The organism is Paenibacillus whitsoniae (genome assembly GCF_003955665.1).
Lineage (GTDB): Bacteria > Bacillota > Bacilli > Paenibacillales > NBRC-103111 > Paenibacillus_E > Paenibacillus_E whitsoniae.
In genome coordinates, this window is sequence record NZ_RXHU01000042.1 from 57,672 (window position 1) to 114,103 (window position 56,432).

57 protein-coding genes and 1 other annotated feature (2 of these 58 cut by a window edge) are annotated in these 56,432 nt (G+C 53.7%); of the genes, 19 read left to right on the top strand and 38 right to left on the bottom strand.

Annotated features, from left to right (window positions below; all coding sequences use genetic code 11):
* From EJQ19_RS14985 to EJQ19_RS15010, 6 genes are all read right to left on the bottom strand, one after another.
* A protein-coding gene (locus EJQ19_RS14985; protein ID WP_126142043.1) for a Cthe_2314 family HEPN domain-containing protein crosses the window boundary here: on the bottom strand, positions 1–388 show its 5' portion. 326 nt of this gene lie to the left of the window's left edge; only the first 388 of its 714 coding nucleotides appear in the window; its start codon is at positions 386–388; its stop codon lies off the left edge, out of view.
* Between the two features lie 72 nt (positions 389–460).
* Positions 461–2,224 (bottom strand): UbiD family decarboxylase, encoded by a 1,764-nt coding sequence (locus tag EJQ19_RS14990; RefSeq protein ID WP_126142044.1) that lies wholly within the window; start codon positions 2,222–2,224, stop codon positions 461–463.
* Between the two features lie 72 nt (positions 2,225–2,296).
* A complete protein-coding gene (locus tag EJQ19_RS14995; RefSeq protein WP_126142045.1) occupies positions 2,297–3,196 on the bottom strand; it encodes a COX15/CtaA family protein in 900 nt (299 codons plus the stop codon).
* A gap of 246 nt (positions 3,197–3,442) precedes the next feature.
* On the bottom strand, positions 3,443–3,784 hold the full coding sequence (locus tag EJQ19_RS15000; RefSeq protein ID WP_126142046.1) for a thioredoxin family protein: 342 nt from the start codon (positions 3,782–3,784) through the stop codon (positions 3,443–3,445).
* Positions 3,785–3,935: 151 nt separating this feature from the next.
* Positions 3,936–4,352, bottom strand: a complete 417-nt coding sequence (locus EJQ19_RS15005; protein WP_126142047.1) for a DUF4183 domain-containing protein — start codon at positions 4,350–4,352, stop codon at positions 3,936–3,938.
* A gap of 16 nt (positions 4,353–4,368) precedes the next feature.
* Positions 4,369–4,722 (bottom strand): DUF4183 domain-containing protein, encoded by a 354-nt coding sequence (locus EJQ19_RS15010; protein ID WP_126142048.1) that lies wholly within the window; start codon positions 4,720–4,722, stop codon positions 4,369–4,371.
* Between the two features lie 212 nt (positions 4,723–4,934).
* Between EJQ19_RS15010 and EJQ19_RS15015 the strand changes: the two genes are divergently transcribed.
* The gene (locus EJQ19_RS15015) at positions 4,935–6,269 is read left to right on the top strand and encodes a DUF2515 family protein (RefSeq protein WP_241242917.1); all 1,335 of its coding nucleotides are present in this window, start codon (positions 4,935–4,937) and stop codon (positions 6,267–6,269) included.
* A gap of 21 nt (positions 6,270–6,290) precedes the next feature.
* Here the strand turns inward: EJQ19_RS15015 and EJQ19_RS15020 are convergent, their stop codons facing one another.
* The 9 genes from EJQ19_RS15020 to EJQ19_RS31840 form a co-directional block, all read right to left on the bottom strand.
* Positions 6,291–7,982 carry a putative polysaccharide biosynthesis protein gene (locus EJQ19_RS15020; protein WP_126142049.1) on the bottom strand — a complete coding sequence of 564 codons (1,692 nt, stop codon included), beginning with the start codon at positions 7,980–7,982 and terminating at the stop codon, positions 6,291–6,293.
* A 45-nt stretch (positions 7,983–8,027) separates the two neighbouring features.
* Complete coding sequence (locus EJQ19_RS15025; protein ID WP_126142050.1) at positions 8,028–8,507, bottom strand: DUF456 domain-containing protein; 480 nt, start codon at positions 8,505–8,507, stop codon at positions 8,028–8,030.
* A 28-nt stretch (positions 8,508–8,535) separates the two neighbouring features.
* Entirely contained in the window at positions 8,536–9,276 is a 741-nt protein-coding gene (locus EJQ19_RS15030; RefSeq protein ID WP_126142051.1) for a Cof-type HAD-IIB family hydrolase, read from the bottom strand.
* A 38-nt stretch (positions 9,277–9,314) separates the two neighbouring features.
* Positions 9,315–11,189 carry an asparagine synthase (glutamine-hydrolyzing) gene (gene asnB / locus EJQ19_RS15035; RefSeq protein WP_126142052.1) on the bottom strand — a complete coding sequence of 625 codons (1,875 nt, stop codon included), beginning with the start codon at positions 11,187–11,189 and terminating at the stop codon, positions 9,315–9,317.
* A gap of 1,710 nt (positions 11,190–12,899) precedes the next feature.
* Positions 12,900–14,963, bottom strand: coding sequence for a peptidoglycan D,D-transpeptidase FtsI family protein (locus EJQ19_RS15040; RefSeq protein WP_126142053.1), 2,064 nt, complete (start codon positions 14,961–14,963; stop codon positions 12,900–12,902).
* Positions 14,964–15,002: 39 nt separating this feature from the next.
* Positions 15,003–15,761: an HAD-IA family hydrolase gene (locus tag EJQ19_RS15045; RefSeq protein WP_126142054.1), complete on the bottom strand. Its 759-nt coding sequence runs from the start codon at positions 15,759–15,761 to the stop codon at positions 15,003–15,005.
* 14 nt (positions 15,762–15,775) lie between these two features.
* Positions 15,776–16,924 carry a transglutaminase domain-containing protein gene (locus EJQ19_RS15050; protein WP_126142055.1) on the bottom strand — a complete coding sequence of 383 codons (1,149 nt, stop codon included), beginning with the start codon at positions 16,922–16,924 and terminating at the stop codon, positions 15,776–15,778.
* Between the two features lie 43 nt (positions 16,925–16,967).
* Positions 16,968–17,402 (bottom strand): hypothetical protein, encoded by a 435-nt coding sequence (locus tag EJQ19_RS15055; RefSeq protein ID WP_126142056.1) that lies wholly within the window; start codon positions 17,400–17,402, stop codon positions 16,968–16,970.
* Between the two features lie 55 nt (positions 17,403–17,457).
* Positions 17,458–17,613, bottom strand: a complete 156-nt coding sequence (locus EJQ19_RS31840) for a hypothetical protein (RefSeq protein WP_164716560.1) — start codon at positions 17,611–17,613, stop codon at positions 17,458–17,460.
* A 115-nt stretch (positions 17,614–17,728) separates the two neighbouring features.
* On the opposite strand from EJQ19_RS31840, the gene EJQ19_RS15060 reads away from it, so the two are divergent.
* Both EJQ19_RS15060 and EJQ19_RS15065 read left to right on the top strand, forming a co-directional pair.
* A complete protein-coding gene (locus EJQ19_RS15060; protein WP_126142057.1) occupies positions 17,729–18,904 on the top strand; it encodes an MFS transporter in 1,176 nt (391 codons plus the stop codon).
* A 184-nt stretch (positions 18,905–19,088) separates the two neighbouring features.
* Positions 19,089–19,448 carry a toprim domain-containing protein gene (locus EJQ19_RS15065; protein ID WP_126142058.1) on the top strand — a complete coding sequence of 120 codons (360 nt, stop codon included), beginning with the start codon at positions 19,089–19,091 and terminating at the stop codon, positions 19,446–19,448.
* A gap of 3 nt (positions 19,449–19,451) precedes the next feature.
* On the opposite strand, the gene EJQ19_RS15070 is transcribed toward EJQ19_RS15065, so the two are convergent.
* The 8 genes from EJQ19_RS15070 to EJQ19_RS15105 all read right to left on the bottom strand — a co-directional run bounded on the left by EJQ19_RS15070 (position 19,452) and on the right by EJQ19_RS15105 (position 26,027).
* Positions 19,452–20,084, bottom strand: a complete 633-nt coding sequence (locus EJQ19_RS15070) for an SCO family protein (protein WP_126142059.1) — start codon at positions 20,082–20,084, stop codon at positions 19,452–19,454.
* Positions 20,085–20,110: 26 nt separating this feature from the next.
* The gene (gene cyoE, locus EJQ19_RS15075; protein WP_126142060.1) at positions 20,111–21,073 is read right to left on the bottom strand and encodes a heme o synthase; all 963 of its coding nucleotides are present in this window, start codon (positions 21,071–21,073) and stop codon (positions 20,111–20,113) included.
* A gap of 254 nt (positions 21,074–21,327) precedes the next feature.
* A complete protein-coding gene (locus tag EJQ19_RS15080) occupies positions 21,328–22,182 on the bottom strand; it encodes an urease accessory protein UreD (protein WP_126142061.1) in 855 nt (284 codons plus the stop codon).
* On the bottom strand, positions 22,175–22,840 hold the full coding sequence (gene ureG / locus EJQ19_RS15085) for an urease accessory protein UreG (RefSeq protein WP_126142062.1): 666 nt from the start codon (positions 22,838–22,840) through the stop codon (positions 22,175–22,177). The genes EJQ19_RS15080 and ureG overlap by 8 nt, the downstream gene beginning before the upstream one ends.
* Before the next feature lie 24 nt (positions 22,841–22,864).
* A complete protein-coding gene (locus tag EJQ19_RS15090; RefSeq protein WP_126142063.1) occupies positions 22,865–23,614 on the bottom strand; it encodes an urease accessory protein UreF in 750 nt (249 codons plus the stop codon).
* Positions 23,615–23,630: 16 nt separating this feature from the next.
* A complete protein-coding gene (gene ureC, locus EJQ19_RS15095) occupies positions 23,631–25,346 on the bottom strand; it encodes an urease subunit alpha (protein WP_126142064.1) in 1,716 nt (571 codons plus the stop codon).
* Positions 25,333–25,710 carry an urease subunit beta gene (gene ureB, locus EJQ19_RS15100; protein ID WP_126142065.1) on the bottom strand — a complete coding sequence of 126 codons (378 nt, stop codon included), beginning with the start codon at positions 25,708–25,710 and terminating at the stop codon, positions 25,333–25,335. Before ureB ends, ureC begins: the two co-directional genes overlap by 14 nt.
* 14 nt (positions 25,711–25,724) lie before the next feature.
* On the bottom strand, positions 25,725–26,027 hold the full coding sequence (locus EJQ19_RS15105) for an urease subunit gamma (protein WP_126142066.1): 303 nt from the start codon (positions 26,025–26,027) through the stop codon (positions 25,725–25,727).
* A 283-nt stretch (positions 26,028–26,310) separates the two neighbouring features.
* Here EJQ19_RS15105 and urtA point away from each other — a divergent pair, with 283 nt between their 5' ends.
* The 7 genes from urtA (at position 26,311) to gerQ (ending at position 32,731) form a co-directional block, all read left to right on the top strand.
* Positions 26,311–27,582, top strand: coding sequence for an urea ABC transporter substrate-binding protein (gene urtA, locus EJQ19_RS15110; protein ID WP_241242918.1), 1,272 nt, complete (start codon positions 26,311–26,313; stop codon positions 27,580–27,582).
* A 133-nt stretch (positions 27,583–27,715) separates the two neighbouring features.
* On the top strand, positions 27,716–28,621 hold the full coding sequence (urtB, locus tag EJQ19_RS15115; protein ID WP_126142067.1) for an urea ABC transporter permease subunit UrtB: 906 nt from the start codon (positions 27,716–27,718) through the stop codon (positions 28,619–28,621).
* A 35-nt stretch (positions 28,622–28,656) separates the two neighbouring features.
* Entirely contained in the window at positions 28,657–29,772 is a 1,116-nt protein-coding gene (gene urtC / locus EJQ19_RS15120; protein WP_126142068.1) for an urea ABC transporter permease subunit UrtC, read from the top strand.
* Positions 29,705–30,496, top strand: coding sequence for an urea ABC transporter ATP-binding protein UrtD (urtD, locus tag EJQ19_RS15125; RefSeq protein ID WP_126142069.1), 792 nt, complete (start codon positions 29,705–29,707; stop codon positions 30,494–30,496). Before urtC ends, urtD begins: the two co-directional genes overlap by 68 nt.
* Positions 30,489–31,184, top strand: coding sequence for an urea ABC transporter ATP-binding subunit UrtE (gene urtE, locus EJQ19_RS15130; protein ID WP_164716561.1), 696 nt, complete (start codon positions 30,489–30,491; stop codon positions 31,182–31,184). The genes urtD and urtE overlap by 8 nt, the downstream gene beginning before the upstream one ends.
* Positions 31,185–31,418: 234 nt before the next feature.
* Entirely contained in the window at positions 31,419–32,144 is a 726-nt protein-coding gene (locus EJQ19_RS15135) for a response regulator transcription factor (protein ID WP_126142071.1), read from the top strand.
* A gap of 140 nt (positions 32,145–32,284) precedes the next feature.
* A complete protein-coding gene (gene gerQ, locus EJQ19_RS15140) occupies positions 32,285–32,731 on the top strand; it encodes a spore coat protein GerQ (RefSeq protein WP_241242919.1) in 447 nt (148 codons plus the stop codon).
* A 52-nt stretch (positions 32,732–32,783) separates the two neighbouring features.
* Here gerQ and EJQ19_RS15145 read toward each other — a convergent pair whose 3' ends face one another.
* Entirely contained in the window at positions 32,784–33,071 is a 288-nt protein-coding gene (locus EJQ19_RS15145) for a hypothetical protein (protein ID WP_126142072.1), read from the bottom strand.
* 118 nt (positions 33,072–33,189) lie between these two features.
* Here EJQ19_RS15145 and EJQ19_RS15150 point away from each other — a divergent pair, with 118 nt between their 5' ends.
* Positions 33,190–34,173, top strand: coding sequence for a metal-dependent hydrolase (locus EJQ19_RS15150; protein ID WP_126142073.1), 984 nt, complete (start codon positions 33,190–33,192; stop codon positions 34,171–34,173).
* Between the two features lie 52 nt (positions 34,174–34,225).
* Here the strand turns inward: EJQ19_RS15150 and EJQ19_RS15155 are convergent, their stop codons facing one another.
* On the bottom strand, positions 34,226–35,410 hold the full coding sequence (locus tag EJQ19_RS15155) for an MFS transporter (protein WP_126142074.1): 1,185 nt from the start codon (positions 35,408–35,410) through the stop codon (positions 34,226–34,228).
* A gap of 104 nt (positions 35,411–35,514) precedes the next feature.
* On the opposite strand from EJQ19_RS15155, the gene EJQ19_RS15160 reads away from it, so the two are divergent.
* Complete coding sequence (locus EJQ19_RS15160) at positions 35,515–36,459, top strand: helix-turn-helix transcriptional regulator (RefSeq protein ID WP_126142075.1); 945 nt, start codon at positions 35,515–35,517, stop codon at positions 36,457–36,459.
* A gap of 104 nt (positions 36,460–36,563) precedes the next feature.
* Here EJQ19_RS15160 and EJQ19_RS15165 read toward each other — a convergent pair whose 3' ends face one another.
* Positions 36,564–36,788 carry an alpha/beta-type small acid-soluble spore protein gene (locus tag EJQ19_RS15165; protein WP_126142076.1) on the bottom strand — a complete coding sequence of 75 codons (225 nt, stop codon included), beginning with the start codon at positions 36,786–36,788 and terminating at the stop codon, positions 36,564–36,566.
* 157 nt (positions 36,789–36,945) lie between these two features.
* Between EJQ19_RS15165 and EJQ19_RS15170 the strand changes: the two genes are divergently transcribed.
* The gene (locus EJQ19_RS15170) at positions 36,946–37,128 is read left to right on the top strand and encodes a DUF5325 family protein (protein ID WP_126142077.1); all 183 of its coding nucleotides are present in this window, start codon (positions 36,946–36,948) and stop codon (positions 37,126–37,128) included.
* A gap of 82 nt (positions 37,129–37,210) precedes the next feature.
* On the opposite strand, the gene trpS is transcribed toward EJQ19_RS15170, so the two are convergent.
* Positions 37,211–38,197 carry a tryptophan--tRNA ligase gene (trpS, locus tag EJQ19_RS15175; RefSeq protein WP_126142078.1) on the bottom strand — a complete coding sequence of 329 codons (987 nt, stop codon included), beginning with the start codon at positions 38,195–38,197 and terminating at the stop codon, positions 37,211–37,213.
* 72 nt (positions 38,198–38,269) lie between these two features.
* Positions 38,270–38,561 (bottom strand) — a binding site (T-box leader).
* 167 nt (positions 38,562–38,728) lie between these two features.
* Between trpS and EJQ19_RS15180 the strand changes: the two genes are divergently transcribed.
* Positions 38,729–39,877: a permease gene (locus EJQ19_RS15180; RefSeq protein ID WP_241242920.1), complete on the top strand. Its 1,149-nt coding sequence runs from the start codon at positions 38,729–38,731 to the stop codon at positions 39,875–39,877.
* A 67-nt stretch (positions 39,878–39,944) separates the two neighbouring features.
* Here the strand turns inward: EJQ19_RS15180 and ilvD are convergent, their stop codons facing one another.
* The 6 genes from ilvD to EJQ19_RS15210 all read right to left on the bottom strand — a co-directional run bounded on the left by ilvD (position 39,945) and on the right by EJQ19_RS15210 (position 46,721).
* The gene (gene ilvD, locus EJQ19_RS15185; protein WP_126142079.1) at positions 39,945–41,630 is read right to left on the bottom strand and encodes a dihydroxy-acid dehydratase; all 1,686 of its coding nucleotides are present in this window, start codon (positions 41,628–41,630) and stop codon (positions 39,945–39,947) included.
* Between the two features lie 125 nt (positions 41,631–41,755).
* Entirely contained in the window at positions 41,756–42,742 is a 987-nt protein-coding gene (locus tag EJQ19_RS15190; RefSeq protein WP_126142080.1) for an ABC transporter permease, read from the bottom strand.
* 1 nt (position 42,743) lies between these two features.
* A complete protein-coding gene (locus EJQ19_RS15195; protein ID WP_126142081.1) occupies positions 42,744–44,252 on the bottom strand; it encodes a sugar ABC transporter ATP-binding protein in 1,509 nt (502 codons plus the stop codon).
* A gap of 68 nt (positions 44,253–44,320) precedes the next feature.
* Positions 44,321–45,400, bottom strand: a complete 1,080-nt coding sequence (locus EJQ19_RS15200; protein ID WP_126142082.1) for a sugar ABC transporter substrate-binding protein — start codon at positions 45,398–45,400, stop codon at positions 44,321–44,323.
* 174 nt (positions 45,401–45,574) lie between these two features.
* Positions 45,575–46,222, bottom strand: a complete 648-nt coding sequence (rnhA, locus tag EJQ19_RS15205) for a ribonuclease H (RefSeq protein WP_126142083.1) — start codon at positions 46,220–46,222, stop codon at positions 45,575–45,577.
* Position 46,223: 1 nt separating this feature from the next.
* Positions 46,224–46,721: a hypothetical protein gene (locus tag EJQ19_RS15210; protein ID WP_126142084.1), complete on the bottom strand. Its 498-nt coding sequence runs from the start codon at positions 46,719–46,721 to the stop codon at positions 46,224–46,226.
* Between the two features lie 152 nt (positions 46,722–46,873).
* Here EJQ19_RS15210 and EJQ19_RS15215 point away from each other — a divergent pair, with 152 nt between their 5' ends.
* Entirely contained in the window at positions 46,874–47,131 is a 258-nt protein-coding gene (locus tag EJQ19_RS15215; protein ID WP_126142085.1) for an alpha/beta-type small acid-soluble spore protein, read from the top strand.
* A 75-nt stretch (positions 47,132–47,206) separates the two neighbouring features.
* On the opposite strand, the gene EJQ19_RS15220 is transcribed toward EJQ19_RS15215, so the two are convergent.
* Positions 47,207–48,208, bottom strand: a complete 1,002-nt coding sequence (locus EJQ19_RS15220) for an ABC transporter substrate-binding protein (protein ID WP_126142086.1) — start codon at positions 48,206–48,208, stop codon at positions 47,207–47,209.
* A 174-nt stretch (positions 48,209–48,382) separates the two neighbouring features.
* Between EJQ19_RS15220 and EJQ19_RS15225 the strand changes: the two genes are divergently transcribed.
* Genes EJQ19_RS15225 through EJQ19_RS15235 form a run of 3 tightly spaced genes read left to right on the top strand, consistent with a single transcriptional unit; the run spans position 48,383 to position 51,300 of the window.
* Positions 48,383–49,408 carry a FecCD family ABC transporter permease gene (locus tag EJQ19_RS15225; protein ID WP_126142087.1) on the top strand — a complete coding sequence of 342 codons (1,026 nt, stop codon included), beginning with the start codon at positions 48,383–48,385 and terminating at the stop codon, positions 49,406–49,408.
* The gene (locus EJQ19_RS15230) at positions 49,405–50,457 is read left to right on the top strand and encodes a FecCD family ABC transporter permease (protein ID WP_126142088.1); all 1,053 of its coding nucleotides are present in this window, start codon (positions 49,405–49,407) and stop codon (positions 50,455–50,457) included. Before EJQ19_RS15225 ends, EJQ19_RS15230 begins: the two co-directional genes overlap by 4 nt.
* 27 nt (positions 50,458–50,484) lie before the next feature.
* Complete coding sequence (locus tag EJQ19_RS15235; RefSeq protein ID WP_126142089.1) at positions 50,485–51,300, top strand: ABC transporter ATP-binding protein; 816 nt, start codon at positions 50,485–50,487, stop codon at positions 51,298–51,300.
* A 581-nt stretch (positions 51,301–51,881) separates the two neighbouring features.
* Here EJQ19_RS15235 and EJQ19_RS15240 read toward each other — a convergent pair.
* Positions 51,882–52,235, bottom strand: a complete 354-nt coding sequence (locus tag EJQ19_RS15240; RefSeq protein WP_206438430.1) for an O-methyltransferase — start codon at positions 52,233–52,235, stop codon at positions 51,882–51,884.
* A 296-nt stretch (positions 52,236–52,531) separates the two neighbouring features.
* Between EJQ19_RS15240 and EJQ19_RS15245 the strand changes: the two genes are divergently transcribed.
* On the top strand, positions 52,532–53,791 hold the full coding sequence (locus tag EJQ19_RS15245; protein WP_126142091.1) for a methyl-accepting chemotaxis protein: 1,260 nt from the start codon (positions 52,532–52,534) through the stop codon (positions 53,789–53,791).
* Between the two features lie 84 nt (positions 53,792–53,875).
* Here EJQ19_RS15245 and EJQ19_RS15250 read toward each other — a convergent pair whose 3' ends face one another.
* From EJQ19_RS15250 to EJQ19_RS15260, 3 genes are all read right to left on the bottom strand, one after another.
* Entirely contained in the window at positions 53,876–55,093 is a 1,218-nt protein-coding gene (locus EJQ19_RS15250) for an MFS transporter (protein ID WP_126142092.1), read from the bottom strand.
* A gap of 55 nt (positions 55,094–55,148) precedes the next feature.
* Entirely contained in the window at positions 55,149–55,847 is a 699-nt protein-coding gene (locus tag EJQ19_RS15255; RefSeq protein ID WP_126142093.1) for an SDR family oxidoreductase, read from the bottom strand.
* 174 nt (positions 55,848–56,021) lie between these two features.
* Positions 56,022–56,432, bottom strand: the 3' portion of a protein-coding gene (locus EJQ19_RS15260; protein ID WP_126142094.1) for a TetR/AcrR family transcriptional regulator. The gene runs 174 nt beyond the window's last position; only the last 411 of its 585 coding nucleotides appear in the window; its start codon lies beyond the right edge, outside the window; it ends in the stop codon at positions 56,022–56,024.

The window sequence follows — 56,432 nt, forward strand, 5'->3', positions numbered from 1 at the left end:
ACGTTTCGGTTTTGAGCTGGAAGAGATCGTTCATAAAGGTACCGAGCTTGTCCAGAATGGAGAAGATGCGGATAAACGCGTTTTTGAAAAAGTAAACAAACCGCTGGTACTCCTCGGTCTCGTGCGTGGTCATATCCTCGAGAAAGCTTTTGCGAATGGGATCGCCGAATCGCTCGCAGCAGAAGATGCTCTGCTCCAGCTCGTCGAGCGCATCGATAAAGCCTTTGCTCCAAATGATTTGTCGATGGATCACGGTAACTTCGGCAGCGGAAGCTCCCTCCGTCTTTCTCGACTCCAGATGCGTGAGAAACGCTCGAATCGCACTCAGCGCCTCCAGCAGCACACCGCTGTCAACACGCTTAGGCTCGCCAAATAATTCACGAAGCATGGCCGACCTCCCTTTAAATAAATGTTCAAAAAGTTGGATTGTCAGCAAGACTACTTTTTGAACTACCTCTCTTTATGCAAAGTATTCCTTCCATCTGCGGTCGACTTGCTCTACGATGTCTTCCCGCGGGAACAGCTCGTCCGGATACCCCGGCTTCATACGGGCATCAATGACAATTGGCACTTCATAAGCAATATGATGACGGTTCACGCTCGACTTCGCGAACATGTCGGTCGCAGGGTTGAACCGGGTGAAGACGGTCCATAGGAACTTCGTCTGGTCATGCACGGTGGCGCTGGCATCGTCGACGAGAATGACGAGCGGCCATTCCGTCAGGCGGCTGCCGGCGTTCGCAAGCAGCCGCGGCGCCAGCTCCGGTTCGGCCTCGTAGGCGGCGCCGGAGACGAGCAGACAGCCGCCGCAGTACACGGCGATGTCGGTGATCTCCGGCAGCTCGCCGCCGGTGTACGCGCGCGGCAGCGTGCGCACCGGCTCACCAGTGCCGAGCAGCACGGCTTTGCTGCCGTGATTCAGCTGGCCGCCGGTATAATCCAGGGTGTCGTGCGACGTTTTATTGAAAATAAACAAGTCCTGGGCTGGATTGAAGCGCTCGAGCACGGCCTCCAGCAGCGGTGTGAAGTTTGCGAGCGTCACCCGTTGGTCGGTGACGATCAGGAATTTGGTCAGGGAGAGCTGACCCTCTCCCAGGATGCGGAACGCCGTGCCGAGCGCCTCACGGCTGTAGCTTTCACGGACGACGGCGGCCGCGAGCGGGTGGAACCCGGTCTCGGCGTACGTCCACAGGTCTTTGACGCCGGGCATCGCCATCGGAAACGCGGGCTCGAGCAGTCTTTGCAGGAACTCGCCGAGGAAGTAATCCTCCTGGCGTGGTTTGCCGACGATCGTCGCCGGATAGATCGCGTCTTTACGGTGCCACACATGATTCACATTGAACACAGGGAAATCATGGGTGAGCGAGTAGTATCCGAAGTGGTCGCCGAACGGCCCTTCGGGACGGCGCAGATGCGGCGGCACAGAGCCGCAGATCGCGAACTCCGCCTCGGCCACGAGGCGGTGCCCCCCATGGGGATTCTCCACCATGGGCAGCTTCTGCCCGAGGATGAGCGAAGCGAGCATCAGCTCGGGCAAGTGCTCGGGCACCGGCGCGATCGCCGAGGCGATCAGCGCAGGCGGCCCGCCCAGGAACACGGTGACGGGCAGCGCCTGGTTCCGCAGCTCGGCTTCGTGGTAATGGAAGCCGCCGCCTTTGTGGATTTGCCAGTGCATCCCCGTCGTAAAGTCGTCATACACCTGCATGCGGTACATGCCCAGGTTATGATGGCCGCCGTCGGGATGCTCGGTGTAGACGAGCGGCAGCGTCACGAACGGGCCGCCGTCCTCCTGCCAGCTCGTCAGGACCGGCAGTCCGGCGAGCGGGTTGTCCTGCTTCAAGCCGCCGAGAATCGGGGCTTGCTGGGGCTGAACTTTTTTCGTTCCCACCTTGAGCAGGTCCATAATCAGTGCACGTTCGCCCCACAGTGCTTGCGGCGTTGGCGGCATCAGCGTACTCGTCGCGTTAATAACCGCTTTCATAAATTGCTCCGGCTTCGGCCCGAACGCCAGATTGACGCGTCTTGCCGTTCCGAACAAATTCGTTACGACAGGAAACGCGCTCCCTTTCACATTGGTAAACAGCAGGGCAGGCCCCTGTTCATCAATCACACGGCGGTGAATTTCCGCCAACTCCAGATTCGGATCTACCGGTGCCGAGATTTCAACTAATTCCTTTTCACTGCGCAGCATGTCCAGAAACACGCGTAAATTCGTAGGTACCATACCAACAACTATCCTCTCTTTTTCCCTTTATCACAAAAATAGCCTTCGGATCGAAGGCTATTGTCCACATTGCTAGGCTTTGCGGTCGTTCAGCGTAAGCACACACAGGTAGCACAAGAACCCGAACATGCACGCGACGATCATCGCATGAATCATCCCCGTGAAGAGATACGCCGTTTCATTCCCCATCGACCAGGTCACAACCGCGCCGCTAATGACTTGAAGCGAAACGGTGATGAGCGCCCATCTGCTGCCGAACCACAGCTTGTCGGAGCCTTGATAATGGCGTCTGGCCTGCAAGTACAGCGCAAGTATGCAGAGGAAGAGCAGCAGCGCCGCAATCCGGTGGGTAAAAACGATGCCCGTCGCTCCCTTAAGCTCGGGAATCACTTCGCCATTGCAGAGCGGCCAGCCTGTGCAGCCCCCTGTCGACGTCGTATGGCGCACATAAGCGCCCAAATAAACGACGATATAGCTGTAAATCGTTGTGCCCCAGACCAACGTTTTGAACCCGCTGCTGATGCGCTTCTGCGGCAGAAATTGCCCGAACGACGTGAACACTAGCGCCAGCAAGAGCGAGAAGGCGAAGGCTAATAAGGACAACCCGAAATGCAGCGCCAGCACCAGCGAGGATTGCGGCCATATGACAGCCAGCGCCCCCATTGCTGCTTGAATGAGCGTCATCACGACCGTCATCGTAATGTAAAATTTGGCGTCATTTCGTTTGACATACCGGAATACCAGATAAAACGTAGCAATCAATACCAGAGTCACAACCCCGACGACAAGCCGATGGCTGTATTCAATAAAAGATGAAATCGTGTGCGCCGGCACGAATTTGCCGTGACAGAGCGGCCATTCATCGCCGCAGCCTCTCCCCGCGTCCGCTTTGGTCACCAAAGCGCCCATCGCGAGAATCAGGAACATACCGATGGCGGAGATGTTCGCTAAGCGTTGAATCCATTTTTGCATGAGGGCACCTACTTTATGTCAGATCTGCTGTTTGATCCTGTCGAAATCAGATGTTCTGTAGACAATTATAGCCTTATTAAGAGGCAGAATCCATTCGCAATTGTTACAAAGCTCCGAATCAGTCGTGACAAGGAGATGAACGAAATAAAATGGTAGTATCTGCGTTCAGCGGGTAATTATGCGAGAAGCAAAAAACACCCCGCCGATGCCCCTAGGACAAAGACGGGATGTTGAATGTACGAGACGTTACGCCATCGCGTTCGAAACCTCAACGGCGCGGTCGAGGAACTGCTCAATCTCTTCCCGCGTTTTGCGCAGCTTGCTCACGAAACGAACGACCTCTTGACCTTTACGGAAGGCGATGAAGCTTGGAATCCCTAGAATGTTAAGCTGCTCGCAGAGTTCCGGCACTTCGTCCCGATCCAGTTCGATGAACGTAATTTTCCCCTGATACGCTTCTTCCACCGCCGGCATGAACGGCTCAATGTAGTGGCAATCTTTGCACCAAGTCGTTTTGAATATGGCAACGGTGAGCTCTGACCGATTAATCAGCTCTTGAAACACTTGCTCGGAAGCAATTTTTTGCATAGGGCACCTCGCTTGAAATGATATGTATTCACGTTATAGCATGCACGTCCGGGCGTGTCAAGCGATCCTGTCGGCCGCCGCCTCGGCCTCTGCAAAAAAACACATCTCACAGGGTCTTCTGCAAGACCGCTGCAAGATGTGTTTAATCGTCCTACACCGTAATCGTGATCGTTGGCGCGGAAATCGTCGGCTCCGTTGTAATCGTCGAGGTGACCGAGGAAAAATCCGCAACCTCCAACACGACCGGCGTTCCGGCAACCGTATCTGTCGTCGCAAGAACAAGGGAAGCTGTCGTCAAGGTAGAAAGTCCTCCTTCTTGCAAGACGCCGTTGACATATACATTGTAGTAGCCGTCTGTCGGCGGGCTGGGAAGATTGGTGATGGCATCGCCGTTATCATCCAGGAAGGCGGCCGCAGGAATTGTGGTATCCGTTGTAATCATTCCTGCCGTAAGCACGGCATTAAACCGGGTGACCTCAGGGTCCACCGTCGTCGTCACCGTACCGCCAGTCGCGACTGGCGCCGATGAAACCGCAATAACGTAAAGCTTGATCAGTGAAGCTGGCATCGTATTCACCCCCCTCCTAGCGCCGTTTATAAATTCGAATGCATTGCAGGATGATCGGAACTCCTTTTTCCGGAACATCGTTCGAGAGAAACGTGAGCGTGCCTTTTTGCACATGATAAAGAGAGGAAGGCTGAAGCACACCGTTGACAAATAACTGGGTATAGGTGATCGTAGCCGGGCATGGAATTGATTGCTTGCCGTAGCCTTCAGTGCGGTCGGATTCGGTATACACACGTTTGTCGCCATCTGCGGTCGTATAAAAGAACGAAATCTTCGATAAATAACGGGCGAGGCTCGCTTTGCGGGAGCGGCGAATGTTTTTTCTTTTTCGTCTCTTTCGGCATGCTGTTAGAAATAGTGGTTTGTACACGAGTTGAACCCCCTCCCCCGCTGGCCAGTCTTACGAATATTTCATTGTATGCGCGCTTTGTTGCCAGAAACTGGATACACACCCCGGGATTTATCCCCAAATTGTTACGCGGAACGGGTGCATATCCAATCTCTCACATATACGTTAGTCAAATCGCGCACACTACGGCCTGAAGGCCTTATCCCTTGATGCTTGGAGGTCGGTTGAAAGGCATGCAGACAGAAGAACCGAATCCGCAAGATTGGCTGGGCAAAATGAGAGGAATACCGTCCGCATTCGTTCAACTGCTTAAGCAGCAGGCTTCCGTCTGGTTCAGCGATGCCGATGCACAAGGTTCAGCGACAACGGCGGATGCGGGTGCTATACCAAAAAACATCCCGCTTGCTCGGGAATCCATCCGCCAGGTTGAACGCAGGCTGGATGAACTTCATACCCTTCAACAGGCAGGCGTCATGCCGCTCCCTCCTACTGCCGAGGACCTCGCGATCCTCGCAAACATTCAAGCGGCCACCGGCGCGGCGAACCGCAACAACGTCACCCGCACACAGGCGTACTTGGCATGCTATCGGCAAGCGCCGGAGCTGCACTGGGCGCTGCTTGCGCATATGGTTTCCCGTAATGGCGGCTGGTGCATGACGGACTTGCGGGGAGAGCTGCTGCCCCTTCTCATGAGGAACGAAGAGACAGAACAGTTCTTTGCTTTTCTGGAGCGCGCCAACGCCTTGATCTTCCAAGATGCCTACCCGCAACTCCTGCTTTATCTGGAGGGGCGGCGCCGGGGGCGCAGCTTGTTTCACCTGCTTCCCTATCTCAACATCTCATTATGGATGACACCGATCTGGGAGACGTTCTGGCAGGAGCAGGACAGCGCATTATTAACCGTAGGTCTAATTGTGAATGAACAGCATTATATCGAACAACGGGTCGTCCGGAACTCTGTTTTCCAGGAAACGGTGATCAATACCTCGTTGTTCAAAACCCAAGGCTGGCTGCAGCTGAATCAAGTCGGCTTCCCTTATGCGGAAAGCGGTACTGCTGCGGGTGCGGCAGATGCGGGGAAGATGGCGTTTCGCGTCGCCGGGCTTATCCTCGAGAAGTTCGCCGACGTTCGCGAGCGCATCGCTTTCGGAAAAAGCCTGTACGGGGTCCTCTTCGGCATCCCGCATCTACACGCCGGCATCGTCCGCTTCGCTTCGACCAGGCCGCACACCGGCTCGCGGGCGGACTATTGGCCCCAGCTCTTTGCTCCGATCCGCAAGGCGCCGCCCGCGGTCAAGTATCAAGAGCGGCTGGACGGCCTCGCCTTGAAGGCCGGCGCCAGCCCGTTCTACAGCCCGCCGCTCGGCGCGGTCTGGCCGGACCGCCCCCTGGCCCCTGTGGAGCCGGGGGATTGGTTGCTCGCGTCGGACGCGAAAGAACCTCTCGCCTATTTGCGAGAGGTTCCCATTCCGTCCGACTATGAATTGGCCGCCGACATGCGGCTCGCCCTTAGCAAGCTCGAGCTTGCTGTGCTGGCCGCCCAGGCGGCGAAAAAGATTTTGCGGTAAGCCTGCCGCGCAGGCTTGCCCTTAACGGCGGCCGAGCAAGCGGCCTGCTTTGCGGATCAGCTTTTGCACCGGCGCCGGGAAGGAGCTGACGTCATCTTTGGTCACGACGCGCGTCGCCATGAGCATTACCGGATACATCGCTACGGCGATGCCGCAGACGATCACGCTGTTGATGGCCTCATTGAGTCGGAACCACGGCGTGAGCGCCACGTAATTGTGCGTCAGCCATTCAATGGCCGTGCCGACGGCGGCGATGACGGCGACTGTAACCGCCAGTCCAGCAAAACGACTGCCCAGTATCGTAAACTTGATTTCTTTGCGCAGCGAGCGAATGTTCAGCCACGACATCGCAATGAAGCAAAGCCCAGTGGAGACAATGATCCCGTAAATGCCGAACATATTGCCGAGCAGGAAGCTTCCTGCAAGTTTGACGGCAATGCCGACGACCACATGCGCCATCAACGGCTTCATGCGGCCCATGCCCATGAGCACGGCACCGGACGTTTGCATCACGATCTGGAACATCGCGCCGAGCGTCAGCAGCGCAATCATATGCGGCCCGTGGCTGATGCCGTATACCGTATCCTCATGGCCGAACAGGAAAAAGTCCAGCGGCCGCGCCGCCACGGCAATCATCAGAACGGCAGGCAGCCCGGACAAAATCGCAAGCTGGAGCACGCGCGACGTCTGCTTCCCGACCTGCTGGTAATCTTTGCGCGAGTACGCGGCGGAAATAATCGGCACAACCGATTGGCTCAGCGCGACCGCGAGAATAATCGGCAATCCTGCCAGCGATTGCGCGCGGCCGCCGAGGATACCCACCAGGCCGAGCGCTTCATTGCGGCCGATCGAGCCTTCGAGCAGCGGAATGATGATCGACGTATCAATGGCATAGACGAGCGTTACCGTGACGGAGAATACGACGATCGGAATGGACAGCTTCAGCAGGCTTCGGTAAATATCCCGATACCTCAGGGCACCGCCTGCAATCGGCATGTCCGCCTTCGCTGCGCTCATTTGCTCCGCCGTTTCCTTCATGACGGAAGTGGGAGCGACAAGTGCGTCGCGCCGCTTCTGCTTCATCGCGTAATACAGCATGACCGCCAGTGCGGCAAGACCGCCAATCACGCCGCCGAAGGATGCGCCAGCGACGCCCCAGCCAAGCGAGATGTTCAGTAAGAAGTAAGCCAGAGCGATCGACGTAATCAATCTGAATATTTGTTCCACGACTTGCGAAATGCCGTTGGGCATCATATTTTGGCGACCTTGGAAATAGCCGCGCATAATGGCGATCAGCGGAAAAACAAGCATCGCCGGCGCAATGGCCCGCGTCGCCAGCGTGGCGTCAGGTCCACCATGCGAGATGTTCTCCGCGTAGATCGGCGCAAAGCCGTACAGCAGCACCGTCATCAGCACGCCGGCGCCCAGCGCAAACATGACCGCAGCACGGTAAATGCGGTCCGCCTCGGCTGGGCGACCAAGCGCGTAGCGCTCCGCAACCATTTTGCTGAGCGCGCTTGGAATCCCTGCCGTTGCGACGACCAGCAGAATCGAATATAAGTTAAAAGCGATGGAATAGCTGCCCATCCCTTCCTCATGCAGCAGATGCACAAGCGGAATCCGTTGAAAAACACCGAGAAACCGCGCTACAAGCGCGGCTACGGTGAGAATGAGCGTTCCTTTGACCAATGAATCTTTCGTTACCTTCGTCAACGTCTGTTCCTTCTCTCTTGCCTTTTTAGAATCGGCGCCCGTCGTTTAGAAGATCCAAATGAAGAACAGGATGATCATGACGAGCTGAAGCGCAATTTTCACGACACTGCTTGCAAAGAACCCAAGCACCGAGCCTATCCCGGACTTGATGGCCAGCTTCCAGTTCGTCCCGATAATGAGCTCGCCGAGCACAGCGCCGATAAACGGGCCCAGAATAAGGCCGAACGCCGGGATGACAAACGGCCCGATAATCAGCCCGATGGTGCTGCCGATCACCGCCGCTCTGGAGCCGCCGAACTTCTTGACGCCAAGCGCGCTCACGGCATAATCCGCGACTATGATGATCACCACAATCAGCGTCTGAATGGTCCAGAACCACCAGCCGAACGGCTCAAAGCTGATCAGCCAGCCATAGAGGAAAAAGGCGCCATATATCGCAAGCACGCCCGGCAGCACAGGATACACGGCACCGGCCATGCCGACGACAAATAAAAGAATGACGAGAACCCAAGCCAAGGTCACCATGTGGGTGCCTCCTTTTGATCGTAGCGTACTATTTCTTCAGCATATACTCGCGGATCACATGCGCGACGCCGCTTTCCTCATTCGTCTTCGTAACGAAATCCGCCATTGCCTTCACTCGTTCCTGCGCGTTCCCCATCGCTACACCGAGTCCCGCTTCGCGGATCATTGCCATGTCATTCTCACTGTCGCCAACCGCGATCACTTCAGACATGGAGATGCCCAGCAGCTTGCAAACCGCGGCAATCCCGCTGGCTTTGCTGACGCCTTTTGGATTCATTTCGAGATTCGCAGGATGAGAGTTCGTAATCTCCGTATTATCCCAACGTGTTACAATATCCCGAATGCGCTCCAGTTTGGCTTCATTTTCCGTAAAAAAGCCGAATTTCAGCCACTTCTGCTCCCGGAGGTTCAGCTCTTCCTTCTCCCGATTGAACACGCCCTCTTCCGAATATGCCCACCACCAGCAATCCTGCTCCAGCGCAAGCTGGTGCAGCTTCTCGACAATCGCAATATCCATGTGTGTCCGCTGCAGCAGCTTATCCGGCGAGGACCAGACCTCGCTTCCATTCACCATCACCATCGGCGAGTTCAGTCCCAGCTCCCGAACGAACGGCAAAGCACTGATCACACCGCGCCCCGTTGACATCATCACGATAAAGCCTTCCTCTGTTGCCTGGCGAATGGCAGCTTTATTCTCCGCGGAAATCTTTTTGTCCTCGTCCAACAGCGTTCCGTCCATATCCAGTGCAATCAATCGGTACCCGCTCATGCAATCCCCTCCCGTTGTCCTTCGATCTAACCTGCATTCTAGTAGGCGGTGAGCACTTTTTTCGGCAGTTCTTCCATGAACGTTTTGTGCCACAGGGCAAAAATATAAATCGTCCACAAGCGGCGGGCGTAGTCCCCTTGACCACTCCGGTGCTTATGCAGCATGCGTTCGACCGCCGCCGTATCGATGTAATCCTCGATGCCGCTCGACTTGATCTGCTCGATCACCATATCGCCCATGGCGCCTTTCATCCAGTCACGCAGCGGCACCGGGAAGCCGAGCTTCGGCCGGTTCAGAATCGGATCCGGAATGATGCCTTCCATCGCCTTACGAAAAATATATTTCGTCGTGCCGTTCGCGATGCGATATTTCGCCGGGATGCGGCGAGCCACTTCAAACAGCTCCTTATCCAGGAAAGGCACACGCAGCTCAAGCGAATGTGCCATCGTCATTTTGTCCGCTTTCATCAAAATATCGCCCGGCATCCAAAGGTTCATATCAATGTACTGCATCCGGGACACTGGGTCGAGATGCTTCGTGCGGCTGTAGTAATCACCGGCGATTTGCACGGGATTTTTGTACGCGCGCAGCATTTCGCTGTCGAGGCGAAGCACTTCGGCTTTCATATCCTCGGTAAAAATCTTCGCGTTGCCGAGGAACCGCTCTTCCAGCGGCGTCGTTCCCCTGAGCACGTAGTTGCGGCCTTTGACGCCGCTTGGCAGCATGCGCGCGAAGCGGTTCAGCATGCGCTTGAGCGCCGGCGGCAGCCCTTCGATCGCGCGCAGCGACTGCGGCTCGCGATAGATGCGGTAGCCGCCGAACAGCTCGTCCGCGCCTTCGCCGGATAGAACAACCGTCACATGCTCGCGCGCGAGCTGCGCCACATGGTAAAGCGCGATCGCCGAAGGATCGGCAACAGGCTCGTCCTGGTGCCAGATCGCTTTCGGCAGCGTATTAAAGAAATCATTCTGCGTGATGATTTTATCGTAATGCTCCGTACCGAGCGTCGCAGCTGTCTGAGCAGCGATGATCGTCTCGTTGTTCGGCCCTTCGAAGCCGACCGAGAACGTGCGAATCGGCTCGATGTTCCGCATATGCGTCGCGATGGCGGTGGAATCGATACCGCTCGACAGGAAGCAGCCCCGCTCGACGTCGCTGACGAGGTGATGCTTCACGGAATCTTTCAACTTTTCGCGAATCTCTTCAACATAGTAGTCGAATGGCTTGTCTACCGGCTCGAACATTGGATCCCAGTACTTATGTATCGACATTTGCCCGTCGAATGTGACTTTCACATAATGCGCCGGCGGCAGCTTATGAATGCCGTGGAACATCGTGTTCGGCTCCGGAACGTATTGGAACGTCAAATAGTTCAGCAAACTGTCCGTTTGAATCAACCGGTTCATGCCGTCTGCCGCAAGCAGGCTCTTGATCTCCGAGCCGAACAGGAACTGGCGGTCATTCACATGATAGTAAAACGGCTTAATCCCAAAATGGTCTCTTGCCCCGAACAACTGCTTCTTCTTGCGGTCCCAGATCACAAAGCCGAACATCCCGCGCAAATGTTGGACACATTCTTCTCCGTACTCCTCGTATAAATGGACGATAACTTCCGTATCGCTGTGGGTGCGGAAGACATGCCCCCGCTCCTGGAGCATCGCTCTTAAGGATTTGTAGTTATAAATTTCACCGTTGAAAATAATCCAGGCCGACTCGTCCTCGTTCGTCAGTGGCTGATGGCCTTCTTGAATATCGATAATCGACAAGCGGCGAAAGCCGAGGCCGATGCGATTCTCCGTCCAGAAGCCTTCATCGTTCGGCCCCCTGTGGACGATCACATCCATCATTTGTCTTAGATTTGCTTCCGTTGGTTCTCTATCTTCAAAAAACATCATTCCCGCGATTCCACACATAGCCTAAAACTCACTCCTCCGTACCCTCATCAATCTTTCTCTTGGACAACCGATACATTAGTATACCATATTCAGCGGCCGTTCTGGAAATAGAATGAAGGCAGGCTCAGCAAGCGGATTACAGAAAAATGATGGAAATAAGCAGGCGTTTCACCGATGCGGACAGCCGTTTCTTTTTCATGGCGCTCTCGACCACCTTTCCTCTGTGCACAAAAGTTGACTCAGTGCAACTTTCGGGGTAAAAGAGGGCTTTCCCTCTTCCTACAGAATATGCACATAAGCAGGCGATGGTGCAGTGCACGAGCTGCGAGCTGAAACTGAATCGCGTTTCCCCAGCGTTCCTTTCCTTTATGGCCAAACTTCCTTTTAAAGGCTATCCCTTTCTCTCAGGGGGGGCCCCTCCCCCTCGCAGAGGAAAATCGTGGAGCACAGCCTCACCGGCTCAGCGTCTCTTCTTGCCAAATTTGTCTCTAAACATCATCAGATCGACGTCTCTCTTTAGCCGAACTTCTCTTTAAAGGCTATCCCTTTCTCTCAGGTACCTCCCATCTCCCTCGCAGAGGACAATCGTAGCGTCCAGCCCCACCGGCTCAGCGTCTCTTCTTGCCAAATTTCTCGCTCTAACCATCATCAGATCGACGTCTCTCTTTAGACGAACTTCTCTTCAAAGGCTATCCCTTTCTCTCAGGGGCATTTCACTCACCCGTGGGAGCATGTGATGTACGCTTAGAATGGAACCAGTTTGCTTGATCACCACTCGTTTAGAGAAATGAATGGACAACTAAGTTTCTTCCTGCTGATAAGTAACCTGGAATCCCCGAGTCAACGTGCATAGCAGCCCACTCCTAAAAGCCAGTACCTGCAAATTGTACATTTAATGCTTTCGTTTTGGCTGGATTTCCACCAAGAACCTGTATTTCGTACATCTAAATTTGCTTGCTTGTCAGGAAAATCGGCTTTTGGCAGCCATACTTGACTTTTTTAATGTAGTTTTTGCAAGAAACAGCGGAAATTGGCGGTTTTGAGTTGATTTGTTGTACGAACTGCAGTTGATAAACGGTTTGGCTGTGGCTGGATAGCATTAGGACGACTGCAAGCGCAACCTTTCCCTGAGCAATAGGGATAGAATCCGAAGGGCTGGCCCGGACACAGAATATGACCTTCTCGGCGCCCTTTCTCCATGAAAGAAAGCGGACGTGACACTCCCTGCATGCTGCCAACTTCTTGAGCAATTGCTGGGATGCCAGAGTGCGAGCTCTCCTTCACCTGAGCAATAGGGATAGTATCCGAAGGGGCTGGCGCGGACACAGAATATGACCTTCTCGACCCCCTTTCTCCATGAAAGAAAGCGGACGTGACACTCCCTGCATGCTGCCAACTTCTTGAGCAATTGCTGGGATGCCAGAGTGCGAGCTCTCCTTTCCCTGAGCAACGGGGATAGAATCCGAAGGGCTGGCCCGGACACAGAATATGACCTTTCTCGGCACCCGCTCTCCGTGAAAGAAAGCGGACGTGACACTCCCTGCATGCTGCCAACTTCTTGAGCAATTGCTGGGATGCCAAAGTACGAGCTCCCCTTCCTCTGAGCAACGGGGATAGTATCCGAAGCGCGGATGCGGCCGCAATCCCCTGACCGACGGGGATAGCTGCCGAAGCGCAACCTGCCGAAAATACGAAAAAAGAGTGGGCTGCAGCCCACTCTTTCCTCACTTACCACGGCTTCTTGCCGCCGCCCATTTTGGTCAAAATGCCATCATTCGCGGCATCGTATGCCTCAAAGATTTTTGCGGCGATCGGCGAGGCGCCGTAACGGCCGAAGCCGCCCTCTGGCACGACGACCGCCACGGCCAGCTTCGGATTCTCGGCCGGTGCGAATGCGATCAACACCGCGTTATCGACGGTACCGCCGGCAACTTGCTGGGTCGATGTCCCTGTTTTTCGCGCAACGTTATACGGCAGTTCCTCGATGCCTTCCGCGCCGCTCTTCATGCCTTTAATAATGGTATTCCAATCGGCGGCGGCGAACTCCTTCGAGACGTCCTCGATGACTTCCGGCTCGATTTTTTTCACGAGCTGCCCCTGGTAGTCGCGGATTTCATCCACGAACAAGGGCTTCATCCGCTTACCGTGGGATGCCAGCGTGGCGGCATATTGGGCCAACTGCAGCGTCGTTGTCTTTTCGTTCTGTCCCCAAGAAGCGTAGACCATCGCAGACTGATAACTGTCTTTCTTCGCGTTGGCTATAAAATCGTTGGTCCCTGCAGATTCAGCAGGCAGGCCGCTTCCTGTCGTGACGCCGATACCAAACTTCGCTAAATACTCGGCCCATTTGGCCGTTACGTTGGCATTCTCACGCCCGAATTTATCCCAAAACGGAATGCCGACCTTCGCCGACATGAACGTATTGGAGGAGTGTTCAATGGCCTCTGTCGCGTTAATCCATCCATATACGGCCCGATCGGAGTTGGAAATCGAACTGCTGTTATTTTTACCAAACGAGAATGTGCCCGTATCGTTATATTTCTCACCTGCCGTATACAGCTTCTCCTTCAGCCCGATAAGCACGGACAACGGCTTAATTGTCGAACCCATGAAGACGATCGAAGATGGATGCTTGGCGTTTTCCTTTTCATCTGGGTACTTCGCTTTGGCTGTTCGGATCGTTCCGTTGTTAATGTACGTGAAAATTTCATTATAGATCGGCGTGGAAATGCCCCCTGTCCACACATTCGCGTCATAGTCCGGATAGTTGGCCATGGTGACGACACGCCCTGTATCTACTTCCATTGCAACCGCGAAGCCAGACGCCGCCTTCATACCAGGCCGTAAATAAGGATTACTGGCATGGGATGGGTCGCGCAAGTACTTGATGTGATCGGCCAACATTTTCTCCGTCGTTTTCTGAATATCCTTGTTAATCGTCAGATACAAGTTATTGCCTTTAACCGGCGCTGTTACCTCCGCCCGGCCGATGATTTTCATTGCCGCGTTAACCGGATATTTTTTCGTACCGTTCTTCCCGCGCAGTTCATCCTGATACATCCGTTCGATTCCGTCAAAGCCAACCGTCTCACTCGCCAGATATTCCTGAGCGTTTGGATCGTCTTTGTACATGTCCTTAGCTGTCTGTGTGGAAAAAACGTTCGTATACCCGATTAACTGAGTCGCAATGGTCGTTGTATTGTCATCGTCCATCGCATATGTGCGGATACTTTCCTCTGTCACTTCCAGCCATTTGAACTCATCCCGGTGCTCCAGCAAATAGGCGATTTCCTCGTTGGACAAATCCGCTTTAATACGTCGCGGCACCGAATAATAACTCGGAGCCTTAGTTGGTTCTTTGTTAATATCGTAACCAAGATCCATGGCTAGCACGATCTCTTCTGGCGAAGGGTTTTTGGCCGTCGCCTTGCCGTACTTCTGAAATACGTCGGTATACAGCTTGCGCGCAAGCCCGATTACTTCATCTTTATCCTGCTGACCCGGCTCGATCCGAAAAAAAAGCGACTGCACCGGAATTGTGTACGCCAGAGGCGATTTGGTGGAATCGTAAATGTTGCCCCGGATCGGCGCAATTTTGGTCGTTTGGTTCGTATTCGTGTTCTCCGCTTCCTTCAATTCCTTCGCCTGCACGAACTGTAAAATGGCCAGCCGCACTATCAGGACGGAGAATAAAAGAAACGTAACAAAGAAAAAAATATTGATCCGAAAGGAAAAGTGCCGTTTCTTTGTGATTTCGTGTTTCTTCGGATCATCCATGATGGATGATTTCATGCTTCGTCAAATCCTTTCTTAACGGAGACTGCGACGAAATCAAGTACCGCTAATTTCATCGCAGCTCGTAACTGCTTCGTGGACGGACGGATCTCCGAACAACTCCAGCAGGGAGCCAATGCCCTCACCATGGTGGTACGGATAACGCAAAATGCGCACCGCATCAATCCCAACTTGATTCGGAGCCCAAATATCGTTCGTCTCATGATCGCCGATGTACAGCACATCTTCCGCCGCGATACCTGCCTTATCCAGCGCCAACTGGAAAATCGCCGGATCCGGCTTCTCCAATCCCACCTCGGTGGATACGAGTACGATTTCAAAGAAGTCCAAAATCCCTTTGTCGGCCAGAATCGCGCGCAAGGTTGGGGCAAAATTGCTCACCACGCCAATCCGGAAACCGCGCGCCTTCAGCTTTTCCAGAAAAGGCTTCACATCGTCGAACAACTCATAGTAAGCCGGTGCCGTGTACATCTCATACAATTCATGGCAGCAGGCCCAGATTTGCTCCTCCGTCCACTCCTCATGGATGCCGAGCTTATGCAGCACGTGCTTGTATAGGTTTACCCAGAAGGCGCGATCCGACTCCGGACTGCACACCGCAAAGTTGTCTTTTTTCTCTACATAATAAAAAAGACGAAACGCCTCGGTAAAAAGTTCATGAATATGCGCTTCATCCCGATCAACAGCCCGCAGGCCGAGATACTGCTTCAAAATCGTCTGCGCCGCAGGGATTGTCACGAGCGTATCCCCGGCGTCCAGATAAATCATTTTATAGGCTTCCAATGGCTTTCTCATGCCGAGCTCCTCATCTATGCATCTTGAATATGCGTCCGGTCAAAATTAGGCGGGTTAAACCAGTTCCCCCCACTGGATACCCAAGTCGAATCAAGGGGTACCCACTTCTGCGATTCGGCGAGATACACTTCGTTCCACGCGTGCGGACCGTATCCGCCTTGCCCGTCGTAGCCAAGTCCAGTGACGACCTTGACGTCCAGACCGACGGCTCTGGCCATTTGCGCGTACAGCCTGGAGTAGTCGATACAGACACCTTTCTTCGTATTAAACGTATCTTCCGGCGTCTGTTCCTTCCAAATGCGCTGGTTCTCATATAAATCAACTTTGTTCCAATCGTATTGAATGCGCGAACCGACCCAACTGTACAATAGCTTCGCTTTGTCTTCGTCCGTCTGGGCATTGGCCGTAATTTCTTTGGCCGCGTCCGCAATATTACCGGGAATTTTGGCATCCAGCACTTCATACTTGCGCTGTAAAATATTCGAGAATTCCTGCTCCACCGCCCGGGTAAAGACCGGCGCCTTCTCCGTAATAAATTCCCCGGTAAACGGAGAAATGACTTCGTTCGCCCCCTTTTGATACATCTGAGACGATTCGATATACGGCGTGACCAGCGAATGGGGGAACAGGGTGACATAAATAAACAAAATCGCAATAAGCATCAGCGCTCTCGCCAGTCCCGCAACGGAACCGATCAAACCGCCGGTCACTGAACTCGTGAACGATTTCCGGTGATATGGATTGGCCTGACGCACATGCAGCCAGCGCCCGAGTCCAGCGTCCACAACCACATTCAACAATTGCTTGACCAGGAAGTATCCAAGTATGAACAGCACGCCGAACCGCAGCAACGGAAAATCCCGTAGACTTGTCACAACAGTGTAATACGCTTGCTTCAAAGAGCTGATTTCTGCTGAAGGCACCTGCAGATTTTGCGCTTTCAGCCATGCCTGTACATGCGGCGACAGCCATTGAACACCTTGCCACGCGATCACGATGGACACCAGCGCAATCACGGCTTCCACAAGCATAAAGACGAGATGCTTCGCAGAGCCGGATGCCCCCCGGAGTATCCCTTGAATCACCGAGCCCGCAATCGTTAGCACAATCAAGATGGATATAAGATTCATAGAAGCAGACGATAACCAAGTCCCATCTGACATTGCGCGTTCACCACCCTTTTATCCGCAAAAATTGACTTGGCGACTAGGACTTGGCGTTCGCTTTCGCTTTCTCGATCAGCTCGTTCACCGCAGCGTTTGCGTTCATTTTAAACGTTTTGCCTAAAAACGTCACTTGAACTTCGTCGCTGCCGGACTTTCCTTCGATCTTGAGACTTTTCGTCGTAATTTCAAAAGAGCCGTCCGGATTCGCTTTAAACTTCGCATCCTTCGCTTCCGAGGTGATCGCGCTTACCGCTTTATCCTTCACTTCGTCACCAACCTGGGACACGACACTTGCCCCAATATCCTGTATTTTATCCTTATAGCTGGCCCCATAAACGAGCAGCGCCGCAACGACGGCTACAACGATCACCCATTTCACGACGGTTTTCACAATTCCGACTATAATAAAAAGTACAATAATGGCACCAACGATCAAATACCAGCGATCCTGGGCAAATGTAATCCACTGATCCATACGAATCCTCCTCTTTATCTTCCAAATTCCCTTCCTATCATACTACAGAGACTCGTTAATCTTCATCTCTTTTTTTCCGCAATCGGGCAAGCTGACGTTGAATATCTTCCGTCCGGTCCATGCTGCCTTTCACTTTGCGAAACGAGTGCCGAAGCCGGATCAATAAGTAAATCGCAACGACGCCTAGCAAAATAATAATGATAGGATCCATAGGTCCTTCTCACCTGCTCTCAGGAAATTGTGTCATTTATGGGGAAACGTCATATCCTTCGGACAAGGGGCGTACATCTAAGCATAGACAAGATTATGACCGAGGTGGTGAGACCATGCGAACAGCCATTTGGCTGTACTTATTCATGTTCGTCGCGTTCTTCGATTTGCACGCGCAGTACCCAATTCTATCTCCCTTCGCCTTATCACTGGGAGCGGCCCCTTCTTTCATCGGGCTCATAATGGGTGTCTATTCGCTGACCCATCTGCCGGGCAACGTCATGGCCGGGTTCGGGGTAGATAAATACGGGAGCAAAATTTTCATTATCTTCTCCTTGATTGTAGCAGGGATTATCTTGTTATTTCAATCCAGCGTCAAGGATCCGTGGCACCTGCTCTACATTCGCTCCATTTCGGGCTTCGTGCTCGCCTTCCTCTCACCGGCCTGTCTCTCGCTGCTGGCGCGCATTGCCAAGGACCGCATCCATCAAAGTAAGTTGATGGCCGGCAACGGGCTCGTGCACACGCTCGCATCTGTCGTTTCTCCGGCAGCAGGCGCTGTGCTCGTCGCCAAAATCGGCTTTACAACCGCTTTTTCCGTGCTCGGGTGGGTGCTGATCGCTACCGGCGTTCTCGCCATTTTTGGCGTAAGGGAGAAGGAATTGCTTCGTAAAGAGCCATCGTCCCCGGCGCCGCTGGACGCGCATGGACATGGGCATCATGCGTTCGAAGATTTCAACGATTCCGCCTCGGGCGGCCCGGCCATTCCCTGGCTGTTCTTTCTCATCCCGATGGCCTTGTCCTGCTCGCAGGGCATCCTTTTCTTCGAACTTCCGCTGATGAAATCGGCGCGGGAATCGATCCTGACGTCCGGCGTGTTCTTCACACTCGTCTCTCTCGGTGCGCTGCTCAGCATCTCGTTCTGGTTCCTGAACCGCGTATCGCCGTTCTTGCGCACCGTGTGCGGCAGCTTCGCACTGGCCGTGATCTTCTTCGGGCTGGCAATCAACTGGCCGATTCCGCTGACAGTCTCCCTTTTCCTGATCGGGATGGCGAAAGGCGTCATCTACCCCGCCCTTGCCGCCCTGCTCGCCAATATCACAAGCGCCAACCGGTACGGCCGCATGTTCTCGCTGCTTTCGATTTCCTACTCGATCGGTGCTTTCATCGGCCCTATGCTGGCAGGTCAATTGCGCGGACAGATTTCCTCGTACTTTATCGCCTTTTTCATCCTCATGCTGGCGCTGTCCTTACTGCCGCTGCGGACGTTCAAAGCGCCGGTGACGACGTAACGCAGTTCAAAACTCATCGTTTGGAAAGCCTGTCTCCGGCAGGCTTTTTGCGTTATATGTCGAAAAGTGGCATTTCCCGGGAAATGTCTGCACGCCTCCACCTGTTGGAACATTCGTCAAATCAGGGTATACTAACAGCATCCCCTCCAAAGCATTCCATTTCTAAAACAAGGGAGGAATCCTCATGTCAATCGCCATCATTGTGGAAGGAAAAAACGACAAAAGCCGCCTCCGACACGTCTTGGACAGCGGCATTGATATTTGTTGCACCTTCGGCACACCAAGCTCCCTAACCCTTCATCAGCTTCAGCAAAAAATCGGTGACCGGGACGTCTACATCTTCACCGACAACGATGCATCGGGCAAAAAAATTCGCGCCCTCCTGCGGGATACGTTCCCTGACGCGGAGCATATCTATACCCGCAAAGGATATGCCGGGGTGGAAGGAACGCCGGAGGACTACCTCATCCAGCAATTAGAAAAAGCAGGACTGGAAGCCCACATCATCTATCCTGATGCCGATTCCTATCCTGCTTATGAGTAAAAGCTATTTACCTTTCGAAAGCGTCACGACGTCTTTTACAATGTGATCGACCGTCAGCTCCGGGTTGCTCGCATCGTAATAGTTGCGAAGCTGCCCCTTCGGATCGACGAGCAGAATCGCATTGGAATGCGAGAAGTTGCCGTCCTTCTCTTTAATGACCATAATGCCGAAATCCTCGGCCAGCTTCGCCACTTGCGATTCCTCGCCGCGCAGGAACGTCCAGCCGCCAGGGACCGGTTTGGATTCGAAACGGTTGCCGAACGCCTTAAGCACTTCCGGCGTATCGCGCGTCGGATCTACGGTAATCGAAAGAATCTGGGCTTTCGACCCGAGCAGATCTTTCTTTTTGAGTTCATCCTGTACTTGAGACAGAATGTAGCTCGTCGGCAAGCACACGTCCGGGCAGAACGAATAGAAGAAGTAGACAAGCTGTACTTTTCCGTTCATGTCCTGTGACGTGACGGTTTTGCCGTCAAGATCTTTAAGATTGAACGACGGCGCGGCTTTCATGGCGGTGAGCCGTTCATCCGGTTTGCCGCCATTCGCCAGCAATTTATAAGCAAATGAAGCAATCATCGCCACCAAGATAACGCCGACGGCTAGTTTGAACCAGTTTTTTTCCAGAAAAGTCCCCATGTTCTGTCTCTTCCCCCACGCTTCGCTTATAGTTTGACTGTGTCCACGACCATCAATACGGACAAGAGCGTCAAATACAAGAGGGAGAACAAGAACATCCGCTTCGCCCACATCACTTCCGCTTCGCCGGTTGCCTGGAAGCCTTTCACGCTCATGAACACCCACATCAATCCCAAAATCGTTGAAACCGCCAAGAAAATGTATCCGACATAGCCGAACGCCGTCAGCATGACCGTTACCGGTACAAGCAGCACAACGTAGCGCACCATACTCATTTTAGTCACATACGTACCTTTCACGACCGGCAGCAGAGGGAAGCCTGCATTGCGATACTCTTCCATACGGCGAATACCGAGCGCCCAGAAATGAGGCGGCTGCCACAGGAACAGGAACAAGAACAGCAGAATGGCGCCGAGATCCACCGTACCGCTAACCGCACAGTAACCGATCACCGGCGGCGTCGCACCGGAGAACGCGCCGACGAAAGTGCTCCACACCGATGTGCGTTTGAACCATGCTGTATACAGCCATACGTACAAGAACAGTCCGAGCAATCCGATCAAGCAGGCCAGCGGCGAATTCGCCCCGAAGTACAGCACTGCAAGTCCGATCAAGCCAAGCACAATGCCGTACCACAGCACCACGTTAGGGGAGATGCGACCGCTTGGGAGCAGACGATTCTGCGTGCGTTCCATCTTCGCATCCATTTCCCGATCCAGATAATTGTTCAGTACGGTGCCGCCCGCCATCACAAGCGCAGTGCCCAGCATCGTCATAATCAAGTGAATCCAGTCTACATCCCACTGCGCTGCGACCCAATAACCGGCAAAAGCCGTCATCAGATTTGAGTAAATAATGCCCGGCTTCACCAACCGGTAAAAATCTTTCAACGTCACAGGCCCCGATGCCTGCCTAAGCTCAGCTTCTATTGAATCCGCCCCGGCCGATTCGCGGCTCGAAAGATTCTCATAAACAGCTTGATTGTCCATCTTGAATAAACCTCCTCTATGTCGAAATTCCGAATGACGTATGAATTGAACATTCCCATCATACCAACCCCTACATCTTTTGACAATGAAGCAGCAGCGTTTGTCATCAGATTGTCGATTCTCCTAAGGCGACTTTTTGAACTACCCCTCCCAGTATGCGTGGAAAAGGCTTTTGCCATTCGATCCCAATGAGGATTCGAAAAAAGAAAAAGAGCCGGATGCAGAATCCCGACTCTTTCTTAACGCTGGCCGCGCTATTTCGCCGCCACCAGCGGAGCTAATCCCAGCAGACACCGACGCATCTGCTGCCATGCCATGTTCAGCGCCCGCTGCAGCTCCCACGCGTGGCGCCCCATCACCGTCACGACGAGCCCGTGCTCGTACGTGAGGCTCGCGCCGGCGCGGACGGAGCTTCCCGTCAGCGGCTCGAGACAGGCGGTCATCGCATCCAGATGGCGCTGACCGAGGCGATCCGAGAACACATACAGGTTCCCCAGATGTGTCTCGCTGTCCCAGCCCCCCGGCGCGTTCATCGCGCTCACGGCGGGCTCGATCTGCTGATGCTGATAATAAATCAGCTTCTCTTGATATTGCACCCGCATTCGGCTTGCCAGACGGGTGTAGTGAAACACCTCGCCACACTGCGTGCGCCCGGGGCAAATGACCTCGCCATACAGCAGCGCGGAACCCGCTGCCAGGTACACATCAAGATCGGACGTATATACCGCGTCCTTATATAGCATCAGCGGCTCCGGCATATACTCCAGCACCGCGCCGGGCGCAAGGCGGAGCGTCTGGCGCTGCGAAGCGCCGACGCCGTCCCTTGCAGGATGAACCTTCGTATACGACTGGTTCGTCACATACACGCGCGCCGCGTCGCCCAGTTCCACGCGGAGCTCATAGTGGTCCCCGGCCATCAGACCCGGGGAGCAGTCCATGATATACACGCCCACCTGGTCGACAGGAGGCGTGTCAGGATCGATCGTTTCATTCGCATAACGAAACGTTTTGGCGATTTTGAGCGGCGCAGCGTGGGAACGCTCCACTAACTGCGTACGGCCGTTCTGCGCCGTAAAGCGCGCCGCAACGCTGCCCGTCAGCTTAGGCACAGCCGTACTCGCCTTCCACCCAGCGTACGATGTCGTCCAGGCCCGTACCGCCCATCAAGTTGGAGAAAATGTACGGCCGTTCGCCGCGCATTTTCCGCGTATCTTCGTCCATCACTTCCAGACTTGCACCGACGTAAGGGGCAAGATCGATTTTGTTAATAATCAGCATATCGGAACGCATAATGCCGGGACCGCCTTTGCGGGGGATTTTCTCCCCCTGCGCCACATCGATAATATAGATGAAGCGGTCCACCAGCTCGGGGCTGAACGCCGCCGCCAGATTATCCCCGCCGCTTTCAATAAAAATCATATCGAGATCGCCGAACCGGCTCTCGAGCTCCTCAATCGCTTCGAAATTCATCGAAGCGTCCTCGCGGATCGCCGTGTGCGGGCAGCCCCCCGTCTCCACGCCGATGATTCGTTCCTCCGGCAGCGCCTCGGCATGAATGAGAATACGGGCATCTTCCTTCGTATAAATGTCGTTCGTGATCACGGCGATGCTATAGCGCCCATGCAGCTCGCGTGCGAGGCGCTCGACCAGCTTTGTTTTGCCTGAGCCGACCGGCCCGCCAATGCCGATACGCAGCGGGCGGGTACGGTCCGTCTGCGGTTGTTCCCACGGTTCATGATGGTGATGATGACCATTTCCTTGACACATAGAGATTCCTCCTCAAATTTAGATTCAGGACATGAACAAACGGGAATACAACGTTTCATGCTGCATCATAGCGAGATCGGCGGCCGGCGTATTCATATAAGCGTCTTCCGGCGCCAGGTGCGCAGCTTGCGCCCATGCCTCCGCCATTGCAGGAATCAGTCGAGCCAGCAGCACCTGTCCTTCCGTTTGACCGATGGACATCAGTCGAAGCGCGCTGTTGATGCAAGTGACCGTGCAGCTGTAAAGATAGCCTTCAGCCGCCTGAGCCAAAGGGATACCTAGCAAATAGGACATCCAGCCGTGCACGACCGGGTGGCTAAGGGTACAGCGGCCCTCGCGTGCGGCCTCCTCCAGCGGTTTCCAGCTCACATCTGGATGCATCGCCTTCGCCAATTGCAGAAGACGGCGACCCATCTTCTGCACCCCATTGCGCGCCTCGCGGCTAACTCTCGCAACATGCAGCATGTGATCGACATCCCACAGCGATTGCCAGGCCATCTGCGGCATGTACTGGTAAGCCGCTTTAATGACCATCGCGTCTCCGGTCGCCCAGCTTTGCAGCAGCATACCGCGAATATAAGCTTCAAGCTGCCCGAGCGACGTGATGCGTTCCTGCTGGACGAGCGTCTCCAGCCCAAAAGAGTGAGAGAACCCGCCGATCGGCAAGGCCGAGTCGAGCAGCTGTTGGTAAGCGAGCCAGTGAACACGCGGCCGCGGCTCGATACTCCCCGCTGTTGCTTGCTTAGGCTGCTCCGTCGCAGAACCGGGCGTCATCACGCTCACCTCGCCCTCAGAATAAGAAATACAGCTGCGCCATCGGCAGCTTCTCCGCCGGTTCGCACGTAATCGCGGTCCCATCGACCTTCACTTCATACGTCTCCGGGTTGACCTCAATGGACGGCGTCTCGGCATTATGGATCATGTCCTCTTTGGAGACGCTGCGGCAACCTTTGACCGGCTCAACCCGCTTCTGGAGGCCGAGTCGCACCGCGATGCCCGCCTCGTACGCCGCCTGCGAAACGAACGTCAGCGAGCTTTGCGTCAGCGATTTGCCGAAGGCGGCAAACATCGGCCTGCCGTATACCGGCTGCGGCGTCGGGATCGACGCGTTCGGATCGCCCATCTGGGCGTAGGCGATGCTGCCTCCTTTTAGCACGATTTCCGGCTTGACGCCAAAAAACATCGGGCTCCAGAGCACGAGATCCGCAAATTTACCCGGCTCGACGGAGCCGACCAGGTGCGAGATGCCGTGCGTGATCGCCGGGTTAATCGTATATTTCGCGATATAGCGCTTGATCCGAAAGTTATCATGCTCCGCGGTGTCCGGCGCCAGCGGGCCGCGCTGCTTTTTCATTTTATCCGCGGTCTGCCATGTCCGAATGATCACTTCCCCCACCCGGCCCATCGCCTGCGAATCCGAGGAAATCATCGAGAACACACCCATATCGTGCAAAATATCCTCCGCGGCGATCGTCTCCGGGCGGATCCTTGAGTCTGCAAAAGCAACGTCCTCCGGAATGCGGCTGTCGAGATGATGGCAGACCATCAGCATATCCAAGTGTTCCTCTATGGTATTAATGGTAAAAGGACGTGTCGGATTCGTGGAAGATGGCAGCACATTGCGCTGCGACGCGGCGCGGATAATGTCGGGCGCATGCCCGCCCCCTGCCCCTTCCGTATGATAGGTATGGATCGTACGTCCCTTAATCGCAGCGAGTGTGTCCTCCAAAAATCCCGCTTCATTTAATGTATCGGTATGAATGGCCACCTGCACATCGTAGAGGTCAGCTGCTTGCAGGCACATATCGATCGCCGCCGGTGTCGTCCCCCAGTCCTCGTGCAGCTTCAGCCCGATAGCCCCGGCCTCGATCTGCTCGGTCAGCGGTGTAAGAAACGAACTGTTCCCTTTACCCGTGAAGCCCAAGTTCATTGGGAACGCCTCCGCCGCCTCCAGCATGCGCTGCAGGTGCCACGCGCCGGGAGTGCAGGTCGTCGCGTTCGTCCCGGTCGCCGGCCCGGTTCCGCCGCCGATCATCGTCGTTACGCCTGAGGCCAGCGCCGTTTCAATCTGCTGCGGGCAGATGAAATGAATGTGCGCGTCGATGCCGCCGGGGGTAACGATTTTGCCTTCTCCTGCGATAATTTCGGTGGAAGCCCCTACGATCAAATCCGGATGGACGCCGTCCATGATGTCCGGATTGCCGGCTTTGCCGATGGCGACAATATGACCGTCGCGAATGCCGATGTCTCCTTTGACGATGCCCCAATGGTCGATAATGATCGCGTTCGTAATGAGCGTATCGAGCACGCCGTCCGCCCGGGTCGCGCCGGATGACTGCCCCATGCCGTCGCGAATGACTTTGCCTCCGCCGAATTTGCACTCGTCGCCGTATACCGTATAATCGCGCTCGATTTGCGCCCACAAATCGGTATCGGCGAGCCGCACGCTGTCTCCTGTGGTAGGACCGAACATCAATGCGTAGCTTTTGCGGTCAATCGAATTCATTCAGCTTTCCCTCCCATGCCTGCAAACGCTGCCTGATCTCGTCCGTCATGCGCTGATATCCCGCTGCTCCTTGGCTCAGCCCGTTCAAACCATAGGACAGCTTCGCACCGCCCAGCTCCACCAATGGAACCGGCTTCTGCTCGCCGGGTTCGAAGCGCACCGCCGTACCGGCTGGAATATTCAATCGCATGCCGAAGGCCGATTCTCGCTGAAAAGCCAGCGCCCGATTCACCTCAAAAAAATGAAAATGAGAACCTACCTGCACCGGCCGATCTCCCGTATTTGTAACCATGATCTCGATCGTTTGCCGGCCTGCGTTGAGCGCAATCGTACCTTGCGCCGTACGGTATTCGCCTGGGATCATCGCGCCCCTCCTCATTATGTTATTGGCTCATGCACAGTAACGAGCTTGGTGCCGTCGGGAAACGTCGCCTCGACCTGCACCTCGTGAATCATCTCCGGCACGCCTTCCATCACTTGGTCACGGCGCAGGATCGTCGTTCCGAACGCCATGAGCTGTGCCACCGTCAACCCGTCGCGTGCGCCCTCCATAATCTCCGACGTCAGGATAGCTATACTTTCGGGATAATTCAATTTCACGCCTCTCGCCAGCCTTCGCCGCGCCAGGTCTGCCGCTACGGTGATGAGCAGCTTCTCCTTTTCCCGCTCCGTTAAATGCACACGCTCACCTCTTCCAAAAGCGAATATTGGAAATACTTTACACCCATTATATTCGTGTATTGGCGATCTGTAAATCATGTATGTCATATTTAGTGACATAAAACCATTTAAAATTTAAATAACAAACGCGTTTTCATGAAATTTTCACAAAGTTTTCATTGTGTTTTGTTGTTTTTACCAAAATAAATCCAGTTTATGTTATCTATATTGACACCAACTTGTTCACCCCTTTATGATTAGCCGTGTAATCCAAAACTTGTCAGAGAATGGGAGTGGGACGTGAATGAGAGAGAGAAGCAACAAAAGGAAGATGATGTTTGCATTAAGTCTGGCCGCAACAATGATGGTAAGCGCAGCTTGTGCCAAAACGGAAACGACCACATCCACGACTACAGCACCTACGACGACAACAGCAGCTGCCGGAACGAAGGCAGGGGATGACACGGTACCTGTGGGCATTCTGCACTCCCTTACCGGTACGATGTCCATCAGCGAAGTATCCGTTCGTGATGCCGAGCTCATGGCCATTGATGAGATCAACGCAGCAGGGGGACTCTTAGGCAAGAAAATCAAACCTATCATTGAAGATGGGGCATCAGATTGGCCGACCTTTGCGGAAAAGACAAAGAAACTCCTGCAAAAGGACAGCGTCGTCACGATCTTCGGCTGCTGGACGTCGGCCAGCCGCAAAGCCGTCCTGCCAGTCGTCGAGCAGAACAAAGGCTTGCTCTGGTATCCGGTTCAGTATGAAGGCGTGGAATCCTCTCCGAACATTTTCTACATCGGCGCAACCACGAACCAGCAAATCATCCCCGCAGTAACCTGGCTCCTCCAAAACAAAGGGAAAAAGTTCTTTCTCCTCGGTTCCGACTACGTTTTCCCAAGAACGGCGAACAAAATCATTAAAGAGCAGTTGAAGGCGGACGGCGGTACACTCGTTGCCGAAGAATACACTCCGCTCGGCCACACGGACTACAACACAATCATTTCTAAAATTAAAAAAGAAAAACCTGACGTAGTGTTCAATACGCTTAACGGGGACAGTAACGTCGCCTTCTTCAAACAATTGAAGGATGCCGGCATTACAGCGAAGGACTTGACAACCATGTCTGTCAGTATCGCCGAGGAAGAAGTTCGCGGCATCGGCGCTTCCGTGCTCGACGGCCACTATACCGCTTGGAATTACTATCAAACGACGGATATTCCGGAGAACAAGAAATTCGTCGAGGCCTACAAAGCCAAATACGGCAAAGACCGAGTGACGGACGACCCGATTGAAGCCGGCTACACGGCTGTATATCTGTGGGCGGAAGCCGTGAAGAAGGCAGGCTCCTTCGATGTCGACAAAGTGAAGGAAGCGGCCAAAGGCATTTCCTTCAACTCCCCGGAGGGCAAAGTGACGATTGACGGCGACAATCAGCATATTTTCAAAACCGCTCGAATCGGCCAAATTAGCGCAGACGGTCAAATCAAGGAAGTATGGAACTCCGGCCAGGCGCTCAAACCGGATCCATTCCTCAAAACGTACCCGTGGGGCACGGCAGTTACGAAATAAGCCGAATGTCCACAGGCGAATCTGCCAGGACTGCTGACCAGCAGTCCTGATTTTTCATCGCGCCTTTCGCACAAGTTTGCGCATCCGATGCCAGTTTTTTCTGGCGAAAAAACTTTTAGGAGGGCCCCCCTCTATGAGCCTTTTGCTTCTTCAAGTGTTCAATGGACTCAGTCTCAGCTCTATCCTGCTGCTCATCGCGATCGGTCTCGCCATTACGTTCGGCCTTATGAATGTGATGAACATGGCCCATGGCGAGTTTATTATGATCGGGGCTTACATGGCTTATCTCGTGCAAAATGCCTTTCAAAAGCTTCTGCCTGCCTCCGCTTTCGGCTGGTATTTCGTCGTCTCGCTGGGTGTCGCGTTCGTCGTTTCCTTCACCATCGGCTGGCTGCTGGAAGCGCTGCTCATCCGATTCCTGTACGGCAGGCCGCTGGATAGCCTGCTGGCGACGTGGGGCGTGAGCCTCGTGCTGCAGCAGCTCGCACGCTCCATCTTCGGTGCGCCGAACGTTGCCGTGAAGGCACCTGGCTGGCTGGAAGGCGGTCTGCACGTGACCGCCGATCTTATTCTCCCTTACAAGCGGCTGTTCATTATCGCGCTTGTGGCGCTTTGCATCCTGATCATCTACGTGTATCTGTATCACACGGCCGGCGGCAGACGGATGCGCGCCGTCATGCAAAACCGCCAAATGGCGGCGTGTCTCGGCATCTCGACGCGCCGGGTCGATGCGCAGTCGTTCGCTTTTGGCTCGGCGATGGCCGGCATTGCCGGCTGTGCCCTGTCGCTGCTCGGACCCATCGGACCGACGATCGGCACCTACTATATCGTCGACGCGTTCATGGTCGTCGTGCTCGGCGGCATCGGCAAGCTGATCGGCACGGTCGCCGGTGCGCTCGGTATCGGCGTATTCAATACCGCGTTGGAATACTCGACGAGCGCGACGCTCGGGAAGGTGCTCGTCTTTACGCTCATCATCGCGTTCCTGCAATGGAAGCCGATGGGACTCGTGACGATGCGCTCGCGCTCCCTCGATTAACCTTCGACCTTACGACGAAAGGGTGTGCCGCAGCTATGCTGCTTTCCGGTCAATCCAAGCTCAAGCTTACGATGTACAGTGTCTGTCTCCTTCTGCTTGCTCTTGCCCCGCTCCTGCTGTCCGATTTTCGGATGTCGCTGCTCGGCAAGTTTCTGGCGTATGCCATTATTGCCATCGGCATCGACCTGATCTGGGGCTTTACCGGCATTTTGAGCCTCGGGCACGGCGTCTTCTTCGGCCTCGGCGCTTACTGCATGGCGATGCATCTCAAGCTCGCTTCCACTCCGCAAGGGCTGCCGGACTTTATGTCCTGGAGCGGCGTCGAAAGCCTGCCTTGGTTCTGGGCCCCGTTCCACAGCGCCATCGCCGCCTTCCTGCTTGCGCTGCTCGTACCGATGGCCGTCGCCTTCGTGCTCGGCTACTTTACGTTTCGCAACCGGATCAAGGGCGCGTTCTTCTCGATATTATCGCAGGCGCTCGTCATTATTACCGTCACCTTGTTCGTCGGCCAGCAGGGTTATACCGGCGGCACGAACGGATTGACGAATTTCACCACCTTCCTCGGCTTCAATCTGCAAGCCCCATCGACGAAGCTCGTTTTCTTCTATCTTACCTTGGGCGTTGTAGCCGCTGTCCTGCTGCTCAGCTCCTTCCTCGTGACCAGCCGCCTCGGGAACATCCTGACGGCCATTCGCGACGGCGAGAACCGGGTTCGCTTCATCGGTTACAACCCGGTGACGTTCAAAGTGTTCATCTACTGCGTTTCCGCAGGGCTGGCTGGTCTTGCCGGGGTGTTGTTCGTCCTCCAGGAAGGTATTATTTCCCCCGCGCAAATGGGCATCGTCCCCTCTATTGAGATGGTGCTGTGGGTCGCGATCGGCGGCCGCTCCACCATCGGCGGCGCTGTGCTTGGCGCCCTGCTCACCAATGCCGCCAAAACGACCTTCAGCGAAGCGTATCCCGACTGGTGGCCGATCATGATGGGCCTCATGTTCATCATCGTCGTACTGTTTCTGCCCAAAGGCATTATCGGCACGCTAACGCACTATGTTCAGCTTATGAAAACCGAAAGGAGAACATCCCATGCTAGGACAATTAGTGGAACCCCACAGACAAACCGACGAGAAAATTCTGAGCGTCAAAGGGCTTGAGGTGAGCTTCGACGGTTTCAAAGCATTGCGCAATCTGGACTTTTCTCTCGACTACGGGGAGCTTCGCTTCCTCATCGGCCCAAACGGCGCAGGCAAAACAACCTTGCTCGATGTCATCTGCGGCAAAGTCAAACCCTCTGGCGGTCAGGTCTTGTTCAAGGATCACATCGACCTCAGCAAACATCAAGAGCATCAAATCGCCCAACTGGGCATCGGGCGCAAATTCCAGACCCCGACCGTCTTCTCTACGCTCACGGTGTTCGAGAATCTCGCGCTGTCCATGAAGCAGCAGCGCGGGCTGCTCAGCGCGCTCTGGGCGAAAACGACGAGCGAGCAGCGCGAGCGGCTGCACCTGCGGCTCAGCATGATTGGTCTCGCCGATAAGGCGAACGAACGCGCCGGGTCGCTCTCGCATGGCGAGAAGCAGTGGCTCGAGATCGGGATGCTCCTGATGCAGGAGGCCGATCTGCTGCTGCTCGACGAGCCGGCCGCAGGCATGACCGACAGCGAGACGGAGAAAACCGGCGAGCTGCTGCACAGCATTGCGGCGCAGCAAACCGTTATCGTCGTGGAGCATGATATGGAGTTCGTCCGCCGATACGCCCGGACAGTGACGGTTCTCCACGAGGGGACTGTCCTCCGGGAAGGGACAATGCAGGACATTCAGCAGGATGACAAGGTCGCGGAAGTGTATCTCGGAAGGAGAGTCGAGCGCGGTGCTTAAATTGCAAGGAATAGAAGCCGGATATGGCGAAAGCATGGTTGTGCGCAGCGTGAACCTGGAGGTGAAGCCTGGGCAGATCGTCTGCCTGATGGGCCGCAACGGCGTCGGCAAGTCTACCCTGATGAAGACGATCATGGGTCTGATCAAACCGCGTGCCGGCACCCTTCATTACGAGGGGCGGGAGTTAACTCACGCAAGCCCTGAACGGCGAGCCCACGCCGGCATCGGCTACGTTCCTCAAGGCCGCGAGATTTTCCAACAGCTCACGGTGGAGGAAAACCTGCTGCTTGGTCTCGAGGCGGCGGCTGACCGCCGCAAGAAGCTGCCAGAATCGCTCTTCGAGACGTTTCCGGTGCTGCGCCAGATGCTAAGCCGCAAGGGCGGTGATCTAAGCGGCGGGCAGCAGCAGCAGCTTGCCATTGCACGAGCGATGGCCGCCGGACCGAAGCTGCTCCTGCTCGACGAGCCGATGGAAGGCATTCAGCCCTCCATCGTCATGGAGATCGAAGCCATCATCGAATCGATCAAGAGGGATCGGGAAATCGCCGTTCTGCTCGTCGAGCAGAGCCTGGAATTTGCCACCAGCATCGCGGATCACTACTACGTGCTGGACCGCGGCACGATCGCCGCTTCGGGCGGTGCGGAGCATTTGAGCGAGGAGCTTGTGCGGAAGCACCTCACCGTATGATTTTCAGCCATTTGGTACATCCTAACAAAAGAAGCTGGCCCGCTTGACCTGCACCTGCAGAAGTCAAGTACCGCCCAGCTTTTTTTTCATGAAAGCAGCTTAATCGTCCGACGTTTAATTAAGTAAAACTGGACGGCACAAATTGGATAATGATAACATTGTTTGTGATAGGATCGATTATGGCGAACGGCATATCGAGCACCTAGCCTTTTATCACAAAGGAGAGGAACGTTTATGTCAAAAATATTAATAATTGAAGACGACTTCAGCATCGGCGAAATGATGTCCATATATTTGTACGAAGACGGCTACGAAGTCAAGCGCGCGGAGAATGGCGGAGAGGGCGAACGCTTGCTGCGGCAGTTCCAGCCGGATGCGATTATTCTGGATGTGATGCTGCCGGATATTGACGGCATTCAGCTCTGCGCGAACGTTCGACAGACCTCGAACATCCCGATTCTGATGATCTCCGCCAAGAGCGAGGTTTCCGATCGGGTACGCGGTCTGCAGACCGGAGCGGACGATTATCTCTGCAAGCCGTTTTCCATGCGGGAGCTTTCCGCCCGCGTACAGGCGCTGCTGCGCAGATCCCACAGCTTCGCATCTGCCGCCGCCGAACTGTCTGTCGCTTCAACGGCCCCCTCCCAAGCTCAGACACAGCCTGACCCGCCAATGAAAATTACGTTGGACACCGAGAAACGCTGTCTGCTCGTTCACGGCAAAGTCGTGGAGACGACCTTTTCCGAGTTTGAAATTATGAAGCTGTTCTGGCAAAATCAAGGCAAGGTGTACAGCCGGGAAGAGCTGCTCAACCGCGTCCGCGGCTTCGATAGCTATGTAACCGAACGAGCGATCGATGTACATATCGCCAACCTCCGCAAGAAAATCGAAACCGATCCCAAAGAACCGAAGCATATCAAAACGGTATGGGGGGTCGGGTACAAATTTCTGCTGTCGTAAGCTCCCGCGAGGGAGCCTTTTTTTATTCCCAAAATCCGTCACCAATTAGGCATCCGCACAATATGATGATATGGAAATTGCCCAACCACGACGATTACACAAAGCTTTCGTGCGCAAAGCTCAAGGAGGACATTTTGGAAATGTTAAACAACCCCTACAAAATCGGCAACCAAGCCAACCCGCAACTCGGTTACACGTATCCGTCTTACCCTGTTCCAACGGCAGTTACGAATAACATGGTGCCCATGACACCAGCCGGTTCGACGCTTTCCCCGACCGGAATCCCGCTGCAAACCGGCGTCAACGTGCCTGCCGCTCCGCTGGAAGAATCCTATATCGAGAACATTCTTCGTCTGAACTTGGGGAAAATGGCGACAATCTACATGACCTACGAAAACAACTCGGAGTGGAATGCCAAAATTTTCAAAGGTAAACTTGAAGCTGCGGGCCGCGACCATATCATCATCTCGGATCCGGTAACCGGCATGCGGTTCCTCTTACTTATGGTGAACCTTGACTACATCACATTCGATGAGCCTTTGAACTATGCCTACCCGTTTTCCGGGGGCACAGGCCCAGTAAGATAAGAATACCGGACACGAAACCGCGGTTCCACTTGGAACTGCGGTTTATTTGCGTTTAGATGCCGGTAAAATGCCACATATGCAGCTTCGCCAGCCCGCCTCGCACCCATTGCTCCCAGGCCGCTTCGCCCTTTCCGCTTTCTGCAGCCCGGAGCCTCTCTTCCTTCATCCTTCCATACTCCTCGAACGTGACTCCATCCCAAATTTCGACAAAAAGCCCCTGCTGATCTGTCCCTTCCATCACCTGCAAACGCCCTTCCCGCGCTTGCCACTCCCGCATATAGATGAGATATGTCTCCATGAAATCGGCATTTATGGCATACTCTACAAAAACTTTAGACATTTTTAGATCTCCTTCCGATTTATTTTTCAGGTTAAAATGGTAAACTAAAGGAAGAAACATCAATCTTCATCCTCAACTCAAGACAAAATTCGGACAGCGTAACTAGGAGGATACCCTTTTGGATACTGGCACTCATCTCGTCATCGGCTTAGGCTTAGCAGGACTTTCCCATATCGATCCGGCCATTTCGGCCGATACAGCTACGGCTACTGCGGTCTTCATCGGCACCGTTGTGGGGTCGCAGATCCCCGATGTGGACGGGCTGCTGCGGTTTAAAGGGAACGCCATCTACATTCGCAATCATCGCGGACGCTCCCATTCCTTGCCGGCCTTGCCGTTGTGGACACTGCTCATTACAGGGGCGCTGGCGCTCTTCTTCCACGGCATCCCGCTCCTCCATCTTGCGATGTGGGTCGGACTCGCCGTATGCTTCCATGTATTTACCGACTGTTTTAATACGTATGGCACGCAAGCGGTCAGGCCGTTTACGGAAAAATGGATTTCGTGGAACATTATCCATATCTTTGATCCGTTTATTTTCACCAGCCATCTCGCGGCAATTTTCATGTGGTCGTTTAAAATCGCGAGCCCGACCTTAATTTTTCCGACACTGTATGCGCTCATCGCCCTTTATTATGTATGGCGGACATTGGATCATTTTATTATCGAGAAAGGGCTGTACCGCAAAGATCCGACCTACCAGCCAGGCGATAAGTATACCCTCATTGTAACATTCAATCTCTATGTCTGGAATGTGGTCAAGCGCCGCGCGAACGGCACGTACCAATTAGGCGAATTGAAAAACGGCAAGCTCAAATGGCTGGATACCGTGACCAGCGCAGAACATCCGGCTGTCGAAGCGTCCAAGCAGCATGAAGATATTCAGGCGCTGCTGTACTTCTCCTCCTTCGCCGCAGCCGAGGTCAAGACGCATCGGTGGGGTTACGAGGTGCGCTGGGCGGATGTCCGCTACCGTCACCGCAAACAGTATCCGTTCGTCGGCGTGCTGCTGATGGATCATAATTTCGAAGTGCTGGATTCCTACGTCGGCTGGGTAAACGACTCCAAGCTGGGCAAGAAGCTGCGTGTGGATCTGTATTAAAAAAAGAGGCAAAGACCGGGGGTTCGGTTTTTGCCTCTTTTTGTGTGTGATGCTAGCGGGCGGCAGGCGTCTTGACTTCAACCGGCTTTTTGGCAAATACGCCCCCCGCCAGAAACATAACCAGCGATAGGATCAAACAGATCGCCGAGAAGATTCCGATGGATGCGTAGCCTCCCAACTGAACATACAAGATACCCGCGATCCAAGCACCCAGCGTATTCGCCATATTCATCGTCGAATTGGCCAGACTGGAGATTGTTCCGCGAATCGAAGCGTTAAGCGAGGTGAGTGCTTCCATCGCGATAGGGAACAGAACGCCAAGGATCGCAAAGATGATAAAATAGGCAGCCGTCACCGAAGTGATGCCCGGCAGATGCGGTCCTCCGATATACAGGCCCGAGAGCAGCAGCATGCCCGACATCCAGGCAGGAATGCGCCCTATTTTTTGCGTGATGGCGGCACTGATCAAACTTCCCACAAACGTACCTAGACCCAAGAACATCATTACCGTGCCGATCTGGCTTACCGGATAAGCGAACTGGTCGGCAATCCACTTGCCGATGAAGGCAAACGAGGTTCCGCTTCCCAGGTGAAGTAAAAGATACGCTAGAAACCCGCTTCTGGCGCGGCCGCTTGTGATGAGCGGGAGGTAGCGGCGAAGAATTGAACCTTTGCCGCCGGGCTGCGCCGCCGGCTTGATATCAGGCAACAAATACATGACCGTGAAAGCCATGACCAGTGCAATGCCGCCAATGGTCCAGAACGGCACGGACCAACGGGCAACGGCTAGCCAGCTTCCGATCGGAACGCCCAATGCTTGGGAAGCGGCGAGTCCCGAAAAGGCCAGCCCCATCGTCTTGCCGATACGTGCCGGCGGCATGACAGCCGGAATGGAAGCCCACACTTGGGGAGCGGTGAAGGCTGCGGAGATGCCGGCCAGGAACCGGAACACGCACATGGTCCAGAAACTATCCGCGAAGCCGCACAGCATCGTCGAGACAGCGAAACCCAACAAACCTCCGATCATGACGGTTTTTCGATTCCACCCATCGGACAGCGGCCCTGCAATCAATGCGAAAATGGCAGATCCGAGTGTGTACGCCCCGATCATCCATCCGGCGATATCGGTTGATACACCGAATTCCTTCTGCAGCGTGGGCAGCAAGGGAGAGATGAGAAAGGTATCCGTTCCGATCAGGAACATGATACAGAAAAACAGAACAGCAAATTTACGCATGCGCGTTCACTCCTTGTTTGGAAATAAGCTTGCTTACAAGGAAGAGTATACGGCATAATAGTGACAATAATTGTCGTGAATATAAAATCAGCAAGGAGGCCAACATGCCTAAATCCAAGAGGCTTATGGAGCTTATGATGACGGTGAACCGCAAACGGCGCTTCAAGGTTGGAGAGCTTGCCGATGAGTTCAACGTTTCCACGCGAACGATTCTCCGGGATTTGCAGGAATTAAGCGAACTGGGCGTGCCGCTCTATTCGGAGGTAGGACCGCACGGAGGTTATCAGGTGCTGAGGGAACGCGTCCTGCCTCCTATCGCATTTACGGAAGGGGAGGCGGTGGCGATGTTTTTTGCCGTGCATGCGCTTCGCCACTATTCTTCACTGCCGTTCGACGCCGAATCGGCTTCGGCGCTCAGCAAGTTTTATCTTCATATGCCGGGCGACATTCGAGATCAAATCGACAGGATGAAGGAACGGGTAGACTTCGTCTCGCCGACGCGCCGTGGCGACGCCCCACACTTGTCCGTCTTGCTTGATGCTGCGGTGCATCAGAAAGTGCTGACGATCACTTACGAGTCCAAGTCGGAAGGAACGACCTCTCGGCAAGTTCAGCCGGTCTCCCTGTATGCGCATAACGGCTTCTGGTACTGCACGGCGTATTGTTTCCTGCGCGAGGGCATCCGAGTGTTTCGCTGTGACCGAATTCGTGATGCGTCGCCGGGTTCAGCCGAGCCGTTGAAGTTGAGCGATATTCGCCTGAGCCGCCAGGAAGTAGTACTCCCAACAGATCCCGTTCGTTTGCAAGCGAAGCTGACCCGCATCGGTACCCAGCGCTGCGAGTCAGAGCTGTGGCTGTCTCCCCACCTTCACGTACGCGAAGACGGAACTGCTGAGATCGATGTAGAAGTGTCCCGAAGCGAGATCCCCTTTTATACAGAATTTTTTATCTCGTTGGGAAAGGAAGCAGCGTTGATCGGGCCGAGGGAATTGAAAGCAGCGATTCGAAAACATCTTGCCGAACTGCTTGAGAATTATCAAGAAGGCTAGCCTGTCGGCAACCGCTGCAGAACATCAAAAGCCCGGAGGCTTTTGGAAGGCCTCCGGGCTTTACTATTACGAGAAAACGGACATGCTAGATAAAATGGACAATATTAGCTGCGGAAGCCGGATTGTCCTGCGAGTGTTTGCTCAGCGATTTGGACCAAACGGCGGGTAATGTTACCACCGATGGAACCTGCGTCGCGAGTAGCCATATTCCCCATGTAACCATCTTGAGGAATTTGGATGCCCAGTTCTTGAGCTACCTCATACTTCAGTTGGTCAAGTGCTCCATTTGCTTGCGGTACAACTAGTGTGTTGCTGCTACGTGATGCCATCAGGATCAGACTCCTTTCAGTCAGCTATAATCTTTGATGTATTTGCAAGCTTGCAATGATAGTATGTGGAGGAAACGAATTTATATGCACGGGACCAAAAAAAGTTTAAAATAACATCATACGCTGATGTCACTATCATGAAAGTAGGTTAGCCTCCATGAGTAAACCACTCGCCCTGCTGTTTGCCTTCATCGGCACGCTGCTGCTGGCCGCGATTTCCTTGTTCATCGCCCTGCGCATGCCTTGGATGGCCGTCCTGTGCTCCCTCGTGGCACTGGGCTTCATCGGCTACGGCTTTGCGGTCAAAGCAAAAATCCGCAAAAAAAATACGCGCTCCTGACGGCAGCGCGTATCACAACGCAAAAAAGACGTCTCCGACTCAAGCTGATCCAGCTCGGCGGGGACGTCTTTGCGTAAACCGACTAGGATGGGAGTACAAAGCCCATCCGTTTTTTCACTTCGAGCAGCGTTTCGTTTGCAAGCTCCGAGGCTTCGGCTGCGCCTTTTTTCAAAATATCGAAAATCTCGCCGGATTTGCGAATCTCGCGATAGCGCTCTTGGATTGGCTCCAGCACCGCGACAACGACTTCGGCCAAATCTTTCTTGAACGGACCATAGCCTTGCCCGTCATACTTCGCTTCGATTTCCGCCACCGACATGTTGGCAAAATGGGAATAGATCGAGATCAAGTTGCTCACTTCCGGCTTGTTCTGCGGATCGTATTTCACTTCGCGGCCCGAGTCGGTTACTGCGCGGCTCAGCTTCTTGCGAATGACCGCCGGCTCATCAAGCATCGCGATATAACTGCCAGGGTTTGGCGAGCTTTTGGACATTTTCTTGGAGGCATCGTCCAAGGACATGATTCTTGCACCGATCTCCGGCATGTACGGCTCCGGCATTGTGAAGAACTCGCCGAAGCGGTTGTTGAAGCGGTTCGCGAGATCGCGCGTCAGCTCCAGATGCTGCTTCTGATCGTCGCCGACCGGAATCAGATCGGCGTTGTAGAGCAGGATGTCCGCGGCCATAAGCGACGGGTACGTGAAGAGACCGGCGCCAACAGACTCCTTGCCGGCGGATTTATCCTTGAACTGCGTCATGCGCTCCAGTTCGCCCATGTACGTCAGCGTCGTCATAATCCAGCCCAGTTCCGCGTGCGCAGGTACGTGGGATTGCAGGAAGATCGACGCTTTATTGGGATCAAGACCCGCTGCGATATACAGCGAGGCGATCGATTCCGTCTGCTCCTTAAGGGCAGCCGGATCTTGAGGCACGGTGATCGCATGCATATCGACCACCATGAAATAACAGCGGTGCAGATGCTGCAAATTGACAAAGTTGCGCAGAGCGCCGATATAGTTGCCTATCGTTAATTGGCCGCTCGATTGCATGCCGGAAAGTACGCGTTTCATGGAACAAAACCTCCTAATGGGAATGGCTGTGAATTCAGCCTACTAAAAAAGACAACAAAAAGGCCTCTCGCCGCAAGGGACGAGAGACCGTGGTACCACCCTAATTTGTTTGGTTCCGCCATGACTGCATCGATCGCTGCAGGGGTAATGGAAACAAACCTTCAGACTCTGATAACGGAGAGCAGCCGTTTCGCATACTGGCATTGCAGACGCATGCTTCGGCCTAGGTTCCGAAGGCGGCTGCTGCCGTGTTCAGCTTCAAGCTCGAGGATCCATTCGGTTTGCTTGTTTCACCGGTTCGCACCATCCACCGGCTCTCTGAGAAACGAGAGACAAACGTACTTGTTCCTGTCATCGCCATTGATTTTCTATTATTATACACGTTGAATCTGCGATGTCAACCGGCATAACGTCCCGCTTAAATTTTTACACAAATTGAAGTCATTGAAAAAAGCTCTCGGTTGTCCTAGACGGCGCAGCTCGTACATAGAATGGTACTATTATCTGCTCGCCAAAAGGGGTGTCGACACATTGTCTTCAACAATGTATAGGTGGAGCCTGCCGGTTACCACGTTCATCTGCGCAGTGCTCCTGTTCTTGATTGTCACGACCAGACAGCTGCCTCCGCTGCCTGCCATCGTTTATCCGCTTAAGGATGTTTTTACAGCCTTCATGGATATTTTTCTGGATGCGCTGCCCTTCATGTTCATGGGGGTGTTGCTTTCGACCGTTGTTGAAAACTTCATTCCCGAAGAGGTTATCCGGCGGATGACACCGCGCAATCCGATTGGCGGCGTCCTGTTCGCCTGTGTGCTCGGCATCATGTTTCCGCTTTGCGAATGCGGGATGATTCCGTTCGTTCGCAGGCTGATGCGCAAAGGCATGCCGGTGTACATCGCTGTCATCTTCATCCTGGTTGGACCGATTCTCAATCCGATTGTGTTCGTTTCGACCTGGATGGCGTTCCGCGGCGATCCCTCGATGGCTTACGCTCGGATGGGGCTCACCTTCGGCGTCGCACTTGTCATCGGCTTGTGGCTGACCCGCTTCTTGAAAAAAGACCCGCTTCGCCACCAGGTCACACCGAGCGGAAATTCCGCGGCAACCATTCACAAGTCCCACACTCACGCTCATGAGCATCACAGCCATGATCATGCCGCCCATCACCACGATCTTCACGATCATCACCAGCATGACCAGGACGGCGGCCACACGCATGACCACCATCATCATCACGAGCACGGCCATGACCACGCTCATCACCACGACCACGGCGGCCGCGCCATGACGATGCTCAGCCATGGTACCTCCGAGATGATTGAGATGAGCAAATATTTGATGCTCGGCGCCTTCCTCACCGCAATTATCCAGACGTTCGTGGCCCAGGACAGCCTTACGGCCATCGGGCAAGGCACCATCTTCTCGCACGTCTTCATGATGGGCTTCGCATACCTGCTGTCCCTGTGTTCCACAACCGACGCTTTCGTCGCCTTCTCCTTCGCCAAGACATTCTCGCCTGGCTCCCTGCTGGCGTTTCTCGTCTTTGGCCCGATGATCGACGTCAAAAGCACACTCATGCTGCTCTCCATCTTCAAATCGCGCTTCGTCCTCTCGCTCTCGATCGTCGTGGCGATCACCGTGTTCACGGGTTCGCTGCTCTTCATGCACTTCCTTCCATGATAAAAGCCCCGCCTCCCGAGCGGCAGTTGACTGCCACCCGAGAGCGGGGCTTGCTTATGCGTTGCGATTAGATTTTCAAAATCGCGCCGGCGCTTGCGTTCGTTACCATCTTCGTGTAACGCGCCAGGTAACCGGATTGGATTTTAGGTTGGAACTCTTTCCAAGTCTCACGGCGTTTCGCAAACTCTTCGTCGCTGATTTGCAGCTCGATTTTGCGGCCGTCCATGTCAACGTCGATGATGTCCCCGTCTTGCACGAACGCCAGAGGACCGCCCTCAGCCGCTTCCGGCGAGATGTGCCCGATGGAGATACCGCGGGATGCGCCGGAGAAACGTCCGTCTGTGATCAGGGCTACTTTTGCGCCGAGACCCATACCGACGATTTGCGACGTTGGCGCCAGCATTTCCGGCATACCAGGACCGCCTTTTGGTCCTTCGTAACGGATAACGACAACGTGGCCTTCTTTGACGTGGCCGTTCGCAATGCCGTACAACGCTTCGTCCTGCGAGTTGAAGCAGATCGCAGGGCCGACGTGGCGTCCGCCTACGGATTTGTCAACCGCGCCGACCTTGACGATAGAGCCTTCTGGCGCCAGGTTGCCGAACAGAACAGCCAGGCCGCCGCGCTCGCTGTGCGGGTTGGACAACGGATGGATAACATCCGTGTTCAGGATTTCACAGCCCGCAACGTTCTCGCGAATCGTTTTCCCGGAGACCGAGAGACGGTCACCGTCGAAGGCGCCCGGTTTTTTGAGCAGCTCGTTGATGATCGCGCTCACGCCGCCGGCGTTGTGCACGTCTTCGATATGGTAGTCGGAAGCAGGTGCGATTTTCGCCAAGTGAGGCACGCGCTCTGCCACTTCGTTAATACGAGCAATTGGGTAATCGATGCCGGCTTCAGCCGCGATTGCCAAGGTGTGTAGTACTGTGTTGGTGGAACCGCCCATCGCCATATCCAATGCAAATGCGTTGTCGATCGCTTCGATCGTTACGATGTCGCGAGGTTTAATGTCTTTTTGAATCAATTCCATCAATTGTTTCGCGCAATCTTTTACGAATTGCTTACGCTCTTCGGCAACTGCCAAGATCGTACCGTTACCCGGCATTGCAAGGCCAAGGCCTTCCGCCAAGCAGTTCATGGAGTTCGCTGTAAACATACCGGAACAAGAGCCGCAAGTTGGACAGCCGTATTGCTCAAGCTCAGTCAAGCTAGCTTCGTCGATTTTACCGGATTGGAAAGCACCGACGCCTTCAAATACGGAAGACAAGGAGATGGAACGACCGTTCTTGTCTTTCCCGGCTTTCATCGGACCGCCGCTGACGAGCATTGTCGGGATGTTGACGCGAAGTGCGCCCATAATCATCCCAGGTGTGATTTTGTCACAGTTCGGGATACAGATCATGCCGTCGAACCAGTGCGCGTTAACGACTGTTTCCAGGGAGTCCGCAATGATTTCACGGCTCGGCAAGGAGTAGCGCATACCGATGTGGCCCATCGCGATGCCGTCGTCGACACCGATGGTGTTGAACTCGAACGGTACGCCGCCCGCTTCGCGGATCGCTTCTTTAACGATTTTCCCGAATTCCTGCAAATGCACGTGACCCGGAATAATGTCTATATACGAGTTGCAAACCGCAATAAATGGCTTGCCGAAATCTTCTTCTTTTACCCCTGCTGCACGCAATAAGCTGCGGTGCGGCGCGCGGTCAAAGCCTTTTTTAATCATGTCACTGCGCTGCTTACGATCTGCCATTGCTAGTTCCTCCTATTGTTCATGTCAGGTAAATAAAAATAATGAATCTATCATACCACACTTCTCGCAAAATTTCTGCCTTTAGTGTGATACCGCGTCGACGTAACATGAAAAATGCGCAAAACCTAAGATTTCCGACGGTTTAAGTGGACGAACGTAATAGCCAGCGCGAGGACGAGCACGCCGCCTTTGACAATGTCGAAGCCAAAATACGGCACGTTCAGCATGGTCAGTCCGTTGAGCAGCACCCCGATCAGCACGGCTCCGAAGAAGGTGCCGATAACGTTCGGTTTTCCTGCGCCAAGCACCGAATACCCGACAAACACGGAAGCGACGGCTTCCATCAGCAATGGAGCCCCGGCGTCAATCTGCCCGGAGCCGACGCGGGACGCGTATAGAATGCCCCCGAATGCCGCGAAAATACCGGATAACACGTAAGCCGCCAAGCGGATTTTGTTCACAGAAATCCCGGATAACCGCGCAGCCTCGCGATTGCCCCCTGTGATATACAGCTGGCGTCCCCAGCGCGTATAGGTGAGGAAAATATGAACAGCGGCAACAGCGACGATCATCAGCACGACCGGAACCGGCACGCCTAGCAGCTTCCCTTGCCCGATCCACAGAAATTCCGGCGTGAACTTCCCTTTGGCGACCGTACCATCTTGGAATCTCATATTGTTATAGATGGAAAAGCCTTTCGTATATGTCTTCTGCACGCCGCCGATGATGTACATGACGGCCAGCGTTGCCAGCAAATCCGGAATACGCACCTTGACGATCAGAAAAGCGTTCAACAGCCCGATGATCGCCCCGATTGCCAGCGGCACAAGAATGACCAGAATCAGTGGCTGCTGGTACCACACCATCATCGCTGCGGACGCAACCGTCGCAAGCGATACGGTTGAGCCGACGGACAAGTCGAACCCGTCCACAATCTGAGACAGCGTCACACCGATCGCCACGAACATGACAATCGAAATCGAACGCAAAATGTCCGTAATATTGTCATACGTCATAAAGTTCTCATTAATAAAAGAAAACACGACCAATACGATTGCAATGATGAACAATGCCCCGTACTTAAACGAAAAATCCAGCGTTTTTTCCTTCACGTTATTCAGCCTCCCCCGCGCTCGCATACGTAAGAATGAGATCCTGGGTCGCTTCCGCGCGGGAAAGCTCCTTCACGACAGAACCATAGCTCATCACGACAATACGATCGGCAATTCCTATAATTTCATTGAGTTCACACGATAAATAAATAATGCCTTTGCCTTCCGACGCCAATTTCCCGATCAAGCGGAAAATATCGCTTTTCGCGCCGACATCGACCCCTTTGGTCGGCTCGTCAAACATGTACACCTCGGCGTCCGTCGGCAGCCATTTGCCGACCGCCACCTTCTGCTGGTTGCCGCCGCTGAGGTGCTTGACCTGCCGGTTCGGATCGTTCGGCGAGACGCCGAGCGACCCGATCATCCCAAGCGCATGGCGCTGCTCCTCGGCCTGCTTCACAAAGCCGAGCGAGCTCAGCTTGCGCAGAATCGTGAGCGACAGATTGCGCTTCACGGTCTCTTCCACGAGGACGCCCTGCTTGCGGCGCTCCTCGGGCACGAGCGCGATGCCGGCGCGCACGGCATCCTCCGGCTGGCGGAGCATGAGCTTCCGCCCGCCCAGCAGCACCTCGCCGCCGTCCGCGGCGTCGGCGCCGAAGATCAGCCGGCTTAACTCCGTTTTGCCGGCGCCGACAAGACCGACCACGCCGAGGATTTCCCCCCGGCGGAGGTCAAAGCTGACGCCGCGCACCTTGGTGCCGCGGCGCAGGTCTTTCACCTCGAGGAGGACGTCGCCGATGGGCACATCGGCTTTCGGAAACTCCTCGGTGAAGGTTTTGCCGAGCATCGCCTCGATGACGGAGGCGGTGTCCATCTGCGCCGCCGCCTCCGTCAGGACGCGGCGGCCGTCGCGCATGACCGTGATCCGGTCGGCGACACGGAACACTTCCTGCAGGCGGTGGGAGATGAAGACGACCCCCACCCCTTCCTGCTTAAGGCTGTCCATGATCCGGAACAGCCGCTCCGATTCTTCCAAGCTGAGCGGTGCCGTCGGCTCGTCGAAGATGATGATCTTCGCTTTGTGCGCGATCGCTCTGGCGATGAGCACGAGCTGCTTCTGCGAGATGCTCAGCTCATCGAGTTTGCTGCGCACCGGGAACGTGGCGCCGAGCTGCGCGAGAATCGCTTCCGCCTGGCGGTGCAGCTTGCGCCAGCTGACCCAGCCGCTGCCCTGCACCAGCTTGTCGATCATGACATTTTCCGTGACGCTAAGCTCAGGTACAAGCGCGGTATCCACTTCCTGATACACGCAATATACGCTATGGTCCATCGCATCCTTCGGCGTGCGAATGCCAAGCGCCTGCCCTTCCACTTCCAACGTGCCGGCATCAGGGGTGTAGGCGCCGGATAAAATTTTCATCAACGTGCTTTTCCCCGCACCGTTTGCGCCAAGCAAGGCGTGAATCTCGCCCCGCTCTAGACCAAAATCAACGTCCTGCAGCGCTTTCACACCGGGAAAGGATTTGGTAATTCCCTTCATTTCCAGTAATGCGCTACCTGCCTTCGGCATCTTTTTCCACCTCGCTCTTCAATCTGAAAGTCCCACCGCTCAGGAAGCGATGGGACCCTCGGTTAGCATTATTTTTTTTCAGCTGCTTTCAACCAGTCGGTGTAGCCTTGTTGGCTGCCGCCCCAACCTTTGACGTATTCGCTGAGCTGCGCCGTGTTCACTTGCTTATCTTTCGGCAATTGATCTCTGGACACGTAGACCGGATCCAGCACGACTTTGTCCGGTGTTTGGTCGCCGTGCAGCTTTTGGTACAAGTAACGCACTTGCACGCGTCCGATGTCTTTCGGATCTACTGCCGAGGAAGCCACCCATGGGCTCTTCGGATCCTGCAGCATTTGCAGATCCTCGTCGCTCAAGTCGATGCCGTAGACTTTAATCTCCGTACGTCCAGCTTGCTGAATCGCGCGGGACGCGCCCTTCGCGAACTCATCCCAAGCCGTCCATACGGCTGTAATGTCGCCTTTGTTCGGATACTTTTTCAAGATCGCTTCCATTTGAGTCTGGGAATCCAGAGCAGGATCTTGTGCCGTACCGAAAGCAGCTACTTCTTTAATGTCCGGATATTTCTTCTGGAACGCTTGATAAGCGAGCTGTCTGCGTTCCATCGGAGCAAAGCCGGCTACCCAAATCTTCACGATGTTACCTTTGCCTCCGGCATCTTTCGCCAACTGCTCTAACGTAGCTTCCGCCATTTTTTGGTCGCCTTGCTCCAAGGAGGTTACGCCCGGAACGGAAAGAATCGAGTCAAAGCTGACGACAGGAATCTTTTTATCCAATGCTTTCTTCACCCCGGCTTCCAGCGCTTCCGCTGTACCATGGTCAATGAGAATGCCGTCAAACTTCTGATTGACGGCCGCATCCAGATTGGACGACATTTTCGCCAGATCGGTGTCCGCAACGAAAACCGTGACTTTTCCGCCCAGTTTCTCAACTTGCTCTTTCACGCCCTCCACATACTGCGAGGAGAACGTACCTGTATTGAACTGCATCACGAGTGCAATTTTTTTGCCTGCGAGATCATTGGCCGCACCAGCGCTTGCACTTGCCGCCGGCGATGCTCCGCTGCTATTCTCCTTGCTGCCGCAACCCGCCAACACGCCTCCGGCTAACACAAGGCTGAGTGCAACGCTAAACAATTTTCTTTTCATGATTTACCCTCCCATGTTTCCTATCTCTATTTCCTACTATACTAATCGGAATTATATTCCAAGTCAAGTAGTAGGAATTTTATTGTATAGTAGCATCTGAGAGAGTCTGCGTCAATACATTTTGTGCTATTTTTCGATCATTTCCGACAATATTTAACCAAGTGTTCATAACTGCTACTTGCGGCCGAAATCAGCCTTGATTTCGCCCCATTTTTTTGTATCCCACTTCACAATCTTATTCGTATAGGCGTTGGTCTGCAGCCATTTCAACGCGCGATCGACAAGCGTCCAAATCTCTTCCGTCGATTTGTCGCGAACCAGATTCGTCGACACTTCCTTCTTGCGAATCCAGCTCAGCGCGGTCACGGAATCCGTGTAAATCGTTTTGTTGCTCCCTTGCTTCTTCAAATAAGCAAGTCCATGAACGATCGCCAGAAACTCGCCGAGGTTGTTCGTCCCTTTTGCAATTGGGCCTTGATAGAAAATAATTTCGCCCGTCTTCGTATCCACGCCTTTATATTCCACGATGCCCGGATTGCCGGAGCAGCCGACATCGACCGAAATGCTGTTGTAATCGACTTCCGGTGCGCTTTCCGGCGTTGCCGATTTCTTGCCGGCCGTGCCGCCGCCTGATCCTTTTCCCGAGAAATTCAGCGATTTTTGCCAGCCTTTCTCATAAGCCGCCTTCGCCTCGCTCTCAGACTCGTACGATTTGTACTTAGCCTGTGGGTACCCGTTCGTTTGCGCCTGGCATTCCGCCCATGACCGGTAAATCCCCGGCTTGTGCCCGACCCAGACGACATAAAATTTTGACGCCGCCATGCTATTCTCCCTGTAATTTGTGACGTAATTGCGCGAGCAGGTCCTGAACAACCTTCACCGTTTCCTTATAATAAGGACGATAATCGAGATTCGCAACAAAAGCCAGATACGTCTCCGCGATCTCTCCGATCTGCCGGGCATATGCCGCCCAAGAGACGATGTGCGTCTCCAGCTCCCGGTATCCGCCGCTTGAGCGCTCTTCCACCAGCTGCAGTTCGATCTCCTCCGGAGATTTGTGCGTCACGACAAAAGAAAACCCTCTGCATTCCGGATCGCCGCAGCCGCAGACGAAAAACGGCATCCTCTCCCACGCGTCCGCAGGCGCAAACCGGTCCGGCTGCGTATCATGCAGCGTACTGTACAGCAAAGCCGGCAATCCCACATCGACGCAAAGCGGCTCTTCAACGAGCACGCTGCCGTCTGCCGACATGTGCACATCCGCTTGAATAATTTGCAAATCTTTATCCAGGGACCAGCCCTGAACCGTTAGCGTAAACATGTTACCACCTCCGCCCTTCATGCCATTTTCCCATTATAGCAAAGACAAGCCCTCTTTTTCTTGCAAAAATAAATTTTATAAAAATTTCCATTTCCATCACGAGTATTTTTTGTAAAACGGCTCATACTACTATCGACTGGAGGTGATTACAGATGGTTACAGGACAATCCCGCAACAACAGCTCCAACACCCTTGTCGTTCCTCAAGCGTCTTCCGCATTGGACCAATTGAAGTATGAGGTTGCTCAAGAACTGGGCATCCAAATTCCTCAAGACGGGTACTACGGCTACATGACGTCTTACGATACAGGATCTATCGGGGGCAACATCACTCGTCGTCTCGTTCAAATCGCTGAACAACAACTTGCAGGCACTACTGGCGTAAGCGCTAGCGCAAAATTCAGCAGATAAGATCCCTATACTTAACCATAAAAGGGGCTTTCCATCGCAGATCGGTGGAAAGCCCCTTTTCATCGCGCGGCCGGATTACGGCTTCACGTTGTAGATTTTGTATAAATCGTCGAGCATCAGGTTCGCCGCTTTAACCCCGCCAGCTGTATTCCAAGTCGCATCGTTGACTTTTACCAGCTTGTTGTCTTTCACAACCTTCAGGTTTTTCCACAGCGGATCGTTCATCCACTCTTGCTCTTGCTTCGTCCCCTTGCCGTCTCCGGTATCATACGTAAAGTAGAACACTTTATCCGCTGCGTCCAGCTCAGTCAAGCGCTCTTTTGTAATGTCTTCAAACGATTTCTCATCGCTCTTCGCATCCGAACGCGCAAAGCCAATTTGCTTGAAAATCACGCCGGAGAACATATCGCCGAAGTAAAATCTCGTTTTACCGCCCATAAAGCGGACGACCGCCACTTTTTCTTTCAGCTTGTCAGGACCGATCTTCGTCCGGAAATCGTCAATGCGTTTATCGAAGGCCGCGATCACTTTCTCGCCCTCGGCTTTCTTGTTCAGCGTATCCGCATAAAGGCTGAAATTCGTCTTCCACTCGCCGCGCAGCGTATCCGAGAATACCGTTGGCGCGATCGCTTTTAATTGCTCGTAGACTTTCTCTTGGCGCATCTTGTTCCCGATAATCAAATCGGGCTTCAAGGAAGCGATGACTTCCAAATTCGGCTGGGACTCTGTGCCCAGCGTCGTCACGCCTTCCATATCCGCACGGATATGCTCGTACCAAGGCTTTCCTATGTAAGACTCGACAGCGCCGACCGGCTTCACTCCAAGCGCGAGCAGAGCTTCCGTTCCTTCATTCGTTAAAATGACGACACGCTGCGGATTCGCAGGGACTGCCGTTTCGCCCATCGCATGCTTAATCGTGCGCGGAGCATCGGATTTAACCGTCGGACTCGCAGCCGGAGAAGCCGATGCGCCGGACTCTGATGCGGATTTGGTTCCGCAAGCCGAAACAACCAGGCTGAAAATAAACAGGCAGGCGAATAAGGCCCACGCTGATTTGAATTTCGTTTTCGTTACCATATGATTACGTTCCTCCCAAGATGCGTCTCTATTGAAAATCATTATCACTCCCAGACCATATACTACTAGACTTCTGACCCACTGTCAATGATAATGATTCTCATATTCGTTGACTTCGCGAATGGAACTCCTTACAATAAACTGAGCAGAAAAAGAAGGGTGCGCTATTTACTTATGAATACCACGATTCAACAAGAACGACGCCATAACTTCTATAAAAGCATCGGACTGCTCGCCGGATTTATCGTGCTCTTGCTTTTTATGATTGGTTCGGTTCGCTTCGGCCTCCACGCTTACTCGTGGAAGCAGGTCATCGCTTCCTTTCATCCGACAGATCCGCCTACGAACGAGGCGTTAATCATTCAGACCGTCCGCATTCCGCGCGCGCTCATTGCCGCCTTGGTCGGCGCGAGCCTGGCGATGGCCGGGGCGCTCATGCAAGCGATCACCCGCAACCCGCTAGCTTCTCCGAGCGTGTTCGGCATTAACTCAGGCGCCGCCTTTGCGATCGTGCTGGCTGTCGGCTTCTTCAATGTGACCAGCCTGTCGCAGTTTACGTGGATTGCCTTTGCCGGAGCGGCCGTCGCCTCTGCACTCGTCTACGGGCTTGGCTCCTTGGGACGCGACGGCTTGACACCGATGAAAATTACGCTGGCCGGCTCGGCGATGACTGCCTTCTTCGCGTCGCTGACGCAAGGCATTCTGCTAGGCAACGGGAAAGCCTTCGATCAGGTGCTCTTCTGGCTTGTCGGCTCGGTTGAAGGCCGCACGATGGACATGCTGCAGTCGGTCTATCCATACATGCTAATCGCCGGTGTCTGCGCTCTGCTGCTCGCTCCGCACATCAATGTGCTGGCGATGGGCGACGACGTCGCCAAAGGGCTAGGCCAGTCCACCGTCTATATCAGATTTCTCGCTGCGCTCGTCATTATCGTGCTCGCCGGTGGCTCCGTTGCGGTGGCAGGTCCGATCGTCTTCGTCGGTCTCATCATTCCTCATATCGTAAGGTTTCTCGTCGGCGTCGATTACAAATGGGTCCTGCCTTACTGCGCCGTGCTCGGCGCGATTCTGCTCGTCGGGGCGGATATCGGCGCCCGCTTCATCATTATGCCGAAAGAAGTGCACGTCGGCGTCATGACGGCCATTCTCGGCGTACCGTTCTTCACTTATATCGCCCGCAAAGGAGGCCTGATCAAATGAGTCCATCCCCGCGAGATTTTACCGTCCGCAATCGGGCGTTTTCCTTTGCTATCAGTAAAAAAGCGATCGTTGTCACGCTCGTCTTGCTGCTGCTCGTGGTTGCTTTCGTCGTGATCTCCACGGGAGTCGGGAGTATCTATATCAAGCCGAGCGACGTTGTCCGTGCCATTTTCGGCTACGATGTCGGGCCAAGCACGATGATCGTGCGCTCGCTGCGCCTGCCGCGCATTGTAATGGCCGTCTTGATCGGCGCATCCCTAGGCATTGCCGGTTCCATCCTGCAGGGCATCGTGCGCAACCCGCTGACGTCGCCGGACACGATCGGCACTACGGGAGGCGCCACGCTTGGGGCGGTGACCTTTTTCTTCTTTTTCTCGGATAAAATCAGCATCCACTTCCTGCCTATCGCTGCCATCATCGGCGCCTTTGCCGCCACGGTGCTCGTCTACTTGCTTTCGTGGCGGGGCGGCGGTATCACGCCGCTGCGGCTCATCCTGATCGGCACCGGATTCACAGCGGCCATGAGTGCGATGACCTATCTCATGCTGCTCTCCGGCCCGATTATTCTCGCGAATCAATCGCTGACGTTTATGACGGGCAGCATTTATGGCGTCTCCTGGTCAAAATCCATATATCCGCTGCTGCCTTGGTTCGCCGTGCTCGTCCCGGTCATTTTCATGTATGCCCGCCACATTACTGTACAGTCGCTCGGCGAAGATATCGCCAGCAGCGTCGGCAGCCGTGTGCAGCGCCAACGCTTCTTCCTGATTATGCTAAGCGTCGCCCTGTCGGGGGCGGCGGTAGCTTTCGGCGGCGCAATCAATTTCATCGGCCTGATGGCGCCGCATATTTCCCGCAAGCTCGTCGGACCGAGCTTCGGTTCGCTGCTTCCCGTTTCTGCGCTGACAGGATCGCTGCTGCTGCTGCTCGCGGATTTGGCAGGCCGCTTTCTGTTCCGTCCTCACGATATTCCAGCTGGCGTTTTTACCGCTGCGATCGGCGCGCCGGTCTTCATTTTCTTACTGTACCGGAGCCGCAACCGCGGATAACTTATTTCGAGAGGGGAGCTCTCACGGATGACAATAACGAATCACGCGCTGGAAGCGGCATCGCTTCAGCTCACCTACGGTGACAATACGATTTTCAAAAGCTTGCATGTGCAAATCCCAAAAGGCAAAATAACGGTCTTCATCGGCAGCAACGGCTGCGGCAAGTCCACCCTGCTGCGCTCCTTGGCGCGGCTGATGAAGCCGACTTCCGGCGCGATCCTGCTGGACGGCGAGGAAATCGCCAAGCTGTCCACCAAAGAGGTGGCGCGCCGCATGGCGATCCTGCCGCAAGGGCCGTCCGCGCCGGAGGGCTTGACCGTTCGTCAGCTTGTCAAGCAAGGCCGCTACCCGTACCAAAGCTGGCTGCAGCAATGGTCCGCCGAGGATGAGCGGCATGTCGTTCGCGCGCTCGAGCTGACGAACCTGGTGGACTTCGCGGACCGCGCCGTGGACTCGCTGTCCGGCGGCCAACGCCAGCGCGCGTGGATCGCGATGACATTGGCGCAGGATACGCCGACCGTGCTGCTGGACGAACCGACCACGTACCTGGATTTGACGCACCAGATCGAGGTGCTCGATCTGCTGTTCGATTTGAACCGGAACGAGGAGCGGACGATCGTCATGGTGCTGCACGACATCAACCTCGCCTGCCGGTACGCGCATCACATCGTCGCTATCAAGGAAGGCACCGTGTTCGCCGAAGGCAGTCCCGAGGATATCGTGAACGAGGAGCTGCTCCTTCGCGTGTTCGACATGAAATGCCAGGTCAGCGTCGACCCGCTCTTCGGCACGCCGATGTGCATTCCTTACGGCAAAGGCCGCGTGCTGCTGCCGCAGCGCTAACGGCGTACAGACTGCTGGAATAATTCCATTAAAGCCCACCAGTTTGGGCAAAAATGTGAAAATGAACGTGAGTAATTCCAGTTCGTTGAATGAGGGCGGCATGCGAAACGATCGCGGCGAACGATGAGCCTTGTTGGCAAAATTGCCCGGCATATCCTGACTTTCCGGGCCCCTGCTCCCCTCGCAAATAAGAGTAGCAAACCACTGTTATTTGGTAGCTTCATGCCAGAGCTTGCTAAATAAGAGTGGCAAACCACGCTTATTCCGAAGACGAGCTGCGATTTGCGGAGCAATTTGCTCAAAATAAGCGTGGTTTACCGCTTCTATATGCCGTCCTGAGGGTATAAGTCCTGAAATAGAAGCGGTTTACCACGCTTATTTCACGGCTATTGGAAGGACGAGCACCCGTGGCTTTTGGGGCGAGTCTATGCCAGGTCTATCGGAGGTTTTCCCAGGTCTTTCCCACCCACCTGCCCGCTCATGCCGAGGACACCTGCACCATAGACAAAAGGACGTTCGCCAGCTTTGTAGCCGAGGAACGCCCTTTTCTATGTAGCTTAGTATAATAAAAATAAGTGCAGCTAGATCGTTCTTGCGTAGGAAGACATATTATAATTGCTCTCGAACAAGATGCTAACCGAGATGATCCCCTTTTTCACCGTAAAATCATAGAAAATTTCGCCATGCGTCCAGCTTCTTTTGCGGCTTAGCGATGCAATCGCCATCTGACGGAACGCCTGAAACTGGAGCTCAGTCAGGCCGTTAGGTGAGCCAAACTGAACCTCGCCGTCCACGCCTTCAAACGGCAAGTGCTTAACCCCGAATTTGCCAATTTCATTGTTGCGGATATGGACAAAAACCGTCCCCGAGTTCACCTGGCAGAGTTCATCCTTCAATTTACGGAACACAAAATCAATCTGTTTGGAAAGTGGCATAGGTTCCAACTTAATCTCATTCCTCCTTAAATTGTGATTAATTACCTAAATATGTTAATCTCGTTTGTAGTCCTATTATACTAAGTGAGTTTACAATATTCAACAGTTTATTCCCAATATTTTATATATTCGCTAAATTCTTTATATTCACTTAATATTTCTTCCAATTTTCGTGTAATTCTTGAACGATTATTGTCGAAATCCTGTAGTCGGTTTCCAATTTCAATGGTATACTTTCCATACATGGGGCATTCTCCCTAAAATTTTAATTACTTTACACAGAGGAGTCGGTCGATTTGGATAAACTTTCGTCCCTATCGTTTAGAAAAAAGCTACAGCTTGGTTGTTTCGCACTGCTCGGTATAAACTCGCTTTTCATGTTGATTGTTACTTTCGCCTCAGACTGGAATCGCTTACTTGGCATAATCTTCCTAGTCATTATAATTATCGGCGCCGTGCCTTTCACCCGTTGGTTTGAGAACCAGCTGACCGAGCCGATCGCCGACCTTTCCCGGATTGCGTTGAACATTTCCAAAGGCGACTTTTCGCAAAAAGTTACGATCACAACGGATGATTCTCTCGGCCAACTTGGACAATCCTTCAATAAAATGATCGATAAGCTGCGCGATATTCTGCGCGACACAGGCAGCATCTCCAAGCAGGTTTTCCAGACGAGTCGCGATATTTACACGAAAAATGAAAACTTCCGCTCCGTGCTGGAGCAAGTCAGTGTATCTGCCCATGAGCTTGCAGCCGGTGCTGGTCAAATCTCGGAGGAAGTATCCGGCGTTTCCGTTACGTCCAGGGACATTGAAGTGAAAGTCGTAAATTACGCCGGTTCTGCTCAAGAAATGAAAAATCGTTCCGAGCAGATGATGACGCTGGTCGAAAAAGGCCGCACCTCCGTCGAAAGTCAAGGTGTCGGCATGAAGCGCAACGTGGAAGTCACCCGCCAAGTTTCCGATACGATCGATCTGCTTGCCAAGCAGGCGGCTGGTATCACGAGCGTAACCCGCGCGATTTCCGAAATCGCGGAGCAAACGAACCTGCTCTCCCTCAACGCCTCCATTGAAGCGGCGAGAGCCGGCGAGCACGGCCGCGGATTCGCGGTTGTTGCACAGGAAGTGCGCAAGCTCGCTGAAGAGTCCACGTCTCTGACACGCGAAGTGTTCGGTTTTGTGAAAAGCATCGAGCAAGGTATTCAAGAAGCGATTCGCAGCATTCAAATGAACGAGGAAGTCGTGAAAAAGCAAACCCAGCTCATCGAGCAGACGGAAACGGTCTTTGCCGAAATCGTAGGCAGCGTCAGCTTCATTTCGGAAGAAATCAAACGCTTTGCCGATGAAAGCGAGCAAATGCTGCAAAGCTCCAACCTGATCGCCGCCGCAATGGAGAACATCTCCGCCATTACGGAAGAGTCTGCCGCAGGCACGCAGGAAGTTTCCGCTTCTATGAACGAGCAAATTGCAACGGTACAAGGCATCGTTAGCCAGGCCGAAGAAATGACACGCGTCGTCACACAGCTCCAGCAGACGATCCAGATCTTCAAGCTGTAGACCGTATACATAGACTAATAAAACTAACAAAGAAGCTNNAGCTTCTTTGTTAGTTTTACAGTTCATCGATATCGACGCTAAGCTTTAGATTAGTGGCTTCGATGCGGCTGTCATCGATTCTCCTTTCTTATGGCTTTTCAGCGTATATACAAGTGTTATGAGTGCAATAGCTCCTACGATAAGCGCCAGAATTTCTATCGCGGAACGAAAGCCATACAAGGAAGTTGCCAAACCACCGCCATAAGCGCTCATTCCCTGAAATAGATAACAGACCACAAACACTGCTGATAAAAACTGTACGCGATATTGTGGAGGCGATTTGATCGCCGCGATACCTAAGCCGCCGGCTGCTGAGAATCCATACGCCAGACCGCCTAGAATCGCCGAAATAATAAAGATGGCAAAAGAATGATACCTTGCAGCTGCAACCAATAAATACATCGTTAGAATAATTGAAGCCATTCCCAATCGAATCGAAGTTACAGGCCCAAGACGACGGGCAATCGTAGCACTGACCGAGGCCAACAAGTAAGAGATGGATAGTACCGTGCCAATAATCAGAATATCTTGTGTGCCAACAACTTCACGGGCAATTTGTGCGCCAAGCGATAAAAACACCGCACCGTTAGCAAAACCAGCGCCTACCGCCAGCGCAGCTAATATATAAGTACTTCCTAGTCCCCGCGGCACTGTAACCCCCTGCACTTTCCACTTCCGTTTTTCAGCGGATTGCGCTTTGGTGCTTGCTGGCAGCAATAAACATAGCAGGATACTTAGTACGAGGAGGGCGAACAAAACCCAATAGCTCAAGTGCAAAGGCAGCGGCGCATATTTAATTAGAGCCGCTCCGATAATCGTCGCCATAAATAGGCCCACCGCTTGCGTAATCGTCGTAATAGATCCGGGAAGCTGTTTATTGGAGCTGTAGTTGTATTCTACAAGCGCCGCCGCTCCCGCTCCTGATGTCAATCCGACCCCTATTCCTTGCAACCCTCGACCAATAAATAGCCAGTGTAAGCTTGGCGCTACGGCAAAAACGAATGCGCTAAGCAATAAAAATCCGAGCCCTAACAAGAGGGTTTGCTTACGGCCGATATAATCAGAAATATTTCCTACGAGCAGTAGAATCAGAATAAGTGCAACCGGATAAGTTGCAAAGACGCCGGTCGTCATCGATTTGGATAGATGCCATTGCGCCGCATAGACTGGAAACACAATGGAAGGAGCTGTGCTGGTCCATAGACTCATCATCAAAACCCAGGCGACAATCCAGAATGCTCCTTTTGATGAGATGCTTTTCATGTGATTACCTCCTCTAGGTTTCTCCCGACAGACAATTGTTACCCTCCAGTTAGTATTAAATGAATTGAGGATATAGAGCCTGAATACCGCCTGACAAGTTTTGCTGCGTTTTTCTGCTCAGCTCATCTGCCAAAATTTCATAGCTGCCTGATTCAATACCATTAATAGCAAGCTTTGCGACTTCGGCAGGGTTCGATTTCGGAGCTTGAATGTTTGCCGTCATATCCGTATCCATATATCCGACGTGCAGCCCAGAGACATGTATGTTTTTTGGTTGCAGGTGCAGACGAAATGCATTGGTCAAACTCCATTCTGCTGATTTTGCCGCGGAATAGGCACCTGCGCCTGTTAAAGTCAGCCAGGAAAGTACAGAAAGGATATTTAAAATATGGCCCCCTCCGTTCTTCTCAAGGATCGGAGCAAAGGCTCGAATCATGGTCAGGGTACCGAAGTAGTGTGTGTCCATTTCCAATCGGATTTGGTCTATTTCACCCTCAAACAGAGAAGCGCCCGTGCTTGATCCTGCATTGTTGATTAGCAAAGTGACGTCGTTGGCAATTTCCGCTGCTGCAGCCACCGATTTCTCGTCCGTAATATCCAATTGCAGCGGAATGACACCCGGTAAATCAATCGTTTCCGGATTTCTTGCCCCGCCATAGACTTTCGCTCCTCTAGCGAGAAGTTCTTGCGCAAGTTGACGGCCCAAACCTCTGTTAGCTCCTGTTACTAATGCGACTGTTTTTGAAATTTTCATGTACATGCACTCCTTCTTTCGTTTATTTGAGAACGATCATTCTTTAATGATCAAAAAAAATAATAACCTCAATCCTACGCCTGATTCAAGAATGATCGTTCTTAAATTGAATCAAGCACGTTTCTTCCACGCAACTTAGCTTATCAATTTAAGAACGATAAGTCAAGAATATTTCTAAGCGAGAATTGACAATGCTACCTTTACGGCATCTTCCAACACTTTTCGATCGGTCACGACTTTGGCCAGCACATAAAGCCCGTTTCTTGTACTCAAAAGAAATCTGGCGGCTTCTTGAGCGTTGTGTTCCGTTTTCAAAACACCTTGCTGCTGAGCACGTATCAGAAATTTATAGAAAGACATTTCCATATCGGAGATATAAGTCCCTACACGGAAAGATGTTACGGGATCTACCGCCCCTAGTTCCATCGCTGTGTTCGTAATAAAGCATCCGCGGCGTGCCGTTTCCTCACTCATGGCAAGATCAATCAGCTTGTCAAAATAGCGCGACAGCAGCTCTTTCGAATTTCCATCTTCCTCTAGAATTCGAAAAGCCCGGTCTTTCGTCACTTCTCGAAAACGATCTAA

Excerpts from the sequence above, each read along its gene's own strand:
- EJQ19_RS15135 (WP_126142071.1), top strand. The coding sequence starts at position 31,419 with ATGTCAAAAATATTAATAATTGAAGACGACTTCAGCATCGGCGAAATG.
- EJQ19_RS15015 (WP_241242917.1), top strand. The coding sequence starts at position 4,935 with ATGCAGACAGAAGAACCGAATCCGCAAGATTGGCTGGGCAAAATGAGA.
- EJQ19_RS15040 (WP_126142053.1), bottom strand. The coding sequence starts at position 14,963 with ATGAAATCATCCATCATGGATGATCCGAAGAAACACGAAATCACAAAG.
- EJQ19_RS15025 (WP_126142050.1), bottom strand. The coding sequence starts at position 8,507 with ATGGTGACCTTGGCTTGGGTTCTCGTCATTCTTTTATTTGTCGTCGGC.
- EJQ19_RS15210 (WP_126142084.1), bottom strand. The coding sequence starts at position 46,721 with ATGTTTACGCTAACGGTTCAGGGCTGGTCCCTGGATAAAGATTTGCAA.
- EJQ19_RS15225 (WP_126142087.1), top strand. The coding sequence starts at position 48,383 with ATGAATACCACGATTCAACAAGAACGACGCCATAACTTCTATAAAAGC.
- ureB (WP_126142065.1), bottom strand. The coding sequence starts at position 25,710 with ATGATCCCAGGCGAATACCGTACGGCGCAAGGTACGATTGCGCTCAAC.
- rnhA (WP_126142083.1), bottom strand. The coding sequence starts at position 46,222 with ATGGCGGCGTCAAAATTTTATGTCGTCTGGGTCGGGCACAAGCCGGGG.
- EJQ19_RS15030 (WP_126142051.1), bottom strand. The coding sequence starts at position 9,276 with ATGAGCGGGTACCGATTGATTGCACTGGATATGGACGGAACGCTGTTG.
- urtA (WP_241242918.1), top strand. The coding sequence starts at position 26,311 with ATGAGAGAGAGAAGCAACAAAAGGAAGATGATGTTTGCATTAAGTCTG.
- EJQ19_RS15145 (WP_126142072.1), bottom strand. The coding sequence starts at position 33,071 with ATGTCTAAAGTTTTTGTAGAGTATGCCATAAATGCCGATTTCATGGAG.
- EJQ19_RS15255 (WP_126142093.1), bottom strand. The coding sequence starts at position 55,847 with ATGAAAATTTCAAAAACAGTCGCATTAGTAACAGGAGCTAACAGAGGT.
- EJQ19_RS15170 (WP_126142077.1), top strand. The coding sequence starts at position 36,946 with ATGAGTAAACCACTCGCCCTGCTGTTTGCCTTCATCGGCACGCTGCTG.
- EJQ19_RS15000 (WP_126142046.1), bottom strand. The coding sequence starts at position 3,784 with ATGCAAAAAATTGCTTCCGAGCAAGTGTTTCAAGAGCTGATTAATCGG.
- EJQ19_RS15215 (WP_126142085.1), top strand. The coding sequence starts at position 46,874 with ATGGTTACAGGACAATCCCGCAACAACAGCTCCAACACCCTTGTCGTT.
- EJQ19_RS15220 (WP_126142086.1), bottom strand. The coding sequence starts at position 48,208 with ATGGTAACGAAAACGAAATTCAAATCAGCGTGGGCCTTATTCGCCTGC.
- asnB (WP_126142052.1), bottom strand. The coding sequence starts at position 11,189 with ATGTGTGGAATCGCGGGAATGATGTTTTTTGAAGATAGAGAACCAACG.
- EJQ19_RS14990 (WP_126142044.1), bottom strand. The coding sequence starts at position 2,224 with ATGGTACCTACGAATTTACGCGTGTTTCTGGACATGCTGCGCAGTGAA.
- urtD (WP_126142069.1), top strand. The coding sequence starts at position 29,705 with ATGCTAGGACAATTAGTGGAACCCCACAGACAAACCGACGAGAAAATT.
- EJQ19_RS15240 (WP_206438430.1), bottom strand. The coding sequence starts at position 52,235 with ATGCCACTTTCCAAACAGATTGATTTTGTGTTCCGTAAATTGAAGGAT.
- EJQ19_RS14995 (WP_126142045.1), bottom strand. The coding sequence starts at position 3,196 with ATGCAAAAATGGATTCAACGCTTAGCGAACATCTCCGCCATCGGTATG.
- EJQ19_RS15250 (WP_126142092.1), bottom strand. The coding sequence starts at position 55,093 with ATGAAAAGCATCTCATCAAAAGGAGCATTCTGGATTGTCGCCTGGGTT.
- trpS (WP_126142078.1), bottom strand. The coding sequence starts at position 38,197 with ATGAAACGCGTACTTTCCGGCATGCAATCGAGCGGCCAATTAACGATA.
- EJQ19_RS15050 (WP_126142055.1), bottom strand. The coding sequence starts at position 16,924 with ATGTCAGATGGGACTTGGTTATCGTCTGCTTCTATGAATCTTATATCC.
- urtC (WP_126142068.1), top strand. The coding sequence starts at position 28,657 with ATGCTGCTTTCCGGTCAATCCAAGCTCAAGCTTACGATGTACAGTGTC.
- EJQ19_RS15060 (WP_126142057.1), top strand. The coding sequence starts at position 17,729 with ATGCGAACAGCCATTTGGCTGTACTTATTCATGTTCGTCGCGTTCTTC.
- EJQ19_RS15160 (WP_126142075.1), top strand. The coding sequence starts at position 35,515 with ATGCCTAAATCCAAGAGGCTTATGGAGCTTATGATGACGGTGAACCGC.
- gerQ (WP_241242919.1), top strand. The coding sequence starts at position 32,285 with ATGTTAAACAACCCCTACAAAATCGGCAACCAAGCCAACCCGCAACTC.
- EJQ19_RS15200 (WP_126142082.1), bottom strand. The coding sequence starts at position 45,400 with ATGAAAAGAAAATTGTTTAGCGTTGCACTCAGCCTTGTGTTAGCCGGA.
- EJQ19_RS15055 (WP_126142056.1), bottom strand. The coding sequence starts at position 17,402 with ATGGATCAGTGGATTACATTTGCCCAGGATCGCTGGTATTTGATCGTT.
- EJQ19_RS15235 (WP_126142089.1), top strand. The coding sequence starts at position 50,485 with ATGACAATAACGAATCACGCGCTGGAAGCGGCATCGCTTCAGCTCACC.
- EJQ19_RS15155 (WP_126142074.1), bottom strand. The coding sequence starts at position 35,410 with ATGCGTAAATTTGCTGTTCTGTTTTTCTGTATCATGTTCCTGATCGGA.
- EJQ19_RS15005 (WP_126142047.1), bottom strand. The coding sequence starts at position 4,352 with ATGCCAGCTTCACTGATCAAGCTTTACGTTATTGCGGTTTCATCGGCG.
- EJQ19_RS15230 (WP_126142088.1), top strand. The coding sequence starts at position 49,405 with ATGAGTCCATCCCCGCGAGATTTTACCGTCCGCAATCGGGCGTTTTCC.
- EJQ19_RS15045 (WP_126142054.1), bottom strand. The coding sequence starts at position 15,761 with ATGAGAAAGCCATTGGAAGCCTATAAAATGATTTATCTGGACGCCGGG.
- EJQ19_RS15090 (WP_126142063.1), bottom strand. The coding sequence starts at position 23,614 with ATGACGCCCGGTTCTGCGACGGAGCAGCCTAAGCAAGCAACAGCGGGG.
- EJQ19_RS15070 (WP_126142059.1), bottom strand. The coding sequence starts at position 20,084 with ATGGGGACTTTTCTGGAAAAAAACTGGTTCAAACTAGCCGTCGGCGTT.
- cyoE (WP_126142060.1), bottom strand. The coding sequence starts at position 21,073 with ATGGACAATCAAGCTGTTTATGAGAATCTTTCGAGCCGCGAATCGGCC.
- ureG (WP_126142062.1), bottom strand. The coding sequence starts at position 22,840 with ATGTGTCAAGGAAATGGTCATCATCACCATCATGAACCGTGGGAACAA.
- ureC (WP_126142064.1), bottom strand. The coding sequence starts at position 25,346 with ATGAATTCGATTGACCGCAAAAGCTACGCATTGATGTTCGGTCCTACC.
- urtB (WP_126142067.1), top strand. The coding sequence starts at position 27,716 with ATGAGCCTTTTGCTTCTTCAAGTGTTCAATGGACTCAGTCTCAGCTCT.
- EJQ19_RS15165 (WP_126142076.1), bottom strand. The coding sequence starts at position 36,788 with ATGGCATCACGTAGCAGCAACACACTAGTTGTACCGCAAGCAAATGGA.
- ilvD (WP_126142079.1), bottom strand. The coding sequence starts at position 41,630 with ATGGCAGATCGTAAGCAGCGCAGTGACATGATTAAAAAAGGCTTTGAC.
- EJQ19_RS15195 (WP_126142081.1), bottom strand. The coding sequence starts at position 44,252 with ATGCCGAAGGCAGGTAGCGCATTACTGGAAATGAAGGGAATTACCAAA.
- EJQ19_RS15065 (WP_126142058.1), top strand. The coding sequence starts at position 19,089 with ATGTCAATCGCCATCATTGTGGAAGGAAAAAACGACAAAAGCCGCCTC.
- EJQ19_RS31840 (WP_164716560.1), bottom strand. The coding sequence starts at position 17,613 with ATGGATCCTATCATTATTATTTTGCTAGGCGTCGTTGCGATTTACTTA.